At 70.8% G+C, this 57,671-nt stretch carries 48 protein-coding genes and 1 pseudogene (1 of these 49 running past the window's edge); 32 read left to right on the top strand and 17 right to left on the bottom strand.

The annotated features are described in order from the left end of the window. From N8I87_RS10955 to N8I87_RS10940, 4 genes are all read left to right on the top strand, one after another. A protein-coding gene (locus N8I87_RS10955; protein WP_263207802.1) for an Rv2175c family DNA-binding protein crosses the window boundary here: on the top strand, positions 1-359 show its 3' portion. Its footprint begins 7 nt before the window's first position; the window shows 359 of its 366 coding nt (coding positions 8-366); its start codon lies beyond the left edge, outside the window; it ends in the stop codon at positions 357-359. Positions 360-492: 133 nt separating this feature from the next. Next, a complete protein-coding gene (thiE, locus tag N8I87_RS10950) occupies positions 493-1,146 on the top strand; it encodes a thiamine phosphate synthase (protein WP_263207800.1) in 654 nt (217 codons plus the stop codon). Positions 1,147-1,267: 121 nt separating this feature from the next. After that, on the top strand, positions 1,268-2,191 hold the full coding sequence (gene metF / locus N8I87_RS10945; RefSeq protein WP_263207798.1) for a methylenetetrahydrofolate reductase [NAD(P)H]: 924 nt from the start codon (positions 1,268-1,270) through the stop codon (positions 2,189-2,191). Between the two features lie 56 nt (positions 2,192-2,247). Further along, positions 2,248-3,189: an SCO2102 family sporulation regulator gene (locus N8I87_RS10940; RefSeq protein WP_263207797.1), complete on the top strand. Its 942-nt coding sequence runs from the start codon at positions 2,248-2,250 to the stop codon at positions 3,187-3,189. A 13-nt stretch (positions 3,190-3,202) separates the two neighbouring features. Here N8I87_RS10940 and N8I87_RS10935 read toward each other — a convergent pair whose 3' ends face one another. From N8I87_RS10935 to N8I87_RS10915, 5 genes are all read right to left on the bottom strand, one after another. Then, the gene (locus N8I87_RS10935) at positions 3,203-4,735 is read right to left on the bottom strand and encodes a phytoene desaturase family protein (protein ID WP_263207795.1); all 1,533 of its coding nucleotides are present in this window, start codon (positions 4,733-4,735) and stop codon (positions 3,203-3,205) included. A 47-nt stretch (positions 4,736-4,782) separates the two neighbouring features. Continuing rightward, positions 4,783-5,397: a DUF4126 domain-containing protein gene (locus N8I87_RS10930; protein ID WP_263207793.1), complete on the bottom strand. Its 615-nt coding sequence runs from the start codon at positions 5,395-5,397 to the stop codon at positions 4,783-4,785. Positions 5,398-5,754: 357 nt separating this feature from the next. Continuing rightward, the gene (locus N8I87_RS10925; protein ID WP_263207791.1) at positions 5,755-6,384 is read right to left on the bottom strand and encodes a TetR/AcrR family transcriptional regulator; all 630 of its coding nucleotides are present in this window, start codon (positions 6,382-6,384) and stop codon (positions 5,755-5,757) included. 65 nt (positions 6,385-6,449) lie between these two features. After that, positions 6,450-8,534 (bottom strand): YhgE/Pip domain-containing protein, encoded by a 2,085-nt coding sequence (locus N8I87_RS10920; protein ID WP_263207789.1) that lies wholly within the window; start codon positions 8,532-8,534, stop codon positions 6,450-6,452. Continuing rightward, positions 8,506-9,417 carry an ATP-binding cassette domain-containing protein gene (locus N8I87_RS10915; protein ID WP_263207786.1) on the bottom strand — a complete coding sequence of 304 codons (912 nt, stop codon included), beginning with the start codon at positions 9,415-9,417 and terminating at the stop codon, positions 8,506-8,508. Before N8I87_RS10915 ends, N8I87_RS10920 begins: the two co-directional genes overlap by 29 nt. A 170-nt stretch (positions 9,418-9,587) precedes the next feature. Here N8I87_RS10915 and N8I87_RS10910 point away from each other — a divergent pair, with 170 nt between their 5' ends. The 3 genes from N8I87_RS10910 to N8I87_RS10900 all read left to right on the top strand — a co-directional run bounded on the left by N8I87_RS10910 (position 9,588) and on the right by N8I87_RS10900 (position 11,798). Beyond that, a complete protein-coding gene (locus tag N8I87_RS10910; protein ID WP_263207784.1) occupies positions 9,588-10,151 on the top strand; it encodes an SAV_6107 family HEPN domain-containing protein in 564 nt (187 codons plus the stop codon). 208 nt (positions 10,152-10,359) lie between these two features. Then, positions 10,360-11,130 (top strand): methyltransferase, encoded by a 771-nt coding sequence (locus N8I87_RS10905; protein ID WP_263207782.1) that lies wholly within the window; start codon positions 10,360-10,362, stop codon positions 11,128-11,130. A gap of 278 nt (positions 11,131-11,408) precedes the next feature. Next, on the top strand, positions 11,409-11,798 hold the full coding sequence (locus tag N8I87_RS10900) for an SCO2097 family morphological protein (protein WP_263207780.1): 390 nt from the start codon (positions 11,409-11,411) through the stop codon (positions 11,796-11,798). 135 nt (positions 11,799-11,933) lie between these two features. Here N8I87_RS10900 and N8I87_RS10895 read toward each other — a convergent pair. The 4 genes and pseudogenes from N8I87_RS10895 to N8I87_RS10880 all read right to left on the bottom strand — a co-directional run bounded on the left by N8I87_RS10895 (position 11,934) and on the right by N8I87_RS10880 (position 17,693). After that, positions 11,934-14,317 (bottom strand): annotated as a pseudogene (locus N8I87_RS10895) (transglutaminase TgpA family protein). A gap of 109 nt (positions 14,318-14,426) precedes the next feature. After that, positions 14,427-15,791 carry a DUF58 domain-containing protein gene (locus N8I87_RS10890; protein WP_263207779.1) on the bottom strand — a complete coding sequence of 455 codons (1,365 nt, stop codon included), beginning with the start codon at positions 15,789-15,791 and terminating at the stop codon, positions 14,427-14,429. Next, the gene (locus N8I87_RS10885) at positions 15,791-16,831 is read right to left on the bottom strand and encodes an AAA family ATPase (protein ID WP_263207777.1); all 1,041 of its coding nucleotides are present in this window, start codon (positions 16,829-16,831) and stop codon (positions 15,791-15,793) included. Before N8I87_RS10885 ends, N8I87_RS10890 begins: the two co-directional genes overlap by 1 nt. A 250-nt stretch (positions 16,832-17,081) precedes the next feature. Next, positions 17,082-17,693 carry a beta-class carbonic anhydrase gene (locus N8I87_RS10880; protein WP_263207775.1) on the bottom strand — a complete coding sequence of 204 codons (612 nt, stop codon included), beginning with the start codon at positions 17,691-17,693 and terminating at the stop codon, positions 17,082-17,084. Between the two features lie 383 nt (positions 17,694-18,076). Between N8I87_RS10880 and rsmH the strand changes: the two genes are divergently transcribed. The 17 genes from rsmH (at position 18,077) to N8I87_RS10795 (ending at position 36,498) form a co-directional block, all read left to right on the top strand. Next, complete coding sequence (rsmH, locus tag N8I87_RS10875; protein ID WP_263207773.1) at positions 18,077-19,033, top strand: 16S rRNA (cytosine(1402)-N(4))-methyltransferase RsmH; 957 nt, start codon at positions 18,077-18,079, stop codon at positions 19,031-19,033. Between the two features lie 42 nt (positions 19,034-19,075). Next, positions 19,076-19,633 carry a cell division protein FtsL gene (gene ftsL / locus N8I87_RS10870; RefSeq protein ID WP_263207771.1) on the top strand — a complete coding sequence of 186 codons (558 nt, stop codon included), beginning with the start codon at positions 19,076-19,078 and terminating at the stop codon, positions 19,631-19,633. Positions 19,634-19,638: 5 nt separating this feature from the next. Beyond that, positions 19,639-21,603, top strand: coding sequence for a penicillin-binding transpeptidase domain-containing protein (locus N8I87_RS10865; protein ID WP_317633453.1), 1,965 nt, complete (start codon positions 19,639-19,641; stop codon positions 21,601-21,603). A gap of 40 nt (positions 21,604-21,643) precedes the next feature. Further along, the gene (locus N8I87_RS10860; RefSeq protein ID WP_263207766.1) at positions 21,644-23,299 is read left to right on the top strand and encodes a UDP-N-acetylmuramoyl-L-alanyl-D-glutamate--2,6-diaminopimelate ligase; all 1,656 of its coding nucleotides are present in this window, start codon (positions 21,644-21,646) and stop codon (positions 23,297-23,299) included. A gap of 4 nt (positions 23,300-23,303) precedes the next feature. Beyond that, positions 23,304-24,710, top strand: coding sequence for a UDP-N-acetylmuramoyl-tripeptide--D-alanyl-D-alanine ligase (locus N8I87_RS10855; protein WP_263207764.1), 1,407 nt, complete (start codon positions 23,304-23,306; stop codon positions 24,708-24,710). Then, entirely contained in the window at positions 24,710-25,780 is a 1,071-nt protein-coding gene (mraY, locus tag N8I87_RS10850; protein ID WP_263216381.1) for a phospho-N-acetylmuramoyl-pentapeptide-transferase, read from the top strand. Before N8I87_RS10855 ends, mraY begins: the two co-directional genes overlap by 1 nt. After that, positions 25,762-27,228, top strand: a complete 1,467-nt coding sequence (murD, locus tag N8I87_RS10845) for a UDP-N-acetylmuramoyl-L-alanine--D-glutamate ligase (protein WP_263207763.1) — start codon at positions 25,762-25,764, stop codon at positions 27,226-27,228. The genes mraY and murD overlap by 19 nt, the downstream gene beginning before the upstream one ends. Positions 27,229-27,313: 85 nt before the next feature. Then, a complete protein-coding gene (gene ftsW / locus N8I87_RS10840; protein ID WP_263207762.1) occupies positions 27,314-28,666 on the top strand; it encodes a putative lipid II flippase FtsW in 1,353 nt (450 codons plus the stop codon). Positions 28,667-28,672: 6 nt separating this feature from the next. Further along, positions 28,673-29,764, top strand: coding sequence for an undecaprenyldiphospho-muramoylpentapeptide beta-N-acetylglucosaminyltransferase (gene murG, locus N8I87_RS10835; protein ID WP_263207760.1), 1,092 nt, complete (start codon positions 28,673-28,675; stop codon positions 29,762-29,764). 56 nt (positions 29,765-29,820) lie between these two features. Continuing rightward, a complete protein-coding gene (locus N8I87_RS10830; RefSeq protein WP_263207758.1) occupies positions 29,821-30,615 on the top strand; it encodes a cell division protein FtsQ/DivIB in 795 nt (264 codons plus the stop codon). Positions 30,616-30,894: 279 nt separating this feature from the next. Further along, positions 30,895-32,094 carry a cell division protein FtsZ gene (gene ftsZ / locus N8I87_RS10825; protein WP_263207757.1) on the top strand — a complete coding sequence of 400 codons (1,200 nt, stop codon included), beginning with the start codon at positions 30,895-30,897 and terminating at the stop codon, positions 32,092-32,094. Beyond that, entirely contained in the window at positions 32,091-32,822 is a 732-nt protein-coding gene (gene pgeF, locus N8I87_RS10820) for a peptidoglycan editing factor PgeF (RefSeq protein ID WP_263207755.1), read from the top strand. Before ftsZ ends, pgeF begins: the two co-directional genes overlap by 4 nt. 6 nt (positions 32,823-32,828) lie before the next feature. Beyond that, positions 32,829-33,548 (top strand): YggS family pyridoxal phosphate-dependent enzyme, encoded by a 720-nt coding sequence (locus N8I87_RS10815; RefSeq protein WP_263207753.1) that lies wholly within the window; start codon positions 32,829-32,831, stop codon positions 33,546-33,548. Positions 33,549-33,675: 127 nt separating this feature from the next. Beyond that, positions 33,676-34,317 (top strand): cell division protein SepF, encoded by a 642-nt coding sequence (locus N8I87_RS10810; RefSeq protein WP_263207751.1) that lies wholly within the window; start codon positions 33,676-33,678, stop codon positions 34,315-34,317. 48 nt (positions 34,318-34,365) lie between these two features. After that, positions 34,366-34,650 carry a YggT family protein gene (locus N8I87_RS10805; protein WP_263207749.1) on the top strand — a complete coding sequence of 95 codons (285 nt, stop codon included), beginning with the start codon at positions 34,366-34,368 and terminating at the stop codon, positions 34,648-34,650. Positions 34,651-34,702: 52 nt separating this feature from the next. Next, on the top strand, positions 34,703-35,851 hold the full coding sequence (locus tag N8I87_RS10800; RefSeq protein ID WP_263207747.1) for a DivIVA domain-containing protein: 1,149 nt from the start codon (positions 34,703-34,705) through the stop codon (positions 35,849-35,851). A 134-nt stretch (positions 35,852-35,985) separates the two neighbouring features. Continuing rightward, on the top strand, positions 35,986-36,498 hold the full coding sequence (locus N8I87_RS10795; RefSeq protein ID WP_263207745.1) for a hypothetical protein: 513 nt from the start codon (positions 35,986-35,988) through the stop codon (positions 36,496-36,498). A gap of 67 nt (positions 36,499-36,565) precedes the next feature. Here N8I87_RS10795 and ileS read toward each other — a convergent pair whose 3' ends face one another. After that, positions 36,566-39,721 carry an isoleucine--tRNA ligase gene (gene ileS / locus N8I87_RS10790; RefSeq protein ID WP_263207744.1) on the bottom strand — a complete coding sequence of 1,052 codons (3,156 nt, stop codon included), beginning with the start codon at positions 39,719-39,721 and terminating at the stop codon, positions 36,566-36,568. 630 nt (positions 39,722-40,351) lie between these two features. Here ileS and N8I87_RS10785 point away from each other — a divergent pair. From N8I87_RS10785 to N8I87_RS10760, 6 genes are all read left to right on the top strand, one after another. After that, positions 40,352-41,758: a TraR/DksA family transcriptional regulator gene (locus N8I87_RS10785; protein ID WP_263207742.1), complete on the top strand. Its 1,407-nt coding sequence runs from the start codon at positions 40,352-40,354 to the stop codon at positions 41,756-41,758. A gap of 67 nt (positions 41,759-41,825) precedes the next feature. Further along, complete coding sequence (gene lspA / locus N8I87_RS10780; RefSeq protein WP_263207740.1) at positions 41,826-42,449, top strand: signal peptidase II; 624 nt, start codon at positions 41,826-41,828, stop codon at positions 42,447-42,449. Between the two features lie 52 nt (positions 42,450-42,501). Further along, positions 42,502-43,446, top strand: a complete 945-nt coding sequence (locus N8I87_RS10775) for an RluA family pseudouridine synthase (protein WP_263207738.1) — start codon at positions 42,502-42,504, stop codon at positions 43,444-43,446. Continuing rightward, positions 43,443-43,910, top strand: coding sequence for a GNAT family N-acetyltransferase (locus N8I87_RS10770; protein WP_263207736.1), 468 nt, complete (start codon positions 43,443-43,445; stop codon positions 43,908-43,910). The genes N8I87_RS10775 and N8I87_RS10770 overlap by 4 nt, the downstream gene beginning before the upstream one ends. A 109-nt stretch (positions 43,911-44,019) precedes the next feature. After that, positions 44,020-45,606 carry a Na+/H+ antiporter gene (locus tag N8I87_RS10765; RefSeq protein WP_263207735.1) on the top strand — a complete coding sequence of 529 codons (1,587 nt, stop codon included), beginning with the start codon at positions 44,020-44,022 and terminating at the stop codon, positions 45,604-45,606. Between the two features lie 118 nt (positions 45,607-45,724). Further along, positions 45,725-46,465, top strand: coding sequence for an SDR family NAD(P)-dependent oxidoreductase (locus N8I87_RS10760; protein ID WP_263207733.1), 741 nt, complete (start codon positions 45,725-45,727; stop codon positions 46,463-46,465). Positions 46,466-46,528: 63 nt separating this feature from the next. On the opposite strand, the gene N8I87_RS10755 is transcribed toward N8I87_RS10760, so the two are convergent. Continuing rightward, the gene (locus N8I87_RS10755; protein ID WP_263207731.1) at positions 46,529-47,632 is read right to left on the bottom strand and encodes a mechanosensitive ion channel family protein; all 1,104 of its coding nucleotides are present in this window, start codon (positions 47,630-47,632) and stop codon (positions 46,529-46,531) included. A gap of 107 nt (positions 47,633-47,739) precedes the next feature. On the opposite strand from N8I87_RS10755, the gene N8I87_RS10750 reads away from it, so the two are divergent. Further along, on the top strand, positions 47,740-48,318 hold the full coding sequence (locus N8I87_RS10750) for a dienelactone hydrolase family protein (protein WP_263207729.1): 579 nt from the start codon (positions 47,740-47,742) through the stop codon (positions 48,316-48,318). Between the two features lie 32 nt (positions 48,319-48,350). Here the strand turns inward: N8I87_RS10750 and N8I87_RS10745 are convergent, their stop codons facing one another. The 5 genes from N8I87_RS10745 to N8I87_RS10725 all read right to left on the bottom strand — a co-directional run bounded on the left by N8I87_RS10745 (position 48,351) and on the right by N8I87_RS10725 (position 53,566). After that, a complete protein-coding gene (locus N8I87_RS10745) occupies positions 48,351-48,680 on the bottom strand; it encodes a hypothetical protein (RefSeq protein ID WP_263207727.1) in 330 nt (109 codons plus the stop codon). Positions 48,681-48,805: 125 nt separating this feature from the next. Further along, the gene (locus N8I87_RS10740; RefSeq protein WP_263207726.1) at positions 48,806-50,476 is read right to left on the bottom strand and encodes an alkaline phosphatase D family protein; all 1,671 of its coding nucleotides are present in this window, start codon (positions 50,474-50,476) and stop codon (positions 48,806-48,808) included. Between the two features lie 105 nt (positions 50,477-50,581). After that, complete coding sequence (locus tag N8I87_RS10735; RefSeq protein ID WP_263207724.1) at positions 50,582-51,397, bottom strand: DsbA family protein; 816 nt, start codon at positions 51,395-51,397, stop codon at positions 50,582-50,584. A gap of 80 nt (positions 51,398-51,477) precedes the next feature. Then, positions 51,478-52,173, bottom strand: coding sequence for a hypothetical protein (locus N8I87_RS10730; protein WP_263207722.1), 696 nt, complete (start codon positions 52,171-52,173; stop codon positions 51,478-51,480). A gap of 67 nt (positions 52,174-52,240) precedes the next feature. Next, positions 52,241-53,566 carry a DUF2252 domain-containing protein gene (locus N8I87_RS10725; RefSeq protein WP_263207719.1) on the bottom strand — a complete coding sequence of 442 codons (1,326 nt, stop codon included), beginning with the start codon at positions 53,564-53,566 and terminating at the stop codon, positions 52,241-52,243. A 212-nt stretch (positions 53,567-53,778) separates the two neighbouring features. On the opposite strand from N8I87_RS10725, the gene dnaE reads away from it, so the two are divergent. Then, positions 53,779-57,318 carry a DNA polymerase III subunit alpha gene (dnaE, locus tag N8I87_RS10720; protein ID WP_263207717.1) on the top strand — a complete coding sequence of 1,180 codons (3,540 nt, stop codon included), beginning with the start codon at positions 53,779-53,781 and terminating at the stop codon, positions 57,316-57,318. Positions 57,319-57,405: 87 nt separating this feature from the next. Here dnaE and N8I87_RS10715 read toward each other — a convergent pair whose 3' ends face one another. Next, the gene (locus tag N8I87_RS10715) at positions 57,406-57,585 is read right to left on the bottom strand and encodes a hypothetical protein (RefSeq protein WP_263207715.1); all 180 of its coding nucleotides are present in this window, start codon (positions 57,583-57,585) and stop codon (positions 57,406-57,408) included. Positions 57,586-57,671 lie beyond the last annotated feature (86 nt).

The following is a 57,671-nucleotide window of genomic DNA, read 5'->3' as shown; positions in this document are numbered from 1 at the left end:
AGATTGACGCAAAGATCGATGCTCTCGTCCCCGCCTGGCTCACGCTGCCCGACATCGCCGAACAGCTCGGCGTCGAGGTGACACGTGTGCGGCAGCTGGTCAAGGAGGGCCAGCTCATCGCCGTACGCCGTGGCGAGAACCGCGCGCTGCACGTCCCCGCCGCCTTCATCGACGAAGACAAGGTGGTCAAGGGCCTGTCCGGGACCCTGACGCTGCTGCGGGACGACGGCTTCACGGACGAAGAGATGCTGGAGTGGCTGTTCACCCCCGACCCGAGCCTGCCCGGCACCCCCGCCCAGGCCCTGAGTGAGAACCGTGGCACGGAGGTGAAGCGCCGGGCCCAGGCCCTCGCCGTCTGACCCAACACACCGATACGCCGGAACGACGTACGCCGAGGGGCCGTGGCCCGGCCCGGCCCCGCGGTGGCGTGCGCCCGTGCCGCCATCGGATCGCCTCGTACCTCTTCGTACCGACAACCGGGGGAGTCATCCCATGTCCGACACCGTCAGCGCACGCGCCCGTCTCGCCGACGCCCGTGTCTACCTCTGCACCGACGCCCGCAGACGGCAGGGCGACCTCGCAGAGTTCCTGGACGCGGTGCTGGCCGGCGGCGTCGACATCGTGCAGCTGCGGGACAAGGGCATGGAGGCCGCCGAGGAGCTGGAGCACCTCCAGGTGTTCGCCGAGGCCTGCGCCCGGCACGGCAGACTGCTCGCGGTCAACGACCGCGCGGACGTCGCCCACGCCGCCGCCTCCGACGTGCTCCACCTGGGCCAGGGCGACCTTCCGGTGCCCGCCGCCCGGGCCGTCCTAGGCGAGGAGGTGCTGATCGGCCGGTCCACCCACGCCGAGCGGGAGGCCGCCGCGGCCGCGGTGCAGGAAGGCGTGGACTACTTCTGCACGGGCCCCTGCTGGCCGACCCCCACGAAGCCCGGCCGTCATGCCCCCGGTCTCGACCTGGTCCGCCACACCGCTGCCCTCGGCACCGAGCGCCCCTGGTTCGCCATCGGCGGCATCGACCTCGGCAACCTCGACGAGGTGATCGACGCGGGCGCCCGCCGGGTGGTCGTCGTCCGTGCGATCACGGAGGCGGACGACCCGGGAGCGGCGGCGGCCGAGTTCCGGAAGCGGCTGCGGCAGGTGTAGCGGCCGTCACTGTCCGTGTTCTGGCCCGCCTCCTGTCCAAGTGGTGGACAGAAAGTCGACAAAGCGGGCAAATCTCCGGCCCTCGGTTGGGCCTCCGCCCGCCCCTGGCTAACCTGCCGGTATGGCCCTCGGAACCGCATCGACCAGGACGGATCGCGCACGCACCGTGCGCGACATCCTCGGCACCGGCAAGACGACGTACTCGTTCGAGTTCTCAGCGCCGAAGACCCCCAAGGGCGAGCGGAACCTGTGGAGCGCGCTGCGCAGGGTCGAGGCGGTCGCACCCGACTTCGTCTCCGTGACGTACGGCGCCGGCGGCTCCACCCGGGCGGGCACGGTCAAGGAGACCCAGCAGATCGTCGCCGACACGACGCTCACGCCGGTCGCCCATCTCACCGCGGTCGACCACTCCATCGCCGAACTGCGCAACATCATCGGCCAGTACGCCGACGCCGGCATCCGTAACATGCTCGCCGTGCGCGGCGACCCGCCCGGCGACCCGATGGGCGACTGGGTGCCGCACCCCAAGGGCCTGACCTACGCGGCCGAACTCGTCCGTCTCATCAAGGAGTCGGGCGACTTCTGCGTGGGTGTCGCCGCCTTCCCGGAGATGCACCCGCGCTCCAGCGACTGGGACACGGACGTCGAGCACTTCGTCGACAAGTGCCGCGCGGGCGCCGACTACGCGATCACGCAGATGTTCTTCCAGCCGGAGTCCTATCTGCGGCTGCGCGACCGGGTCGTGGCCGCGGGCTGCGAGACCCCGGTCATCCCCGAGGTCCTGCCGGTCACGAGCGTGAAGATGCTGGAGCGGCTGCCCAAGCTCAGCAACGCCGTGTTCCCGGACGTCCTGAAAGAGCGGATCCTCACAGCGAAAGACGATCCGGCGGCGGTACGCTCCATCGGTATCGAGTTCGCCACGGAGTTCTGCGCACGGCTGCTGGCCGAGGGAGTGCCCGGACTGCACTTCATCACGCTCAACAACTCCACGGCACCGCTGGAAATCTACGAGAACCTGGGCCTGCACCACCCCCCGCAGGCCTAGACCGGCCGCACGGGTATACGACACACTGCGTAGCGGTCACTGGGAGAGGGGCGTACATGGGCTGGACGGTCCTCTACATCGCGTTCGGCATCGTCGCGCTGTGGTTGCTCGGCGAGGTGCTGCTGCAGTACAAGGCGCGCCTGCGCTGGCGCCTGCTCGCCTTCGTCGGCTTCCTCGGCGTCGTGCTCGGCGTGCTGATCCCCTCCGTCGTGGTCATCGGACTGGGCGCGGCCGCCTTCGCGATCGGCCAGACCTACGTCACGCTGTCGTTCCGCCGCGGCTTCGCGGCCGGCTGGGCGATGCGAGGCCCGGCCGCGGGCGGCAGCAGCAAGCGCCGCCGCGGCGAGCCGGCCGACCCCACCCTCGAGGTCTCCGACCTGGAAGAAGCCGAGGGGGACTACGACCGGGACGACGCCTACCGCCGCGACAACGTCTCGTACGGCGACGACGACTACGACCGCGAGGACGTGTTCACCCCGGCCCGCTCCGCCGAGCCCACCGCCGCCGAGACGACCGCCGTCTACGAGCCGCAGCCGATGCCCGACGACACGGGCTCGTACGGCATATACGGCGGCCCCGCCTACGCGACCGCGGGCCAGTCCCAGGACCAGAGCTACGCGACCGCCGCCCAGGGCACCGACCAGAACTACGCGTACGACTACTCCGGCTACGGCCAGCAGCAGTACGGCTACGACACCACCGGCCAGCAGCAGTACGCCAACTACTCCGACCCGTACGTCGGCAACCAGACCTACGGCGGTGCCTCGTACGACAACGGTTATGACACCACCGGCCAGCAGTACCCCCAGCAGGGCTACGGCCAGGACCAGTACGCCGACGGCGGCTACGGCCAGACCCCGGCCGGCGGAGTCTGGGTCCCGCAGCAGCGCACCGACGAGACGTACGGCGGCGAACTGCCGCAGGAGCAGCCGTACCCGTACCAGCAGGGCAACGGCCAGCAGCCCGGGAACGGCTACGACGAGCAGTACCGTTTCTGAAGGCCAACGGCCCTCACCGAGAGCCCCGGAAGTCCGGTCCCTCCACGATCAGTCCCGCGACCAGCGCGCCCGACATGCCCGCGTGGGGCAGTCCACCGCCCGGGTGCGACCAGCCGCCCACCCGGTACAGGCCCGGCAGGCGCGTGGTGTTCGCCGGATGCAGGAAGCGTCCCCCGCCCGCGGCGAGCGCGGGAGCGGGCACCGGCCCTGCGCCGGTCTCGTCCGCACTGTGGCCGGGCGTACGGACCTCACGCCATAGGAGCCGCTCGCGCAGCCCGGGCACGGCCGCCCCGGCGGCCTCCACCACCAGGTCGGCGAAGTCCTCGGCGGAGCTCTCCCGCTCCCAGCCGGCCTCCGTGGGCACCGTTGCCGACACGACCACCGACTCGTGGTCCGCGTCCGGGCACAGGGCGGGGTCGTCGGGCCGCAGCACGGTCACCGTGGGGCGCGCCGGCCCGGCGCCCGGTGAGGTCAGGAAGTCCAACTCGGCCTCCCGGTCGGGCGCGTGCACGACCGTGCGGTGCGCGGCACCGGCCTCGCGCGCGCCGCGCAGCGCCAGCAGCACGGTGAACCGTCCGGGCCGGGCGGCCGCGCTCTCGGCGCGTACGTCGCCCTCCGTGTCGAGCGGATGCCCTGTCAGCCCCCGCAGCCGTACCGGATCCACGTCCGCCACCACATGGTCCGCCTCGGCCACCGACCCTCCCCCAGAGCCGAAAGCCTGGGAGGTGCCCCCAGTGAACTCCACCCCCGCCGCCCGGCCGTCCTTCTCCAGGATCCCGGTGACCTCGGCGCCGAAGACGAACTCCACCCTGCGGGCCAGGCACCGCTCATGGACCGCGCGCGCCAACTCCCGTATGCCGCCGCGCACATACCAGATGCCGAAGGCGTGCTCCATGTACGGCAGCACGGCCGCGCTCGCCGGAGCCACCCGGGGATCGAGGCCGTACGCCAGGGCGTGGCTCTCCAGGAGCGCCGCGAGCCGCGGGTCCCGCAGCTCCCAGGCGCCGACCTCGGCGAGCGTGCCGGCCCGGCGGGTGCGCAACAGACGCTTGTGGGGGACGGACGGATAGGGCTCACGCTCCGCCAGCACCGCCCAGTCGGGCCACAGGGGCTCCTCCAGCAGGGGCCGACGGGTGCGGTCCCAGGCCTCCCGGGCCCGCACGAGGAAGTCGCCCCAGCGCTGTCCCGCGCCCGCTCCAAGGGCCTCGTCCAGGGCGGAGACGACACCCGCGCGCGAGGCGTTGGGCAGGGACACGGCGGTGCCGTCCGCGAACACATGCCGGGACGACGGATCGACCTGCGCCAGCTCGACGCGGTCCTCCAGCGGCTCCTTGCCGGTCTTGACGAACAGATCGCGGTAGACGGCGGGCAGGGGCAGCAGCCCGGGACCGGTATCGAAGCGGAACCCGTCCCGCTCGAACCGGCGCACCGCACCGCCGTACGTCTCCGTGCGCTCGTACACCACCACCCGGTGGCCCGCGACGGCCAGCCGGGCGGCAGCCGCCATCGCGCCCATCCCGGCGCCGATCACCGCAATCCGTGCCATGCCGACGACTTTATCGACCGCCACTGACAATCCCGCCCCCCGGGCGGTCAGTCCGGCGGCCGGCCCTCGTGCGCGGCCAGCCGCCGCTCCTCCCGCCGCTGGGCCCTGCGCCGCAGGAAGCGGCGGATCCGTGAGACCAGGAAGAACAACGTGATCAGTCCGGCGGCCAGCAGGACCGCCGCGATCACCGCCGCCGCCCCCGGATGGAACATGGCGAACGTGACGATGCCGGCCACCCCGAGATCCTCGGCCAGGCTCATGATCATGTTGCTGAAGGGCTCCGGCGAGGTGTTGATCGCCATACGGGTGCCGGCCTTGACCGTATGGCTGGCGAGCGCCGTCGAACCGCCGACCAGGGCCGCCGCCACGTCGGACAGGGAACCGCTGTGCCCGGCGAGCAGCGCCCCGACCCAGGCTCCCGCGACCGGCCGGACCACCGTGTGCACGGAGTCCCACACCGAGTCGACGTACGGGATCTTGTCGGCGACCGCCTCGCACAGGAAGAGCACGCCCGCCGCGATGAGGATCTCGGGCCGCTGCAGCGTCTCGGGGACGTCGTCGCTCAGCCCCGCCGCGCCGAACAGGCCGAGCAGCAGCACCACGGCGTAGGCGTTGACACCGCTGGCCCAGCCGCTCGTGAAGACGAGAGGGAGTACGGACACGGACGCGATCGTAACCAGTCGGCACCGGCGCGTCGTGGGCATGAGCGCGCAGGTCTGAGTACGCGTACCTAGACAGTGAGATGAGTACGCGCGCGGATGGGGGCCGACCGGCGCGAACGAGACAGTGGAGACACGGAAAGGGCGCCACGTCCGGCACCGCCGACACGGGGCGGCGGAACGGAAATCGCGCCCTTGTCCGCTCCTTCCGCCGATCCGTCGGCGGAAGCGAGACACGGGGGGAGCAGGGAAAGACCCGGGGGAAGACCGGAACGGGGGTTCCAACGGGGGAGTACGGAAGGCGCCGGTCCGACGGTGGCCCGCGGGGGACGCGGCCACATCGGACCGGCGTTTTCGCGTTCAGCCCTTTCCGCTCACCCGTCCCTGGAGCAGCCGGGACAGGGCCGCGTGGACATCGTCCAGGGACCGCTCCGGCTGGAACGACTTCCAGTCCAGCGCGGCCACCAGCACCATGCCGACCAGTGCGGCCGCCGTCAGCTGGATGTCGATCTCCTCGCTGAACTCGCCGTTCGCCACGCCCTCGCGCAGCACGCCCTCGACGACCGCGACGGCCTCCTGCCGGACCACCATCAGGGTGGACTGCCAGGCCCGGTTGGTGCGCCACAGTTCGGCCACGTACAGCTGGGTGAACGCCGGGTACCGGTCGATGAAGACGAGCCCGGCACGGACCATCTCGTCCAGGGCGTCGACCTTGCTGCCGCCCTCGCGCTCGGTCCGTTCGGCCGCCTCCCGAAGGGAGGCGGTGAGGAGGCCCACGCCGTGCCGCAGCAGCTCCTCGAACAGGACCGACTTGCTCGCGAAGTTGTAGTAGACCGTGCCCTTCGCGACCCCGGCCCGCTCGGCGATCTCGTCCACGGTGGTGGCGGAGAACCCCTGCTCGGCGATGAGCGTGACGGCCGCCTCGTAGAGCTTCTGCCGGGTGGCCTCGCGGCGCGTGCGGCCGCCCGACGTGGTGCTGCTGCTTTCCATGGGCCCGATTGTCACAGGAACCGTGGCCCCGAAGGGCATGGAAGCCGAGGTCATACGCGAGGTTGTCACAGGCTCAGCTCCGGGTGCAGTCGGTCCAGGGTCCACACCTGGCTGCGGCGGGCCGACAGGGCGGTCAGCGCCAGGGCGCCGGCCGTGAAGGCGACCAGAACGGCGCAGGCCTGCCACACCGGGCCCAGGCCGCCGCCCGTGATCAGCCTCCTGAGGGCCGAGACCACGTAACTCATCGGCAGGAAGGGGTGGATCGCGTTGAAGAAGTCCGGGCTGGTCTGTACGGGGTACGTGCCGCCCGCCGACGTCAGCTGGAGCATCAGCAGGGCGAGCACGAGGATCCGGCCCGCCGCCCCGAAGCGCGCGTTCAGCCACTGCACGATCGCCCCGAAGCACGCCGCCACCAGGAACAGGAAGCCCACCGTCCCGGCCGCCCGGACCATCTGCAGACCGATCGCCCAGTGCAGCACCGCCATCAGGGCCGCCGTCTGCAGCACGCCGACCGCGACCACCGGCAGCCAGCCCGCCAGCGCGATCCGCCAGGCGGCGGAACCGGCCGCGAGGGCTCGCCGGTTGAGCGGCTGGATCAGCATGTACGCCACCATCGCGCCCACCCACAGGGACAGCGGGATGAAGTACGGGGCGAACCCGGTGCCGTAGTTGGGCGCCTTGTGCAGGTCCCTGGAGGCGAGCTGGACCGGGTCGGCCATCACCTCGGTGCGCTGGTCGCGGTCCTTCTTGTCGTAGTCGGGGATCCGCCCGGCCCCGTCGTGCAGTCCACCGGCGAGCTTCCCCGAGCCGTCGACGAGCTTGAACATGCCGCCGTTGAGGTCCTCGGCGCCCGTCTTGAGCTTGCCGACGCCCTCGTCCAGGTCGGCGGCGCCGGTCCGGGCCGTGCCGAGACCGGTGTGCAGCTTCTTGGCGCCCGCGGCGACCTTGCCCGCGCCCTCGTTCAGGTCGTTGATCTTCTTGACGGCGTCGTCGACGTCCTCGGAGAGGTGCGGCGAGCGGTCGGCCAGCGCCTGGGCCTGCTTCTGGAGCGTGCCGAGGTTGGTGCGGAGCGTCTTCAGGTCGCCGTCCTGGTCGGCGATCAGCGTGTTGAGGTCGTCGGCCACCGTGGCCACGTCGGCCGCGGCCTCCTTGGCCTTCTTCAGATCGGGGCAGATCGGGTCGGGCAGCACCGTCGACTCGCAGTGCGTCCGGTAGATCTCGTCGAGCGCCCCGGAGGCCGCGTGCGCGGTCCTGGCGGCGCCCGGAGCCGCCTTCACCAGGACGTCGAGGTTGTGGCTGACCGCCTTGGCCGAGTCGGCGACCAGCTGTGCGGTGTCACCGATGGTCTTCTCGTTGTCCTTGAGGAACGGGCCGACCTTGTCGTAGACCCCGTTGACGTTGTCGGCGAGCGTCTGCGTGCCCTCGGAGACCCGCTGCGAACCGTTCTCCAGGTCGCCGGCGCCCGTGTTGAGCTTCTTCAGGCCCTTGGACAGCTTGCCGCTGCCGCTCTTGGCGTCCGTCAGACCGTCCGCGAGGTCCTTGGAGCCCTTCTCCGCCTTCCCGATGCCGCCCTTGAGCTTGTCGGCGCCGTTCGCGGCCTTCACGGTCTGCCCGTGGATGTCGGAGAAGGAGATGAAGATCCGGTCCAGGAAGGACCGGGAGGTCTTGGTGGACGCGGCCGTGCGCACCTCGCTGAAGACCGTCCGGGATATCGACCCGACGATGTAGTTGTTCGCGTCGTTCGTCCGGACCTGGAGGGCGCCCGTCTCCGGAGAGTCGCCCGAGCTGGAGGCGACGCGCCGGCTGAAGTCGGCCGGCATGGTCAGCGACAGGTAGTACGTGCCGTTCTCGACGCCCTTGCGTGCCTCGGCCGCGCCGACCTCGTGCCACTCGAAGGTCTTGCTGTCACGCAGCCCGTCGACGATGTCGTCGCCCGCCGTGATCTTCTTCCCGTCGGCGGTCGCCCCCTTGTCGTCGTTGACGAGCGCCACGGGGATGCGGTCCAGACGGCCGTACGGGTCCCAGAAGGACCACAGGTACAGGGCGCCGTACAGCAGCGGCAGGACCAGGAGCGCGACCAGGGCGGCACGCGGCAGCTTCCCCCGGCCGAAACGCCTCAGCTCAAGCGCGGCCAGCCTCGGCGAGCGCATCGCCGTCCTCCTTCGCCCCGTCGTCGATCGTGGTGTCGGTGTCGGTGTCGGTGTCGGTGTCGGCCTCGGCCCGGGTCTCGGCCTCGGCCTGGGTCCCGGCCTCGGCCTCGGTCTCGCTCTTGGCCTTGGTCCCGGTCCCGGCCTTGTTCGTGGTCCCCGTCGAGATGACCACGGCGTCGTCCGGGGCCTGACTGCACACCGCGACGACCGTGGTCCCGGCGTCGGCGAGGGACCTCAGAAGGGCCCAGGCCTCGACCCGTTCGGCGTCCGAGAGCTTCAGGCCGACGTCGTCCACCCCGAGCAGCCGGGGCCGGCCGATGAGCGCGAGGGCGACGGACAGCCGCAGCGCCTCCAGCCGCTCCAGGTCGCGTACGACGGTGCGGGAACCCTTGGGCAGGGCCTCCCGGTCGAGCCCGGCGGCACCCAGCGCGGCGTCGATCCGCAGCCTCGCCTCCAGCGTCCGCTCCCGGTGCGGCCGCATCAGCCCGCGCAACGAGTCCCCGAACCGCCGCTGCAGCAGCGCCCGTTCGCGCAGGTGCTCCCCGACGGTCAGGGCCGGTTCGAGATCGGTGACACCGGCGACGTTGGCCACCGCGCTGAGCCGGCGCACCGCCGTGAGCTGCTTGGGCAGATGGGCCGGACCCACGGTCGCCGTTCCCGCGGTGGCCTTCATCCGGCCGGTGAGCGCGAGCAGCAGACACGTCCGGCCGGAGCCGGACGGTCCCTCGACGGCGATCAGCGAGCCGGGCTCCGCGTCGACGGAGACCCCCTGGAACACCCAGCCCCGGGGCCCCTTGAGGCCGAAGTCCCGGGCGGTGACGGCGAGTCCTGGCGGACTGCTCACAGCTCCCCCATCCCTGGGGCCCGGGGATGTCCCCCGCATCCCCGGTCGTTCCCCAATTTGAACTGACTGGTCAGTGCAAAAACTAGCCCGAACTTTCGATCGAAGCAAAACCCCAGGTCAGAACGGATTGTCAGTGGCATACCTCACGATGGGCACATACGGCACCATCGGACAGGTCGTGCCGTCACCCAGACGACAGGAGGTTCGTCATGGCCAACTCGTCCGCAGCCGCCGCAGGTCGGCGCAGCGCCACCGGCCCTGCCCCCTCACTGACCGGCCCGGCGAGCGATGTGCACCCCGTGCTCCGCCGGACCACGGCCCCGCCCGCTGCCCTCGACCTGCTCGCCCAGGCCCGCGCCGGACTCGACGAGGCCGCCGTCCTCGAAACGCCGAACGAACGCTATGCGACGGCCCATCTCGCCGCCCTGCGCACGGCCGCCGCCGTCCTTGCCGCGCGGGGCCGCCCGGAGCCCCCCTCCAGGTGCCGCCCCCGCATCAGGAGCGCCTGGGAAGTGCTCCCCGAGATCGCGCCCGAGCTCACCGAGTGGAGCGCGCTGTTCGCCTCCGGGGCCGGGCGCCGCGCCCGCGCCGAGGCGGGCATCCAGGGCGCGGCCACCCCGCGGGACGCCGACGACCTCATACGGGACGTGGCGATGTTCGTCCGCCTCGTCGAGCGGATGCTGGTGCTCCAGCCGGTCCTGCCACAGCCACGCCAGGACACGGACGGGCCGGACCGCCCGCTCACCCGGGGAGAGCTCCCGGACGCGGGCTGACCGCCCGCCGGAGAGCGGGCCGACGGCACGGGTGTCCGCCGTGCGAGACGGACGCGGCGGTACATCATCGCGGTGACCTGGTACGGCACCGGAGGCAATAGGGTGGAGAGCGCATGCAGCCTTCCCTCCTCCCGTACCCCGGGCCGGGGAGGGCACCCCGTTCGCGCCGCCGGGCAACAGGCGGCGCCGCGCCGAGGAGTCAACTGCCGTGTCGGATCCGATGCGCCCCCGTTCCTCCCTCCGTACCGCCGTGGTCTGGGAGGTCCTCCAGGACGCCCTGGACCGCCGCGTCAAGGCCACGGGCCGGGACTCGCTGGACGTGCTCGACACCGGCGGCGGCAGCGGCAACTTCGCCGTGCCCCTGGCCCGCCTCGGCCACCGCGTCACCGTCGTCGACCCCAGCCCGAACGCGCTGTTCGCGCTGGAGCGCCGGACCGCCGAGGCCGGGGTAGCCGACCGGGTCCGGGGCGTGCAGGGCGACGCCCACGGGCTCTTCGACGTGGTCGAGCCCAGCGGCTACGACGTGGTGCTGTGCCACGGCGTCCTGGAGTACGTGGACGACCCGGCCGAGGGCGTCCGCAACGCGGTGGCCGCGCTGCGCCCCGAGGGCGTTCTCAGTCTCCTCGCGGCCGGCCTCGGCGGCGCCGTGCTCGCCCGCGCCCTCGCGGGTCACTTCACGGAGGCCAAGCAGGCGCTCGAGGACCCGGCCGGCCGCTGGGGCACCGGCGACCCGATGCCGCGGCGCTTCACCGCCGAGCAGCTCACCGGGCTCGTCGAGGCCGCGGGCCTGAGGGTGGCCGCCGTGCACGGCGTACGGGTCTTCGCCGACCTCGTACCAGGCGTCCTGGTGGACACCGAGCCCGGAGCGCTGGACGCCCTGCTGAAGCTGGAGGCCGCGGCGGCCGAGCTCCCCGCGTTCCACTCCGTCGCCACTCAGCTGCACGTCCTGGGCGAGACGAGCGGTGCCACAGGGGCCTGAGCCGCCCCCCGAGTCACGCTGCTGATCAGCGCCCCGGGCGCACATGGAGTGCGCCACAGGCCCCCCGATCGAGCGGTTTGCGCCGTATGATCGAGGGAGACCACCCGGCATGACGGGTCGGCCGCCGGGGAATGGAAGCCTCAGCGAGCCGGGTCGGCCATGGCGGGACTCCGGTTGGCCAATTGGCGTAGAGGGGCGGGTTTCACGGGGGCGATTCCCTGCCTATCCTGAAGGGACCCCCCGGGTCGCCCCGGCGACTGCACGATGAGGAGGACTCCGTGCCGCTCTCGGAGCACGAGCAGCGCATGCTCGAGCAGATGGAGCGAGCGCTGTACGCCGAAGATCCCAAGTTCGCGACAGCGCTTGAGGGAAGCGGGCTGCGCACGTACACCCGACGACGGGTCTACCAGGCGGCGGCAGGCTTCCTCGTAGGTATCGCGCTCCTCATGGCCGGAATGGTCGCACAGCAGATCTGGGTCAGCGTGGTGGGCTTCCTCGTCATGCTTGGCTGTGCGGTACTCGCCGTAACGGGGTGGCGCAAGGCTCCCAAGCCGGGCGAACAGCCCGCCGGTGCCCCGCATGCCCGCCGTCAGGGACGGCCGAAGCGCTCCATGATGGACCGCATCGAACAGCGCTGGCAGCGCCGCCGGGACGAACAGGGCCACTAGTACAGGGCCACTGGTACTTCGGGGCCACTGATACTTCGCTCACTTCGCCGGAAGGTCCGCGCGAGACGCGCTGAGGGGTGACCACCCACCGGGTGGTCACCCCTCAGTTGTGTCCTCGGCCCCGCCGGTCCGCCCTCAGCCCCGCTGGCCCGACGGCCTGCGCAGGGTGGGCCGGGCCGCCGCCGTGCGGGCCCCGAGCGACGCCCACCAGGCCGACGCCGCCCACAGCACCCGCACGCTGGACCGGGGGCGAACCGCGCGCGCAGTCGCGTACCGCGGCCGACCGTGCCGCTCAGCCCGCCGACGGCCCGGCGCACGTCCTCGGCGAGCCCGGCCGTCGGGCGCGGCCGCGGCGCGTAGAGGACCTGCTCCACGGCGTCGGCCACCCGGTGCACCGCGGCCCCGACCACCGGGTCGAGGTGCCCGAGCCGGACGATCCGGGCGGCCGCCTTGCGCGGGGTCTGTGAGTCGTCCGGCATGATGCCGAAGTCCCATGCGGTGTCGGTCAGTTCCTGCCAGGCCGCCAGCGCGTGGGCCGCCGCGCCCTCGTCGCTGCGGGCATGCCCGCCCAGCCGTACGGCGCGCAGCCGCATCCGCCACAGCATCGGCGTCAGCGGGATCGTCACGACGGCCAGCCCGCCGAGCACCCACAGCGCGTACTCCCACCACCGGGGACCGTTGTCGTCCGTGAGCTGCGCGGCTGCCGCGGACGGGCTGGAGCACACGTCCTGCTTGCGCTGCTGGGCCGTGCAGCCCTCGCTCGGCGAGGCCTCCGTCGAGGGCACCGCGCTCGCCGCCTGGGACGGGCTCACATGGTCCGGCGGGGAGGAGCCGGGCGTCTCCGTCTGGGTGTACGAGGGGGTCGTACCGCGGGTCGGGGTCGGCTCGAAGCGGGTCCAGCCCACGCCCTCGAAGTACAGCTCGGGCCAGGCGTGCGCGTCCTTCAGACCGACCGACACCGAGCCGTCCGCCTGCGGGGAACCGGGTGCGAAGCCCACCGCGACCCGGGCCGGGATACCCAGCGTCCGGGCCATCGCGGCCATCGCGAAGGAGAAGTGGACGCAGAAGCCCTGCTTCTTCTGCAGGAAGGCGGCGATGGCGTTGCGGCCCCTGCCGACCTCCACCTGGGTGTCGTACTGGAAGCCACCCGTGACGGCGAAGTAGTCCTGGAGCTTGACCGCCTGGTCGTAGTGGCTCGTCGCGCCGTCGGTGACCTTTTTGGCGGTCCTGGCCACGGCCGACGGGAGCGAGGAGGGCACCTTGGTGTAGTCGCGCTTCAGCGCCGCCGTCGGCTCCGGCGCCGTGGCCAGCTGGTCCGCGGTCGGCTGTACGTCCAGGCTGGTCACGAGGTAGGTCGCGCCGCGCGTGTTCTGGCCGTGGTCGCCGACGAGCGTCATTCCCACCGGCTCGTAGCGCCAGCTGCCGCCGACCTTCACGCTGCTCGGCGGGTAGGGCATCGGCAGCCAGTCCTGCGCGTACCAGTCCGCCGCCGAGACGGTGGTCGTGACCGTCGTGCGCTTGATGCCCTGGCCCAGGCCGATCGGCGTGGGGAACCGGTCCGGCACGCCGACGATGTGCCGCTGGGACGGCTTCCAGGTGACGCCGTCGAAGTCGTCCAGGGAGACGATGCGCAGATACAGGTCGGAGATGTCGTTGGTGTCGGTCTTCAGGGACAGGACCTGGCGGTCCTGGTCCACGTTCAGACTGTCGCGCAGCGACACCAGGGGGTTGACCGCGGAGATCGTGCCGCCGTTCCCGTTGCCCGCGCCGACGCCGGTTCCGGCGCCGTCCAGGAGGCCGCCCTGCATCGCCGGCAGGGCGAGCGGCACGAACAGGGCGACACCGAGCGCGACCGCGCCGATACGGCGGCCGGTGCGGACCGGTGCCACCGCGCTGCCCGTGGGCTCGCCCGGGGCGCGCGCCGCGCCGCCGAAGACGCGGCCCCACTGGGAGAGCCGGTCCCGGCCCTCGGCCAGCAGCAGCATCAGATAGCCGGCCGCCGCGACCAGGAACCACAGCCAGTCGGCGCCGCCGTCGGACAGCCCCGCGGCCACCGAGTACAGCGCGAGCAGCGGCAGTCCCGCCGGGGCCGCGCTGCGGAAGGTCACCGCGAGGGTGTCCACGATCAAGCCGATCACCAGGACGCCGCCGACGAGCATCAGCCGGATGCCGTCGGACAGGGGTGCCGGGATCGCGTACTGGTTGACGTCCTGCGCGCCCTGCCGGAACAGATCGGCGAAGTGCCGGATCGCGTCCGGACCGGGGATCAGCCCGGCGATCGCGTGCTCCCGGGCGAAGAGCAGGGTCAGCAGCATCAGCGAGGTGAGCGCCTGCGCCACCACGGTCAGCGGCCGGGCCAGCGGCACCCGGCGGGTCGCCGCGCCCACCCCCGTCTGCACCGCCACCAGGAAGATCGCCTGCAGCAGCCACGTGGGCTTGTCCACCAGCGGCAGCAGCGCACACGCCGCCATCAACGTCGCCGCGGCGGCACACATGGCCAGCCGCGCCCGCCCACTCATGACAGTGCCTCCCGGTCACTCGTCGCGGCGCCGCGCGCCGGTATCGGCCGGTCCGGGACGACCTCCGCCCGGCCTTCCGGCGTGCCGGCGCGCATCCGTGCCCGCCCGCTCATGACAGTGTCTCTCCGCCGGACATCGCGGCGACGCCCGTGCGTTCGCGGTCCGCCTGGCGCCACAGTTCGCTCAGCGAGGTGCCGCGAGGAACGCTCACGGCGGTCCAGCCCGCCTCGCGCAGCATGCGCAGCCGCTCCCCGTGCTGCGCCGTGGGGCCGGGTACGTCGGTCGGCTCGCGCATCCACGCGTCGCTGTCCAGCAGGAAGGCGACCGCGCCGCCGCCGCGCCGGCGCATCTTGGCCACCACTGCGGCCTGTTCGTCGTCGAGGTCGCCCAGGAAGGCCACCAGCAGTCCTTCGTTGCCGCCGCGCAGCACGTCGTAGGCCCGGGAGAGCCCCGTGCCGTCCGAGTGGTCGATCACGGCGAGGGTGTCCATCATCAGCCCGGCGGCGTCCGCGGTCTCCTGGCTGGCGCCCGCGAACCCGTCGCTGCCCTCGCCGGGCACCGCGCTGCCGGTGTCGGTCAACAGCCGCACCGAGAAGCCGCGTTCCAGCATGTGGACCAGGACCGACGCGGTGCCCGAGACTGCCCACTCGAAGGGCGAGTCCGGACCCGCGCCCGCGAAGGCGATGCCGCGCGTGTCGAGCAGCACCGTGCAGCGGGAGCGCTGCGGCTGTTCCTCCCTGCGCACCATCAACTCGCCGTAGCGGGCGGTGGAGCGCCAGTGGACGCGGCGCAGGTCGTCGCCGTACCGGTACCCGCGCGGGATCACGTCGTCGTCGCCCGCCAGGGCCAGCGAGCGTTGCCGACCGTCGCCGTACCCCTTCGCCTCACCGCTGAACCGGACCGGCGGCAGTGCCTCCACGCGCGGGATCACGGTCAGGGTGTCGAACGTCGAGAAGGAACGGGTCAGTTCGCACATCCCGAACGGGTCCGTGAGGCGCAACTGGAGCGGGCCCAGCGGATAGCGGCCGCGCAGGTCCGAGCGGACCCGGTAGGACACCTCGCGGCGGCCGCCCGGCTCCACCCGGTCCAGGACGAAGCGGGGCCGCGGACCGAGCACATACGGCACCCGGTCCTGCAGCATCAGCAGCCCCGTGGGCAGCCGCGAGACGTTGTCCATCCGCAGATGGACCCGGGCCTCACTGCCGGCCGGCACCCGAGACGGCGCGAGCCTGCGGCTGCCGGCCACCCGGTAGCGGGTGCGGTAGAGCACGGTCGTGCAGATCAGGGGCAGTACGGCCAGCAGCAGCCCGACCCGGAGCAGATCGCTCTGCCCCAGGACGTAGGCGCAGATCGCGGCCGCGATGCCCGCGGCCAGGAAGGACCGCCCGCGGGTGGTCAGCCCCGCGAGCGCCGTACGGACGCCGCCCTTCTCGTCGCGCTCGGTCTCCGCCTGCCCGGTCCCCCCGGCCGTCATCACAGCCTCCGCGGAGGCTGCGAGGGATAGGCGGGCGCGCCCCGGACCAGGCCGCCGAAGCCGGACTGCTGATGGGGCGCCGCGGGCACCGGGGTGTGCTGCAGGATCTCCTGGACGACCTGTTCCGACGTACGACGGTTGAGCTGGGCCTGGGCCGTCGGCAGCAGCCGGTGCGCCAGGACGGCCACGGCGAGGGCCTGCACATCGTCCGGCAGCGCGTACTCCCGGCCGCTCAGGGCGGCCGACGCCTTCGCCGCGCGCAACAGGTGCAGCGTCGCGCGCGGTGAGGCGCCGAGTCTCAGATCGGGGTGCGTGCGGGTGGCGGCGACCAGGTCCACCGCGTACCGCCGGACCGGCTCGGCGACATGGACGCCCCGCACGGCCTCGATCAGCTTCACGATGTCGTGCGCGTGCGCCACCGGCTGGAGGTCCTCCAACGGGCTCACCCCGCCGTGGACGTCGAGCATCTGCAACTCGGCCTCCACGCTGGGGTAGCCGACGGAGACCCGGGCCATGAAGCGGTCGCGCTGGGCCTCGGGCAGCGGGTAGGTGCCCTCCATCTCGACCGGGTTCTGCGTGGCCACCACCATGAACGGGCTGGGCAGTTCATAGGTCTGCCCGTCGATGGTGACCTGGCGCTCCTCCATCGACTCCAGCAGCGCGGACTGGGTCTTGGGCGAGGCGCGGTTGATCTCGTCGCCGATCACGATCTGCGCGAAGATGGCGCCCGGCTTGAACTCGAAGTCCCGCCGCTGCTGGTCCCAGATGGACACGCCGGTGATGTCCGACGGCAGCAGGTCGGGCGTGAACTGGATACGCCGCACCGAACAGTCGATGGATCGCGCCAGCGTCTTGGCCAGCATGGTCTTGCCCACCCCGGGAACATCCTCGATCAGAAGATGTCCCTCGGCGAGCAGCACGGTCAGCGAAAGCCGTACGACCTCGGGCTTGCCCTCGATCACTCCCTCCACCGAACTGCGGACCCGCTCCACAGTGGCAGTCAGATCAGTGAGGCTCGCTCGATCGTCATAGGTCGTCACCCGGCCCTCCTCGGCCCGTTCTTACTCCGGGCCGTCGCTCTGCGATGCGGACCGGCCCACCCCGAACACGGACACCACGCGTGAATGGTTCCGCGTGACGCCACACCCCGCATTCTTGCTGCCGTTACCGATTCGTGTCACTCGCCTGTGGACAACTGCCCGCACTATGTCGGTCTTACGGCGCTTTCGACCGGCATTTTCGATGCCGGTGGCGTGATGTTCCAAAGCGTGCGGTCCGTCGGCGGGCCGGTCAGGCCGGGTCGACCTCGCGCAGCAGACCCGTCCTGACGTCGAACACGAAGCCCCGCACCTCGCCGGTGTGCAGCAGGAACGGCGACGTGCGCACCCGCTGCATGGACTGGCGTACGTCCTGGTCGACGTCCCGGAAGGACTCCACGGCCCAGGCCGGGCGCTGGCCGACCTCCATCTCCAGTTCGGTGCGGAAGTCCTCGGTGAGGGACTCCATGCCGCAACCGGTGTGGTGGATGAGGACGATGCTGCGCGTGCCCAGCTTGCGCTGGCTGATGGTGAGCGAGCGGATCACGTCGTCGGTGACCACGCCGCCCGCGTTGCGGATGGTGTGGCAGTCGCCGAGCTCCAGGCCGAGCGCGGCGTGCAGGTCGAGCCGGGCGTCCATGCAGGCCACGACGGCGACATGGAGCACGGGGTGCGCATCCATACCGGGGTCGGTGAAGGCGGCGGAGTAGTGCTGGTTGGCCTCGACCAGGCGATCCGTCACGGTGCCGCCGTGCGTTATGGCGCCTTCGGATCCAGTGGGAACTGCTGCGGAAGTCGTCATACCCATGACGTTACTGGTCACCACTGGTCCGAGCTTGTTGTGAGAGTGGACAAAGAACGTCATCGTGGCTTGTTGTGAGCTAACCCACACGGAGGGCAAACCTGTGCCGGACGGGTGATTGCCGTCGAAATGCGTCCCTGCCCGAGGTGCGGTCCGCGACGCGCAGGCCGGTTGATTGACCGCGAGACAGGGTGGACTAAAGTGACGCGAAGCGGGAGGCGAGACTCTCCCTGCTGGACTGAATTTCCCCGGAGATCCCGGCTCCGTCCGGACCGTCTCCCCACGTGCGCGGCGCGTACGTACGGCTCGGCCTCCTCCCGCTCCCGGTCGGCTGACGCACTTGGCGCCGGCGGGCCTCCCCTTCACCGGGGGCACCCCCGGCGTCAGCCGGGGAAGGGCGGGGACCCGGCGGTGCGTTCGGCCCGCGCCGGACCTGAGAGGCCCCCTTGAGCCAGAGTCGACACGTCCCAGTGATGCTCCAGCGGTGCCTGGATCTGCTGGCGCCCGCACTGGAGCGGCCGGGAGCGGTGGTCGTCGACTGCACCCTGGGCCTGGGCGGCCACAGCGAGGCGCTGCTGAGCCGGTTCCCCGAGGCCCGGCTCGTCGCCCTCGACCGGGACAAGGAGGCCCTGCGGCTGTCCGGCGAGCGGCTCGCGCCCTTCGGCGAGCGGGCCACGCTCGTGCACGCCGTGTACGACGAGCTCCCCGACGTACTGAACCGGCTCGGCATCGCGCGCGTGCAGGGCGTCCTGTTCGACCTCGGCGTCTCCTCCATGCAACTCGACGAGGCCGACCGCGGCTTCGCCTACGCCCAGGACGCGCCGCTCGACATGCGCATGGACCAGACGACCGGCATCAGCGCGGCCGAGGTCCTCAACACCTACCCGGCGGGCGAGCTGGTGCGGATCCTGCGGGCGTACGGAGAGGAGAAGCAGGCCAAGCGGATCGTCGCCGCGATCGTCCGTGGGCGGGAACAGGAGCCGTTCGACAACAGCGCGCGGCTCGTGGAGCTGATCCGCGATGCCCTGCCGCAGGCCGCCAAGCGGACGGGCGGCAACCCGGCCAAGCGCACCTTCCAGGCGCTGCGGATCGAGGTCAACGGAGAGCTGTCCGTTCTGGAGCGGGCGATCCCGGCCGCGGTCAAGGCGCTCGACGTGGGCGGGCGGATCGCCGTGCTGTCGTACCACTCGCTGGAGGACCGCCTGGTCAAGCAGGTGTTCGCGGCCGGTGCCGCGAACACCGCGCCGCCCGGACTGCCCGTCGTGCCCGAGCGCTACCAGCCCCGGCTCAAGCTGCTCACGCGCGGTGCCGAACTTCCCACCGAGGAAGAGGTCGCCGAGAACCGCCGGGCGGCTCCGGCGCGGCTGCGCGGGGCCCAGCGCATCAGGGAAGACGTCGTATGAGGGGCGTGAGTGAGTTGGGTACCCGAACTCACCGGAGGGCATGTGAGTAGGAAACCCGAACTGAGGGGGAGGGCCGCCCGGCTCGCACGGCTGTTTCCGGCCGGGCGGGGGCAGGCGGCCCGGACGCCGTTCGTCCTCCTCGTCGTCCTGCTCCTCGGTGGTGGTCTCATCGGACTCCTGGTGCTGAACTCGGCGCTCAGCGAAGGCTCGTTCCGGCTGGACGACCTCCAGAAACAGACGAAGAACCTCACCGACGAGCAACAGGCCCTCCAGCGCGACATCGACGCCTACTCCGCCCCCGACGCCCTCCAGCGCCGGGCCCGTGAACTCGGCATGGTGCCAGGCGGCGACCCGGCCTTCCTCGACCCCGACGGCACCGTCAAGGGTGCCCCCAGCCCCGCCGCCCTGCAGCACACCACGCGGACGACCGCGCCCCTCCCGCCCGAGGCGATCCTCCCGGCCGCCCCCGCGTCCCCGGCCCCGCGGGCCACACCGGGCACCCCGACCCAGACCTCGACCTCCCCGATCCCCGCCTCCCCGGCGCCACCCACGCCCGTCTCCACCCCCCAGCCCGCCACGACCCCGACCCCCGGCAGGTGACGGAAGTGTCCGACAGGGAACCGCCGCGCCGCCGCGTGCCCGGCCCCGCCAAGCCGCCCCGGCCCGGGAACGGCGGCCGTCGGCAACCCGGTCCCGGGGCCCGCCCGGCCCGCCGCCCCCAGCAGGCCCGCCCGGCGGGCGCCCGCCCGCTGCGGCTCGGCAGCCCCCGCCCGCGCCTGCGCATGGTCAGTCTCGCGCTGACCCTGGTGCTGCTCGCCTTCGTGGTGCGGCTGCTCCAGGTGCAGGCGGTCGACGCGAGCGCGTACGCCGCCAAGGCCGAGCAGAACCGGTATGTCGTCCACACCCTGGCCGCCGAGCGCGGCGGGATCACCGACCGCAACGGCGTGGCCCTGGCGATCAGCGAGGACGCGTACGACATCACGGCCGACCCGACGATGTTCACGCGCAAGCAGCTGGGCATCGACGACGGCCCGGAGCGGGCGGCCGCGCTCCTCGCGCCGATCGTCGGGCAGGACCAGGAGACGCTCGTCCGCAAGCTGCGGCCCGCCAACAAGGACCTGCGCTACGTCAAACTCGCCGGCCGCCGGACCCCGCAGGTCTGGAACCAGATCAAGGACCTGAGAAGCGCGCTCGCCCAGAAGGCGAACATCGACAAGACCACCGTCAACGTCCTCGCCGGCGTCTTCTCCGACCCCAGCAGCAAGCGCGTGTACCCGAACGGCGACCTCGCCGCCGGGATACTGGGCTGGGTCAACGCCGAGGGCAAGGGCGGCGGCGGCATCGAACAGCAGCTGAACAAGACACTGACCGGCACGGACGGCAAGATCCGCTACGCCCAGTCCGGCGGCCGCGAGGTGCCCACCGCGGGCTCCACCGAGACCCCCGCCGTGCCCGGTGCCGACGTCGAGCTCACCATCGACCGCGACATCCAGTGGGCCGCGCAGAACGCCATCACCGAGCAGGTGAAGAAGTCCAAGGCCGACCGCGGCTATGTCGTCGTCCAGGACACCCGTACCGGCGAGATCCTCGCCATGGCCGACTCACCCGGCTTCGACCCCAACGACCTGTCGAAGGCGGATTCCTCCGCGATGGGCAACCCGGCCCTCCAGGACGCCTACGAGCCCGGCTCCACCGCCAAGGTGATGTCGATGGCGGCCGTACTGGAGGAGAACGCCGCCACCCCGCTCACCCATGTCGTCGTCCCCAACCGGCTGCACCGCGGCGACCGCCTCTTCCAGGACGACGTCGACCACGGGACCTGGTACCTCACGCTCAACGGCGTCCTGGCCAAATCCAGCAACATCGGCACCATCCTGGCCGCCGGCCAGCTCGGCAAGACCCAGCGGGAGGCCAACGACGTCCTCTACTCCTATCTGAAGAAGTTCGGCCTCGGCAGCTACACCGGACTCGGCTTCCCCGGCGAGACCAGGGGCATCCTCGCGCCCGCGAACAAGTGGTCGACGTCGCAGCAGTACACGATTCCTTTCGGCCAGGGCATGTCCCTCAACGCCATGCAGGCCGCCTCCGTCTACTCGACGATCGCCAACGGCGGCGTCCGTGTCGAGCCCACCCTGGTGCGCGGCACCGAGGGCGCCGACGGCCGCTTCACCCCCGCCGCCAAGCCCGAGAAGGCCCGGGTGGTCAGCGAGAAGACGGCGAAGACCGTCGCCCAGATGCTGGAGTCCGTCGTGGACGACCGGGAGGGCACCGGCACCAGGGCGCGCATCCCCGGCTACCGCGTCGCGGGCAAGACGGGTACGGCCAACCGCGTGGATCCGGCCACCGGCAAGTACCGCGGCTACACCTCCTCATTCGCCGGATTCGCACCCGCGGACAACCCGCGGATCACCGTCTACTGCGCCATCCAGAACGCCACCACCGGCAGCTACTTCGGGGGCCAGATCTGCGGTCCCATCTACAAGCAGGTGATGGAGTTCGCCCTGAAGACCCTCCAGATCCCGCCGACCGGGGCCAAGGCCGCGAATCTGCCGGTCACCTACAAGCCCTGACCTGCACCGGTACCTCGCACAGACCACCAGGAACGAGCTCGTGAGAACGATCACCCCGGACCCCGGGAACCACGGCCCCTCCGGCCCCTCGCTTCGCTCCACGGCGGGTACGCCCGGTACGCTCACCGCCGTGCCACACGCTGATCAGTCCCAAACCACCCAGAAGGGCGCTTCCGTGACCTACCCGGGGCCGCCACGACCGGTTCGGGTCTCCGCCACACCCCTCGCGGAGCTCGCCGATCAGCTGGGTGACGCCACTTTCCACCATGCCGCCGAGGTCACGGGCATCACCCACGACTCGCGCGCCGTCCGCCCCGGCGACCTGTACGCCGCCCTCCCGGGCGCCCGGCTGCACGGCGCCGACTTCGTCACCCAGGCCGCCGGCCTGGGCGCGGTCGCCGTGCTGACCGACCCGACGGGCGCCGAGCGCGCCGCCGCGACCGGCCTGCCGGTCCTGGTCGTCGACGACCCGCGCGCGCGGATGGGCGAGCTGGCGGCCACGATCTACGGCCGCCCCGGCGGTGATCTGCTCCAGATCGGCATCACCGGCACCTCCGGCAAGACCACCACCGCCTACCTCGTCGAGGGCGGCCTCAGGACGGTGAAGTCCACCGGTCTGGTCGGCACGGTCGAGATGCGCATCGGCGACGAGCGCATCAAGTCCGAGCGCACCACCCCCGAGGCCACCGACCTCCAGGCCCTGTTCGCCGTCATGCGCGAACGCGGCGTCGAGGCGGTCGCCATGGAGGTCTCCAGCCACGCCCTGGTCCTCGGCCGGGTCGACGGCTGCGTCTTCGACATCGCCGTCTTCACCAACCTCAGCCCGGAACACATGGAGTTCCACTCCGACATGGAGGACTACTACCGGGCCAAGGCACAGCTGTTCACACCACGGCGCAGCAAACGCGGTGTGGTCAACTTCGACGACGAGTACGGCCGCCGGCTCGCCGAGGAGGCCTCCGTCCCGGTGGTCACCTTCTCCGCCGAGGGACACCCCGACGCCGACTGGCGTGCCGAGGACGTCCGGATCGGCCCGATGGACTCGACGTTCACCGTCCTCGGCCCCGAGGGCGAGCGGATCACCGCGAAGTCGCCGCTGCCGGGCCCGTTCAACGTGGCGAACACCCTCGCCGCCGTGGTCGCCCTCGCCGCCGCGGGCCTCGACCCGCAGACCGCCGCCGACGGCGTCGCCGCCGTACCGGGCGTACCGGGCCGTCTGGAGCGGGTGGACGCCGGACAGCCGTACCTCGCGGTCGTCGACTACGCCCACAAGACCGACGCGGTCGAATCGGTGCTCAAGGCGCTGCGCAAGGTCACCAAGGGCCGGCTGCACGTCGTCCTCGGCTGCGGCGGCGACCGCGACCGGACCAAGCGCTCCCCGATGGGCGCCGCCGCGGCCCGGCTCGCCGACACGGCCGTACTGACCTCCGACAACCCCCGTTCAGAGGATCCCCTGGCGATCCTCGCCACCATGCTCCAGGGCGCGGCGTCCGTACCCGTGCACGAGCGCGGTGAGGTGCTCCTCTTCGAGGACCGGGCCGCCGCGATCACCGCCGCGGTGGGCCGTGCCGCGCCCGGCGACACGGTGCTGGTCGCGGGCAAGGGGCACGAGCAGGGCCAGGACATCGCCGGAGTGGTCCGTCCCTTCGACGACCGCCAGGTGCTCCGCGAAGCTATCCAGAAGACCCAGGGATGAACTTGTGATCGCCCTCTCCCTCGCCGAGATCGCAGCAGTCGTCGGCGGGCAGACGCACGACATACCGGATCCGTCCGTCCAGGTCACCGGACCGGTCGTCCGGGACTCCCGCGAGGTGGTGCCCGGCAGCCTCTTCGCCGCCTTCGCCGGTGAACGCGTGGACGGCCACGACTTCGCGACAGCCGTCGTCGAGGCGGGCGCGGTCGCCGTACTGGCGTCGCGCCCCGTCGGCGTGCCCGCGATCGTCGTCGACGACGTCCAGCGGGCCCTCGGCGCCCTGGCCCGGCATGTCGTCGGCCGCCTCGGCGCGACCCTCGTGGCCCTCACCGGCTCGGCGGGCAAGACCAGCACCAAGGACCTCCTCGCCCAGGTGCTGCGCAGCAAGGCGCCGACCGTCTTCACCCCCGGCTCTCTCAACAACGAGATCGGGCTGCCGCTGACCGCCCTCAGCGCCACCGAGGAGACGAAGTTCCTCGTGCTGGAGATGGGCGCCCGCGGCCTCGGCCACATCCGCCACCTCACCGAGCTGACCCCGCCGAGGATCGGCCTGGTGCTCAACGTGGGCACCGCCCACATCGGCGAGTTCGGCGGCCGTGAGCAGATCGCTCAGACGAAGGGCGAGCTCGTGGAGGCGCTTCCCGAGGACGGTGCGGCGATCCTCAACGCCGACGATCCGTTGGTCCGGGCCATGGCCTCCCGTACCAAGGCGAAGGTGATCCTTTTCGGAGAGTCGGCCGAAGCGGACGTACGCGCCGAGAACGTACGACTCACGGACAGCGGACAGCCCTCCTTCAGGCTTCACACACCCTCCGGTGCAAGCGATGTGACCATGCGCCTGTACGGTGAGCACCACGTGTCGAACGCGCTCGCCGCGGCCGCCGTCGCCCATGAGCTGGGCATGTCCGCGGAAGAGATCGCCACCGCGCTCTCCGAGGCGGGCACCCTCTCCCGCTGGCGGATGGAGGTCACCGAGCGCCCGGACGGCGTGACCATCGTCAACGACGCCTACAACGCCAATCCCGAGTCCATGCGAGCCGCTCTGCGCGCGCTCGTGGCCATGGGCAGGGGGCGGCGGACCTGGGCGGTGCTCGGCAAGATGGCCGAGCTCGGGGACGAGGCGCTCGCCGAGCACGACGCGGTCGGACGGCTCGCCGTCCGGCTCAACGTCAGCAAGCTCGTCGCGGTCGGGGACAGGGAAGCGTCCTGGCTGCAACTGGGCGCATATAACGAGGGTTCGTGGGGTGAGGAGTCGGTGCACGTGTCCGACGCACAGGCGGCGGTCCACCTGTTGCGCAGCGAGTTGCGCCCGGGGGACGTCGTGCTCGTGAAGGCGTCCCGTTCGGTGGGTCTGGAGAGCGTTGCCCAGGCGCTGCTCGAGTCCGGTACCGAGGGTGAGGTTGCCGCCCGATGATGAAGCAGATCCTGTTCGCGGGTGTCATTGGTCTGTTCCTCACCCTGATCGGCACCCCGCTGCTGATCAAGCTCCTCGCGCGCAAGGGCTACGGCCAGTACATCCGCGACGACGGCCCCCGTGAGCACGCCAGCAAGCGCGGTACGCCGACCATGGGCGGTATCGCCTTCATCCTGGCGACGATCGCCGCGTACTTCCTGTCCAAGGTGATCACCGGCTACGCGCCGACCTACTCCGGCCTGCTGGTGCTCGGCCTCATGACCGGCATGGGCCTGGTCGGCTTCCTCGACGACTACATCAAGATCGTCAAGCGGCGCTCGCTGGGTCTGCGGGCCAAGGCCAAGATGGCCGGCCAGCTGCTCGGCGGCATCGCCTTCGCCGTGCTCTCGCTCCAGTTCGCCGACGCGCGCGGCAACACCCCGGCCTCCACCAAGCTGTCGTTCATCACCGACTTCGGCTGGACGATCGGCCCGGTGCTGTTCGTGGTCTGGGCGCTGTTCATGATCCTGGCGATGTCGAACGGCGTGAACCTCACCGACGGTCTGGACGGTCTGGCCACCGGCGCCTCCGTGCTGGTCTTCGGCGCCTACACGTTCATCGGCGTCTGGCAGTTCCAGGAGTCCTGCGCCAACGCGGGGACCCTGACCAACCCCAACGCCTGCTACGAGGTGCGCGACCCGCTCGACCTCGCGGTCGTCTCCTCCGCGCTGATGGGCGCCTGCCTCGGCTTCCTGTGGTGGAACACCTCGCCCGCCAAGATCTTCATGGGTGACACCGGTTCGCTCGCCCTCGGCGGTGTCCTCGCGGGTCTCGCCATCTGCTCCCGCACCGAGCTGCTGATCGCCATCCTCGGCGGCCTGTTCGTCCTGATCACCATGTCGGTGGTCATCCAGGTCGGTTCCTTCAAGCTCACCGGCAAGCGCGTCTTCCGGATGGCGCCACTCCAGCACCACTTCGAACTCAAAGGCTGGTCCGAAGTCCTTGTAGTGGTCCGATTCTGGATCATTCAGGGCATCTGTGTCATCGTCGGACTGGGCCTCTTCTACGCGGGATGGGCAGCGGACAAGTGACCTCATCGGTGTCCTCGGCGGCTTCGGCGTCTTCCGGGGCGTTCGACTTCCGGGGCAAGCACGTCACCGTCGCCGGGCTCGGCGTCTCCGGCGTCCCGGCGGCCAAGGTGCTGCACGGCCTCGGCGCCCTCGTCACGGTCGTCAACGACGGCGACGACGAGCGTGCCCGCGCCCAGGCGGCCGACCTAGAGGCGCTCGGCATCACCGTGCGCCTCGGCGACGGCGCGACCCTGCCCGAGGGCACCGAGCTCATCGTCACCGCACCCGGCTGGCAGCCGGACAAGCCGCTGTTCACGGCGGCGGCCGAGGCCGACGTGCCGATCTGGGGCGACGTCGAGCTGGCCTGGCGGCTCCGCGGCCCGGACGCCGCCCCCTGGCTGGCCGTCACCGGCACCAACGGCAAGACCACGACCGTCCAGATGCTCGCCTCCATCCTGGCGGCGGCGGGCCTGCGCACGGCCGCCGTCGGCAACATCGGCGTCTCGCTCCTCGACGCCGTGCTCGGCGAGGAGGAGTACGACGTCCTGGCCGTCGAGCTCTCCAGCTACCAGCTCCACTGGGCGCCGTCGCTGCGCGCCCACTCGGCCGCCGTACTGAACCTGGCGCCCGATCACCTCGACTGGCACGGCTCCATGGAGGCGTACGCGGCCGACAAGGGCCGTATCTACGAGGGCAATCGGGTCGCCTGCGTCTACAACGTGGCCGACAAGCTCACCGAGGACCTGGTGCGCGAGGCGGACGTCGAGGAGGGCTGCCGGGCCATCGGCTTCACCCTCGGCACCCCCGGACCCTCCCAACTCGGCGTCGTGGACGGGATCCTGGTCGACCGCGCCTTCGTCGAGAACCGCCACAAGAACGCGCAGGAGCTGGCGGAGGTCTCCGACGTCAACCCGCCCGCCCCGCACAACATCGCCAACGCCCTTGCCGCGGCGGGCCTCGCCCGTGCCTTCGGGGTGCCCGCCACGGCCGTACGGGACGGTCTGCGGGCCTTTACGCCGGACGCGCACCGCATCGCGCACGTGGCCGACGTGGACGGGGTCGCGTACATCGACGACTCCAAGGCCACCAACACGCATGCGGCGGAAGCCTCGTTGGCGGCATATGAGTCGATCGTATGGATTGCGGGCGGTCTGGCGAAGGGTGCGACCTTCGACGAGCTGGTCACCAAGTCGGCGAAGCGGCTTCGCGGCGCCGTCCTCATCGGCGCCGATCGCGCCCTGATCCGCGACGCCCTCGCGCGACACGCCCCGGAAGTACCCGTCGTCGACCTCGACCGGACCGACACTGGGGCGATGCTCCAGGCGGTCCAGGAGGCGAAGCGGCTCGCGCGGCCCGGCGACACGGTGCTCCTCGCCCCGGCCTGCGCCTCCATGGACATGTTCACCAACTACAACAAGCGCGGTGACGCGTTCGCGGAGGCGGTTCGCGAACTCGGCGCGGGCGCCTGACGGCGGGTCTCGGCCACAGCGGGTGCTTCGGGACCCTGGGAGGGACGCGTGACTCGCATGTGGCTCAGGCCGGGAGGAGCCGGGGATGTCCGGTAGCCGCACGGGGCGCCCGCCGGTCCGGCGGACCGCCGGACGGCCCACGGCCCCCCGCGGCCCGCGTGAGAACTCCGTACGACGGCTCTACACGCGCGCGTGCAAAGCCTGGGACCGGCCGCTGACCGCGTACTACCTGATCCTCGGCGGCAGCCTGCTGATCACCGTGCTGGGCCTGGTGATGGTCTACTCAGCCTCCCAGATCACCGCGCTCCAGCTGGCGCTGCCGGGCTCGTACTTCTTCCGCAAGCAGTTCCTGGCTGCCGTCATCGGCGGCGGTCTGATGTTCGCCGCCTCCCGCATGCCGGTGAAACTGCACCGGGCGCTGGCCTACCCGATCCTCGCCGGCGCCGTGTTCCTGATGGTCCTGGTGCAGGTGCCGGGGATAGGGCTGGCGGTCAACGGCAACCAGAACTGGATCTCCCTCGGCGGCTCCTTCCAGATCCAGCCGAGCGAGTTCGGCAAGCTGGCGCTGGTCCTGTGGGGCGCGGACCTGATCGCGCGCAAGCAGGAGAGGAAGCTGCTGGCCCAGTGGAAGCACATGCTGGTGCCGCTGGTCCCGGTCGCCTTCCTGCTGCTCGGGCTGATCATGCTCGGCGGCGACATGGGCACGGCGATCATCCTCACCGCGATCCTGTTCGGGCTGCTGTGGCTGGCGGGAGCGCCCACCCGGCTGTTCGTCGGCGTGCTCTCGGTCGCCTCCGCGATCGGTGTGATCCTGATCAGGACCAGCCCCAACCGCATGGCCCGGCTCGCCTGCATCGGCGCCACCGAGCCGCGCTCCGGGGCCGCCGACTGCTGGCAGGCCGTGCACGGCATCTACGCCCTCGCCTCCGGCGGACTCTTCGGCTCCGGTCTCGGTGCGAGCGTGGAAAAATGGGGCCAACTACCCGAAGCCCACACCGACTTCATCTTCGCCGTCACCGGTGAGGAACTGGGCCTCGCCGGGACACTGTCGGTGCTGGCCCTCTTCGCGGCTCTAGGCTATGCGGGTATCCGCGTGGCCGGACGCACGGAGGACCCCTTCGTGAGGTACGCCGCGGGAGGCGTGACCACCTGGATCACCGCCCAGGCGGTGATCAACATCGGTGCGGTGCTCGGTCTGCTGCCGATCGCCGGTGTCCCGCTCCCGCTGTTCTCCTACGGAGGGTCCGCCCTGCTGCCGACCATGTTCGCCATCGGGCTGCTGATCGCCTTCGCGCGCGACGAGCCTGCGGCGCGGGCGGCACTTGCCATGCGGCAACCTCGGTTTGGTAGAAAGCGGGCCGGGGGTACTCCGGGACCCCGGAGATGGAACACGATGCGACGGCGCGCCTCCATGGCGCGCTCGTCCGGAGAGCGGTGAATTTCGGTGCATGTCGTACTCGCCGGTGGGGGGACCGCCGGCCACATCGAGCCCGCGCTCGCCCTCGCGGACGCCCTGCGCAGGCAGGACCCCACCGTGGGGATCACGGCCCTGGGCACTGAGCGCGGCCTGGAGACCAGGCTCGTGCCCGAGCGCGGCTACGAGCTCGCGCTGATCCCGGCGGTGCCGCTGCCGCGCAAGCCCACTCCGGAGCTGATCACCGTCCCGGGCCGGCTGCGCGGCACGATCAAGGCGACCGAGCAGATCCTGGAGCGCACCAAGGCCGACTGCGTGGTCGGCTTCGGCGGCTACGTGGCCCTGCCCGGCTATCTCGCCGCCAAGCGCCTCGGTGTGCCGATCGTGATCCACGAGGCCAACGCCCGGCCCGGACTCGCCAACAAGATCGGCTCCCGGTACGCGGCGCAGGTCGCCGTCTCCACGCCGGACAGCAAGCTGCGCAATTCCCGCTACATCGGCATCCCGCTGCGCCGCTCCATCGCCACGCTGGACCGCGCGGCCGTGCGTCCCGAGGCCCGCGCCCGCTTCGGCCTGGACCCGAACCTGCCCACACTGCTCGTCTCCGGCGGCTCGCAGGGCGCCCGCCGGCTCAACGAGGTGGTCCAGCAGGTCGCCCCCTGGCTCCAGCAGGCCGGCATCCAGATCCTGCACGCGGTCGGCCCGAAGAACGAACTGCCGCACGTGCAGCAGATGCCGGGTATGCCCCCGTACATCCCGGTAAGTTATCTGGACCGGATGGACCTCGCGTACGCCGCGGCCGACATGATGCTCTGCCGCGCGGGCGCGATGACCGTCGCCGAGCTCTCCGCTGTCGGACTCCCGGCCGCCTATGTCCCGCTGCCCATCGGCAACGGCGAACAGCGGCTCAACGCCCAGCCGGTGGTCAAGGCCGGAGGCGGACTGCTGGTCGACGACGCGGAGCTGACCCCCGAGTGGGTCCAGCACAACGTCCTGCCCGTGCTCGCCGATCCGCACCGGTTGTACGAGATGTCCCGCGCCGCCGGTGAGTTCGGCCGCCGGGATGCCGACGACCTGCTCGTCGGCATGGTGTACGAGGCGATCGCCGCGCACCGTCGTTAGCATCGGCGAGTAAGGGGCGCGCCGGAGGGCAGCCGAGCTGTGGAAGGAGCGCGCGCGTGGCCGGACCGACCACCACCGAGCGTGGTGAACGCCAGCAGGAGTCGTCCGGCCCGCCGCTCGTCCGGCGATTGAGGAATCCCCGCGTTCGTACGATCGTCATCCTGGCGGTTGTCGTCGTGCTCCTCGGTGCCGGTTCCGTCTGGCTGTTGTACGGCTCGCAGTGGCTGCGCGTGCAGCATGTGTCGGTCTCCGGGACCCGGGTCCTGACGCCCGCACGGGTGCGCGAGGCCGCCGATGTGCCGGTCGGGGAGCCGCTGATTTCGGTCGACACCGATGCGATCGGGGCTCGACTCCGCAAGAAATTGCCCCGAATTGACACGGTTGATGTGGTCCGTTCCTGGCCCCGGGGAATCGGGCTGAAAGTGACCGAGCGTACTCCGGTCCTGCTTGTCCAAAAGGCCGGAAAGTTTGCCGAAGTGGACGACGAAGGTGTCCGTTTCGCCACGGTTTCGCAGGCGCCGAAAGGCGTTCCGACGCTGGAATTGAAGGCGCCTCGGCGGGGTTCGGCCACCGCGAGCCTGCGGCGATTCGGGCCGGACCGGCTCGTGCGGGAGGCGGTCCGGGTCGCAGGCGACATCCCGGCCGCCGTCGCGCGCGACACCCGGGTCGTCAAGGTCCGTTCCTACGACGACATCTCGCTGGAGTTGACCGGGGGCCGGACGGTCGCCTGGGGCAGTTCCGAGAGCGGCCGCGCCAAGGCCCGCACCCTTGCCGCCCTGATGAAAGCCTCGCCCGGCGCACGGCACTTCGATGTCAGTGTTCCCACCGCCCCTGCGTCAGCGGGGAGTTGACGCACATCAGCGCAGGCCAGCACCCTGGTTGGGCACCGCTATGCCTGATCACATAGGGTGAAAAGAAAAACGGGAGGTTCGGCGTGTTCGTTGAACGTGCGCCACTTGTCGACTTAGTGTCCTGTTCAGAAGACTCCAAGGAACGGAAACACTGGTAACCCTAAACTTCAGCGTTAGGGTTCGGGTCGGCGCTCGGACCGTCCCATTCGGCATCAGTCGGCGGAGCGCGGCGGACCCGCGAGACGACGGCAACGTAATTCGAGGCGAGAGGCCTTCGACGTGGCAGCACCGCAGAACTACCTCGCAGTCATCAAGGTCATCGGTGTCGGCGGCGGTGGTGTCAATGCCATCAACCGGATGATCGAGGTCGGTCTCAAGGGTGTCGAGTTCATCGCCATCAACACCGACGCGCAGGCGCTGTTGATGAGCGACGCCGACGTCAAGCTCGACGTCGGCCGCGAACTGACGCGCGGACTCGGAGCCGGAGCCAACCCGGCCGTCGGCCGCAAGGCCGCCGAGGACCACCGCGAGGAGATCGAGGAGGTCCTCAAGGGGGCCGACATGGTCTTCGTGACGGCCGGTGAAGGCGGCGGCACCGGCACCGGCGGCGCGCCCGTCGTGGCCAACATCGCGCGCTCCCTGGGTGCCCTCACCATCGGCGTGGTCACGCGCCCGTTCACCTTCGAGGGGCGGCGCCGGGCGAACCAGGCCGAGGACGGCATCGCCGAGCTCCGCGAAGAGGTCGACACCCTCATCGTCATCCCGAACGACCGGCTGCTGTCCATCTCGGACCGACAGGTCTCGGTGCTCGACGCCTTCAAGTCGGCCGACCAGGTTCTGCTCTCCGGTGTCCAGGGCATCACCGACCTCATCACCACCCCCGGCCTGATCAACCTCGACTTCGCCGACGTCAAGTCGGTCATGTCCGAGGCCGGCTCCGCCCTGATGGGCATCGGCTCGGCCCGCGGCGACGACCGCGCGGTGGCCGCGGCCGAGATGGCGATCTCCTCGCCGCTGCTCGAGGCCTCCATCGACGGCGCGCGGGGCGTGCTGCTGTCCATCTCCGGCGGCTCCGACCTCGGCCTGTTCGAGATCAACGAGGCCGCGCAGCTGGTCAGCGAGGCCGCCCACCCCGAGGCCAACATCATCTTCGGCGCGGTCATCGACGACGCCCTCGGTGACGAGGTCCGGGTCACCGTGATCGCGGCCGGCTTCGACGGCGGCCAGCCGCCGGCCCGCCGGGACAATGTCCTCGGCTCGGCCTCGGCCGCCGCCCGTCGTGACGAGCCCGCTCCGGTACGACAGCCCGAGAGCCGCCCGTCCTTCGGTTCGCTCGGCAGCGTGACCCCGAAGGAGGAGCCGGAGCCCGCCCCCGTTCCGGTGAACGAGACCCCGGCCGTCCCGCCGATCACACCGGCGCCGCGGACCTACGCGGACAGTGCGGCCGAGGAACTGGACGTGCCGGACTTCCTGAAGTGATAGGACAGCGCGACACCGTGAACGGCGCGCACTTCGCCTTCACCGACAGGTGGGGCGGGGTGAGCGCCGTTCCGTACGAAGAGCTCAACCTCGGCGGGGCGGTCGGCGACGACCCCGCCGCCGTCCGGGCCAACCGCGAACGCGCGGCCGGCTCCCTGGGGATCGACCCGGGCCGAGTGGTCTGGATGAACCAGGTGCACGGCGCGGACGTGGCCGTGGTGGACGGACCCTGGGGCCCCGCCGCCGAGATCCCCCCGGTCGACGCGGTCGTCACCGCCCGCCGCGGACTCGCCCTGGCCGTGCTCACCGCCGACTGCGTGCCGGTCCTGCTCGCCGATCCGGTCGCCGGGATCGCCGCCGCGGCCCACGCGGGCCGGCCCGGGATGGTCGCCGGGGTCGTCCCCGCCGCCGTACGGGCCATGGTGGAGCTCGGCGCCGAGCCGTCCCGGATCGTCGCCCGTACCGGGCCCGCCGTCTGCGGCCGGTGCTACGAAGTACCGGAGGCGATGCGCGCCGAGGTCGCCGCCGTCGAACCGGCGGCGCACTCCGAGACGAGCTGGGGCACACCGGCGGTCGATGTGAGCGCCGGAGTGCACGCGCAGCTCGAACGGCTCGGGGTGCACGACCGGGAGCAGTCGCCGGTGTGCACGCTCGAGTCGGGCGACCACTTCTCGTACCGTCGCGACCGCACCACCGGACGGCTCGCGGGCTATGTGTGGCTGGACTGATGGGGCATGACGGACCGTAAGACTGAACTCGCCCGAAACCTGGCGAAGGTGGAGGAACGCATCGCCGCCGCGTGCGCGGCCGCCGGGCGCAAGCGGGAAGAGGTGACCCTGATCGTGGTCACCAAGACCTATCCGGCGAGCGATGTACGAATGCTGTCGGAACTCGGTGTGCGCCATGTGGCCGAGAACCGCGACCAGGACGCGGCCCCCAAGGCCGCCGCCTGTTCGGATCTGCCTCTTAATTGGCACTTTGTCGGGCAATTGCAGACCAACAAGGTGCGATCCGTGGTCGGTTACGCGGATGTCGTGCAGTCCGTCGACCGTTCCCGGCTCGTCACGGCTCTGTCGAACGAGGCCGAGCGGGCCGGGCGCGAGGTGGGGTGCCTCATCCAGGTCGCGCTGGACGCGGGCGCGGCCGGCCGGGGCGAGCGCGGTGGTGTGGCGCCCGGCGGAATCGAAGAGTTGGCCGACCTGGTCGCCCGTGCTCCAGGTCTGCGGCTCGACGGACTGATGACCGTCGCTCCGCTCACCGGCGCATACGCGGGGCGTCAACAGGCGGCGTTCGAGCGGTTGATGGATTTGTCGACTGACCTGCGCCGAGCCCATCCGGCTGCGAACATGGTCTCTGCAGGGATGAGTGCGGACCTCGAGGAGGCCGTGGCGGCCGGGGCGACACATGTGCGCGTCGGCACTGCGGTGCTCGGAGTCCGCCCCAGCCTCGGGTAACGTCGCCAGGAAGTCGGACCACAGCAGAAAATATGGTCAATGCCGCCGAAGGCGGGCACAACGACCTCGTGGATCGCAGGACTTGGCAGTCGTCAGCCGATCCACCACAGAGCGGAGGACTCAGAGCATGGCCGGCGCGATGCGCAAGATGGCGGTCTACCTCGGCCTCGTGGAGGACGATGGGTACGACGGCCGCGGATTCGACCCCGACGACGACTTCGAGCCCGAACTGGACCCGGAGCCCGAGCGGGACCACCGGCGGCATGAGCCGTCACATCAGTCACACGCCGCACATCAGTCCCAAAGGGACGAAGCGGTGCGAGTGGTGCAGCCGCCCGCGCAACGTGAACCGGTGTCCCACGCCGCTTCGCTGCCCGCGGAATCCGGGCGCCCCGCGCGGATCGCGCCCGTGGCGTCCATCACACAAGAACGTCAGTCCCTGGAGAAGAACGCACCGGTGATCATGCCCAAGGTCGTGTCGGAACGAGAGCCGTACCGGATCACCACACTGCACCCCCGGACCTACAACGAGGCCCGTACCATCGGGGAACACTTCCGTGAGGGCACCCCGGTGATCATGAATCTGACTGAGATGGACGACACAGACGCGAAGCGACTTGTCGACTTTGCGGCTGGTTTGGTGTTTGGTCTTCACGGCAGCATCGAGCGGGTGACGCAGAAGGTGTTCCTGTTGTCGCCTGCTAACGTCGATGTCACGGCGGAGGACAAGGCCCGCATCGCAGAGGGCGGGTTCTTCAACCAGAGCTGAGACACAGACCGGTCGTCGCATGGAACAGGGGAGAGGGAAGCACGGATCATGAGCGTGTTCCTGGACGTGATCTACATCGCGCTGATGTGCTTCCTCATCGTGCTGATCTTCCGGTTGGTCATGGACTATGTCTTCCAGTTCGCCCGCTCATGGCAACCCGGCAAGGCGATGGTGGTCGTTCTGGAGGCCACCTACACTGTCACCGATCCACCGCTCAAGCTTCTGCGGCGGTTCATTCCGCCGCTGCGTCTCGGGGGCGTGGCGCTCGACCTGTCCTTCTTCGTACTGATGATCATCGTCTACATCCTGATCTCGATCGTGAGCCGGCTGTGAGCGATGTGAACTACCGTCTTGCCGATGCCGACGACTACGTTGAGGTGAAGAGATGCCGTTGACCCCCGAGGACGTGCGGAACAAGCAGTTCACGACCGTCCGCCTCCGAGAAGGCTATGACGAGGACGAGGTCGATGCCTTCCTCGACGAGGTCGAAGCCGAGCTGACCCGACTGCTTCGCGAGAACGAGGACCTGCGCGCCAAACTGGCCGCGGCGACGCGTGCTGCTGCCCAGAACCAGCAGAACATGCGCAAGCCTCCGGAGCAGGACGGGCCTCCCGGCATGCCTCAGCAGGGGATGCGAGGTCCCGGCTCTCCGGTGCCCGCCGGCATATCGGGCCCACCGCAGCAGCAGATGGGCGGCCCCATGGGAGGCCCGCCCCAGCTGCCCAGCGGTGCTCCGCAGTTGCCGGCCGGTCCCAGTGGCCAGGGCGGTCCGCAGGGTCCCGGTCCGATGGGCCAGGGTCCGATGGGCCAGGGCCCCGGCATGGGTCAGGGTATGGGCCAGGGCATGGGCCCCGGTCCTATGGGCGGTCAGCCCCCGATGCAGCAGATGGGCGGTCCGATGGGCGGCCCCATGGGCGGCCCCGGTCAGGGCCCCGGCGGCGACAGCGCCGCCCGTGTCCTCTCGCTGGCCCAGCAGACCGCCGACCAGGCGATCGCCGAGGCCCGCTCCGAGGCGAACAAGATCGTCGGCGAGGCCCGCAGCCGCGCCGAGGGTCTGGAGCGTGACGCCCGTGCCAAGGCCGACGCCCTGGAGCGGGACGCGCAGGAGAAGCACCGCGTCGCGATGGGCTCCCTGGAGTCCGCCCGCGCCACGCTGGAGCGCAAGGTCGAGGACCTGCGTGGCTTCGAGCGCGAGTACCGCACGCGCCTGAAGTCGTACCTGGAGTCGCAGCTGCGCCAGCTGGAGACCCAGGCCGACGACTCGCTCGCCCCGCCGCGCACCCCGGCCGCGGCGTCCCTCCCGCCGTCCCCGGCGCCTTCCATGGCTCCGGCAGGCGCGAGTGCCCCGTCCTACGGCGGCAACCAGCCCATGGGTGGCCCCCCGGCGCCCGCTGCCCCGTCCTACGGCGGCCAGCAGCAGATGTCCCCGGCGATGACCCAGCCGATGGCTCCCGTCCGTCCGCAGGGCCCCGGCCCGATGGGCCAGGCTCCCTCGCCGATGCGCGGGTTCCTGATCGACGAGGACGACAACTGACGGCCGGCACGGTCAGTAGTACGCCTTAGGCGTCGGCGGCGTTCAACAGGGCGGGGCCCCGGATTTCGATCCGGGGCCCCGCCCTGTTTACGCGTGTTGACGGTGATGTCGGTGGGGGCTGTAGCGTGCGCACCGTGGACGATCAGGAGTTCGCCGGGGACCGGCAGGCCGACGCCGAGACGCTGCGGCGCTGGGAGGCGTGGGCGAGTGAGGCCCGTACGCAGTTGGCGGCGGCGGGGCTGCCCGTGGAACCGCACGGACTGGACCCGGCCGTGGGAGCGGGCGCCGTCGTGGAGGTCGACCCGGGAGCGGACGAGGCGGGCGGCGTCTACGTCAGCTGGCGCCCGGCCCCGGTGCTGCGCGTGGCCGCGATGCGCCGTGCCATGGAGCAGCGGTCCGATGACCCGGTGCTCGGGCACATGAATGCCATCGACAAGGCGATGACGGAGGCGATCCGAGCAGTCCTCACCGCGGGCGGCTTCGAGATCGGTGACAGCCCGAACGATTTTGCGGAGGGCACGGTGTATGTGATCGGCCCCCCGCGCCGACGGCTGCTGGAGTCCCTGGGTCTGGACGCACCGTGCTGCGGGGGAGCGCCCGACATGGGCCGGGGCTCGGTGCCGGTGGGTGGGCCGGGGCCCGGGTAGAGGTGTGTTCGACATGGGTCGGGGCCCGGCTCCCGTGGGAGGAGCGGGCCCCGAGTAGGTGTGTGGCTCAGGCCTTGTGCAGGCGGAAGGTGAGCGACAGGCCTTCGTCGGTGAACGGGTCGCCGTAGGTGTCGTCCCCCTCGCCCTGGGCGAAGTCGGTCGCCAGGACCTCGTCGGCGATCAGTTCGGCGTGCTCGCTCAGGGCCGCGATGACCGCCGGGTCCGTGGAGGTCCAGCGCAGCGCGATACGGTCGGCCACGTCGAGGCCGCTGTTCTTGCGGGCCTCCTGGATCAGCCGGATCGCGTCACGGGCGAGGCCCGCCTGCCGCAACTCCTCGGTGATCTCCAGGTCGAGGGCGACCGTGGCGCCGGAGTCGGAGGCGACCGACCAGCCCTCGCGCGGGGTCTCCGTGATGATCACCTCGTCGGGGGCGAGGGCGACCGTCTCGCCGTCGACCTCCACCGACGCCGTGCCCGCGCGCAGGGCGAGGGACAGCGCCGTCGCGTCGGCGTTCGCGATGGCCTTGGCCACGTCCTGGACCCGCTTGCCGAAGCGCTTGCCCAGGGCCCGGAAGTTCGCCTTGGCGGTGGTGTCCACCAGAGAACCGCCGCCCGCTGGACCGGCGGAGGAATCCGACAGCGAGGCCAGGGAGCTGACGTTCAGCTCCTCGGTGATCTGCGTGTGCAGCTCCGGGTCGAGGGACTCGAAGCCCGCCACCGCCACCAGGGCACGGGACAGGGGCTGGCGGGTCTTGACGCCCGACTCCGCGCGCGTGGCGCGGCCCAGCTCCACCAGGCGGCGGACCAGGACCATCTGCTTCGACAGCTCCGGGTCGATGGCGGACAGGTCTGCCTCCGGCCAGGCCGCCAGATGCACCGACTCCGGGGCGCCCGGGGTCACCGGCACGACCAGGTCCTGCCAGACCCGCTCGGTGATGAACGGGGTCAGCGGGGCCATCAGCTTGGTGACCGTCTCGACGACCTCGTGCAGGGTGCGCAGCGCGGCCTTGTCGCCCTGCCAGAAGCGGCGGCGCGAGCGGCGGACGTACCAGTTCGACAGGTCGTCGACGAACGCCGACAGCAGCTTGCCGGCGCGCTGGGTGTCGTACGCCTCCAGCGCCTGCGTCACCTGGTCGGTGAGCGCGTGCAGCTCGGACAGCAGCCAGCGGTCCAGCACCGGGCGGTCGGCCGGGGCCGGGTCGGCCGCGCTGGGCGCCCAGTTCGACGTACGGGCGTACAGCGCCTGGAAGGCGACCGTGTTCCAGTACGTGAGGAGCGTCTTGCGGACGACCTCCTGGATGGTGCCGTGACCGACCCGGCGGGCCGCCCACGGGGAACCGCCGGCCGCCATGAACCAGCGCACCGCGTCCGCGCCGTGCTGGTCCATGAGCGGGATCGGCTGCAGGATGTTGCCCAGGTGCTTGGACATCTTGCGGCCGTCCTCGGCGAGGATGTGGCCCAGGCAGACCACGTTCTCGTACGACGACTTGTCGAAGACCAGCGTGCCGACGGCCATCAGCGTGTAGAACCAGCCGCGGGTCTGGTCGATCGCCTCGGAGATGAACTGCGCCGGGTAGCGGCTCTCGAACAGCTCCTTGTTCTTGTACGGGTAGCCCCACTGCGCGAACGGCATCGAGCCCGAGTCGTACCAGGCGTCGATGACCTCGGGCACGCGCGTGGCCGTCTTGGCACACTGCGGGCAGCCGAAGGTGACGGCGTCGATGAACGGGCGGTGCGGGTCGAGCTGGGACTGGTCCGTGCCGGTCAGCTCGCTGAGCTCGGCGCGCGAGCCGACGACGGTGAGGTGGTCGTCCTCGCAGCGCCAGACGGGCAGCGGGGTGCCCCAGTAGCGGTTGCGGGACAGCGCCCAGTCGATGTTGTTGTTCAGCCAGTCGCCGAAGCGGCCGTGCTTGACCGTCTCCGGGTACCAGTTGGTCTTCTCGTTCTCTTCGAGGAGGCGGTCCTTGACGGCCGTCGTGCGGATGTACCAGGACGGCTGCGCGTAGTACAGCAGCGCGGTGTGGCAGCGCCAGCAGTGCGGGTAGCTGTGCTCGTACGGGATGTGCTTGAAGAGCAGACCGCGCTGCTGGAGGTCCTCGGTGAGCTTTTCGTCGGCCTTCTTGAAGAAGACGCCGCCGACAAGGGGGACGTCCTCCTCGAAGGTGCCGTCCGGGCGGACCGGGTTCACGACGGGCAGGCCGTACGCGCGGCAGACCCGGAGGTCGTCCTCACCGAAGGCGGGCGACTGGTGGACCAGACCCGTACCGTCCTCGGTGGTGACGTACTCGGCGTTCACCACGTAGTGGGCGGGCTCCGGGAACTCCACCAGCTCGAACGGACGTTGATACGTCCAGCGCTCCATCTCGGCGCCCGTGAAGGTCTGGCCCGTGGACTCCCAGCCCTCGCCGAGCGCCTTCTCGAGGAGCGGCTCGGCGACGACGAGCTTCTCCTCACCGTTCGTCGCGACGACGTAGGTGACCTCGGGGTGCGCGGCGACCGCCGTGTTGGAGACCAGGGTCCAGGGGGTGGTCGTCCACACCAGGAGCGCGGCCTGGCCGGCGAGCGGACCGGAGGTGAGCGGGAAACGGACGTACACGGACGGGTCGACGACCGTCTCGTAGCCCTGCGCCAGCTCGTGGTCCGACAGGCCGGTGCCGCAGCGCGGGCACCAGGGGGCGACGCGGTGGTCCTGGACCAGCAGGCCCTTGTCGAAGATCTCCTTCAGCGACCACCAGACCGACTCGATGTACTCGGGGTCCATCGTGACGTAGGCGTCGTCGAGGTCGACCCAGTAGCCCATGCGGGTCGTGAGCTGGGTGAAGGCGTCGGTGTGGCGGAGCACGGACTCACGGCACTTGGCGTTGAACTCGGCGATGCCGTACGCCTCGATGTCCTGCTTGCCGGAGAAGCCGAGCTCCTTCTCGACCGCCAGCTCCACGGGCAGGCCGTGGCAGTCCCAGCCGGCCTTGCGGGCCACGTGGTAGCCGCGCATGGTGCGGAAGCGGGGGAAGACGTCCTTGAAGACGCGCGCCTCGATGTGGTGGGCGCCGGGCATGCCGTTCGCGGTGGGCGGGCCCTCGTAGAACACCCACTCGGGGCGCCCCTCGGACTGCTCCAGACTCTTGGCGAAGATCTTCTGGTCGCGCCAGAAGTCGAGCACCGCGTGCTCGAGCGCGGGCAGGTCGACCTGGGCGGGTACCTGGCGGTACGTCGGCGCTGTCATCTGCGAGCTTCCTCCAACGGACTTGCTGCCTTCCGTCGGAGGGACGAGAGCCGTATGTGCTACGTACGCCGTGTGCGGCGCGCTCCCGCGGTACCACCCTCCTTGGCTCCCCGTGCGCCGTATGCGCCGGTGAGCCCCCTCATTGGGGTCACGATGCCGGTTCTACCGGCCCCTGGGCCTGCGCTGGGGCTTTCTTCCGGCGGCTCCGGGGTGATCTTCACGTCGCGCTCGCCCCCGGGCTTCCACCGTCCCCGGGTCGCTCTGGGCTGCGTACGTCGCTACTCGTCCCCATCCACGCTTTTCGCTCCGCCCAGTGTACGGCGCCGCGGGGACAGCGGACGACCGGATTTCCGGCACCCCCGGCCGGGAGGCCCGGCCGGGGGTGCCGGCCCATGGCACCGGACGACGGCGAGATGACCCGAATGGCGAGGTGCGCGTGTTCGGATCCCGGGATGCCCGGCCCGGCGGATTACCTGGCGGGGAGCTGGGCACAACGCATGCAGACCTGCTGCGCGGGGGGCGCGGGGCGGGCGAATCGGGCGGCGTGCCCCGTTGCCGCGGGACTCAAGTCGATTTATCGTCCCAGCACGATTCGCGTGCAAGATCACAATATGTGAAGGGGCCGCGGCCATGGTGGTGAAACAGACCGCCGTACAGCAGTCGGCGTCCGGCAGGTCCAGGGGCGCGGCGGCCTCCGGCAGCGCGGATGCCTCCGGCGGTACGGCCAAGGGCATAGGGGGGAAGAAGAGCACGCAGAAGGGCACCGCTGCGGGGGCCGCGAACTCCGTGAAGCCGGTGAAGCCTGTGAAGCCGGTCAAGGCCGTGCGGTCGACCGGTGCCGAGGAGACCGTCGCGAAGAAGGCGACCGCTACGAAGGCGGCTCCTTCGAGGAAGGCGGCCGAGGGGGAGGGGGGCGGGAGACGAGCGGGCAAGAAGGCGGCAACCGGGACGGCGGCCACCGGGACGACGGCTGCCGGGAAGGCTGCCACCGAGCAGGCTGCGACCAGGCAGGCCGCCTCGAAGCAGACCGCTTCGAAGAAGGCCGCCGCGAAGAAGTTGGCCGGCAAGGAGTCGGCTGCCAAGGCGACGGGCGCAAAGAAGCCCGTCGCCAAGAAGCCCGCTGCCAAGAAGGTGACCGTGAAGACGTCGATTGCGGAACAGACGGCTGTTGAGGAGACGACCGGCGGCGACACGAGGACGGCAGCCAAGAGGGCCGCCACCTCGAAGAAGACGGCCGCCGCGAAGACGGCCGCCGCGAAGAAGGCCGCGGAGAAGAAGGCCGCGGAGAAGAAGGCCGCCGAGACGAAAGTCGTGGAGAAGGCGGAGAAGGCGGAGAAGAAGGGGGCCGCCAAGAAGACCGTCGGGAAGAAGGCGGTCGCGGGGAAGGCGGGTGCCGGGAAGGCCGCCGCCTCCGAAAAGGCTGTCGCCGAGGGGGGCACGGAGAGCGTCGGCGCCGAGGGCGCCTCCCGGAAGAGCACCTCCACCAAGGGGGCGGCCAAGAAGAGCACGGCCAAGAAAGCGGGCGCGGCGCGGGCCGCGAAGCAGACGGGAGCCACGACGGTGGTTGCGAAGAAGACTCCTGGCACGGCCACGGCGGCGAAGACCGCAGTCCCCAAGGCGCGGGTTGCCGCGGTGGAGCCCGGCGAACTCGCGGTGCGCCCGGGCGAGGACCCCTGGACGCCGGAGGAGGTCGAGGAGGCACGCGCCGAGCTGCTGTCCGAGGAGGAGCGGCTGCGTGCCGAGATCACCTCCTCCGAGGAGTCCATCGTGGGCCTGATGCGGGACTCGGGGGACGGCGCCGGCGACGACCAGGCGGACACCGGCACCAAGAACATCACGCGCGAGCACGAGATGGCCCTGGCCGCCAACGCGCGCGAGATGCTCGTCCAGACCGGGCGCGCCCTGGAACGCCTGGACGCGGGCACCTACGGCCTGTGCGAGAACTGCGGCAACCCCATCGGCAAGGCCCGGATGCAGGCCTTCCCGCGAGCCACCCTGTGCGTGGAGTGCAAGCAGAAGCAGGAACGCCGCTACTGAGCACAGGGGTCGTCCGAGGCGTGCCGTAGTCTCGTCCTCAGTCAGGCACCTAGGTTGAGGGACTCACGTGGCAGAGGCGGAGCGCATCATCGGTACGCCGGACACCCCGGACGACGGAGGCGACCGGGCGGCAGCGGCCGGCGCGCCCGTGGTCTCCGGTGCGTCCGGCGCGGACGAGCGGGGGACCGTGGCCGAGCGGCCCCGGGGCAGGCGCCGGATCGCGGTGCTGTTCGCGGTGGCCGCATTCGCGTACGCCCTCGACCTGATCAGCAAGATGCTCGTGGTCGCGAGGCTGGAGCACCACGCGCCGATCAAGCTCGTCGGGGACTGGCTGGAGCTCAACGCCCTGCGCAACCCCGGTGCGGCCTTCGGCTTCGGACAGGCCTTCACGATCATCTTCACGGTGATCGCGGCCGCCGTGATCGTGGTGATCATCCGCCTCGCCCGCAAGCTCTACAGCCTGCCCTGGGCGATCGCGCTCGGTCTGCTGCTCGGCGGTGCGCTCGGCAACCTCACCGACCGGATCTTCCGGTCGCCGGGACTCTTCGAGGGCGAGGTCGTCGACTTCATCGCGCCCAAGGGCTTCGCGGTCTTCAACCTGGCCGACTCGGCGATCGTCTGCGGCGGCATCCTGATCGTGCTGCTGTCCTTCCGCGGTCTGGACCCGGACGGCACCGTCCACAAGGACTGAGGCCGCGGCGCTCTCGTACGGGGCTGTCTCACCCGTCCGGCATACTCGACGGGTGAGCACGATTCCCGAGATCCGTACCCTGCCCGTGCCCGACGGCCTGGAGGGCGAGCGCGTCGACGCCGCCATCTCCCGCATGTTCGGCTTCTCCCGTACGAAGGCGGCGGAGCTCGCCGCAGCAGGCAAGGTGCAGGTCGACGGCTCGGTGGTCGGCAAGTCCGAGCGGGTGCGCGGCGGCGCCTGGCTCGAGGTCGAGATGCCGCAGGCGCCCGCGCCGGTGCAGGTGGTGGCCGAGCCGGTCGAGGGCATGGAGATCGTGCACGACGACGATGACGTGGTCGTGATCGTCAAGCCGGTCGGCGTCGCCGCGCACCCGTCGCCGGGCTGGAGCGGACCGACCGTGATCGGCGGCCTGGCCGCCGCCGGCTACCGGATCTCCACCTCGGGCGCCGCGGAGCGCCAGGGCATCGTGCACCGCCTCGACGTCGGCACCTCCGGCCTGATGGTGGTCGCCAAGTCCGAGTACGCGTACACGTCGCTCAAGCGCCAGTTCAAGGAGCGCACGGTCGACAAGCGCTACCACACGCTCGTCCAGGGCCACCCCGACCCGACCAGCGGCACCATCGACGCGCCCATCGGCCGCCATCCCAACCACGACTACAAGTGGGCGGTCACGGCCGACGGCAAGCCCTCCGTGACGCACTACGACCTCATCGAGGCCTTCCGCGCCGCCTCCCTGCTCGACGTGAAGCTGGAGACCGGCCGCACCCACCAGATCCGCGTCCACATGGCCGCCCACCGCCACCCCTGCGTCGGCGACCTGACCTATGGCGCCGACCCGACCCTCGCCAAGCGGCTCCGCCTCACCCGCCAGTGGCTGCACGCCGTCCGGCTCGGCTTCGAGCACCCCGGGGACGGGCAGTGGGTCGAGTTCGAGTGCGACTACCCCGAGGACCTTCAGCAGGCCCTGGACCAGGTCCGCGAGGAGACCTGGGCATGAGTGCCGCCTGCACCGTGCGGATCGCCGACGACCCGGCCGATCGCGAGGCGTGCTTCGCGGTGCGCAAGGAGGTCTTCGTCGTCGAGCAGCGCGTCCCGCAGGACATCGAGTACGACGAGTACGACGCCGTGGCCGTGCATGTGCTGGCCGTCCGGGAGGACGGCGTGCCGCTCGGCACCGGGCGGCTGCTGTCCGGCGAGGCGGCCGCTTCGAAGACCGGCGGCGACCCGTCGGTGGGCTCCCTGGGGCGGCTCGCCGTCGCACGGGAGGCGCGTGGGCTGGGCGTCGGTGTCGCGCTCGTGCGGGCCATCGAGGAGGCGGCACGCGCGCGTGGGCTGACGGCGCTGGACCTGCACGCCCAGACGCACGCGCTGGGCTTCTACGAGCGGCTCGGGTACGAGGCGTACGGCCCGGAGTACCAGGAGGCGGGGATCCCGCACCGGGCGATGCGGCGCTCCCTGTAGCGCCCGGGGCCGGCGACGTACCGGCCGGGGCCGCCGACAGGCCGGTGCCGAGGCGGCCGTGGCAGGCTTGAGGCCTGCTGCGTGATCGTCGACTCCCGGAGCGCCGCCCGTGGATCAGTTGGCCCTGTTGTTCGTGTTGCTGCTGGGGGCCCTGGTGAGCGTGCCGGTGGGGGACCGGCTGGGACTGCCCGCTCCGGTGCTCATGACGCTGCTCGGCATCGCCCTCGCGGTGGCCGACTTCGTGCCGAACGTGGACTTCCCGCCCGAGCTGATCCTGCCGCTGCTGCTGCCGCCCCTGCTGTACGCGGCGGTGCGACGGACCTCGTGGCGGCAGTTCGCGGCCAACAAACGGCCGATCTTCCTGCTGGCCGTGGCCCTCGTGTTCGTCACCACGGCGAGTGTGGCCGCCGTCGCCGGGGCGATCGTGCCGGGGCTGTCGATGGCCGCCGCCGTGGCGCTGGGCGCGCTGGTGGCTCCGCCCGACCCGGTGGCCGCCACCGCCGTCGCGGGGCAGCTCGGGCTGCCGCGCCGGCTGGTGTCGATCCTGGAGGGCGAGGGGCTGTTCAACGACGTCACGGCGATCGTGCTCTACCACGTGGCGATCGCCGCCGTCGTCAGCGGCACATTCTCGCCGTGGCGGGCCGGTCTCGACCTCGTGCTGTCCGCGGTGGTCGCCGTGGCCGTGGGGCTCGCGCTGGGCTGGGGCGCGAACAAGCTGCTCGACCTGCTGGGGGACCCGACCCTGCAGATCGGTCTGACCCTGCTGGTGCCGTACGCGTCCTACGTGCTCGCGGAAGAATGGCACGGGTCCGGGGTCCTCGCCGTGCTCACCGCCGCGCTGTTCCTGGCCGAGTACGCCCTGGGCGCCGACGACGTGATGACACGGCTTGCCGGGCACACGTTCTGGGACATCGTGGACACGCTCGTCACCGGGGTCGCGTTCGGGCTGATCGGCCTGGAGCTGCACAACGCGATCCGCACGGCGTCCGGGCGGTGGGGCGAGATGCTGGGCTGGGCGGGCACCGTCGTGGCCGTGGTGGTGTTCGTACGGCTGGTGTGGCTGCTCCCGGCCACCTGGCTGACCAAGCGGCTGCACGCCAAGCGGGACTACGACGAGGACATTCCGATGAGCTGGCGGGAGACGGTCGTCATGTGGTGGTCGGGGATGCGCGGGGTGGCCTCGGTGGCGCTGGCGCTGGCCATCCCGCTGAAGACCGACGCCGGGTCCGGCTTCCCCGACCGGGACGAGATCGTGTTCATCGCGTTCGGGGTGATCATGGCGACGCTGGTGCTGCAGGGGCTGACCCTGCCGTGGCTCGTGAAGCGGCTGGGGGTGCGGGCCGACAACGAGCGGGAGAAGGAGTTCGAGAAGCGGCTGGCCGTGCGGGCGGCGAAGGCGGCCAAGCGCAGGCTCCGGGAGATCGAGCAGGTCGAGGACCTGTCGGAGGACCTGTCCGAGCAGATGCTGCGCAGCGCCTACGACATCGGGGTGCGGATCAGCCCGGACATGGGCGAGGAGGAGCGGCGGGAGGCCCACCAGCTGCGGGTCCGGAAGCTGAGGCGGGTGCGGCGGATCCAGGGGGAGATGCTGAGCGCGGCGCGCCACGAGGTGCTGGCGGCGCGGAGCGAGCCGGGGGCGGATCCGGAGATCGTGGACCGGGTGCTTCGGCATCTGGATGTGCGCAGTCTGCGCTGAGGGCGCGCGACGCCGTCCCCACGACGGCCGCACACCCGACGCGATGGCGGTCATACGAACACACGGCCGCTGTGGATATCCGGAGGCCGGGTCGTCGTGGCGCTCGTACTCTCGGATCATGGCTCGCAACATTGTGATCAGTGGTGGCGGTACGGGGATCGGGCTCGCGACGGCGCGGGTCTTCGCGGCGGACGGGGACCGGGTGCTGCTCCTCGGGCGGCGCGCGGAGGTGCTGGAGAAGGCCGGGGTGCCCGGGGCACTCACCCGTGCGGCCGACCTCGGCGACCCGGCGGACGTGCGGGGCGTGGCCCGGTTCGTCGCCGAGGAACTGGGCACCGTGGACGTGCTCGTGCACAGCGCCGGGGGCAACGGGGGACTGGAGCCCGCGCCCGCGACCGACGATCCGCTCGACGCCCTCGCACATGCCTGGGGTGTCAACTTCCGGCTCAACACCCTCACCGCCGTGCTGCTCACGGAGGCGCTCAAGGACCGGCTGGCCGACCCGGGAGGCCGGGTGCTGTTCCTGAGCTCCATAGCCGCCTTCCGCGGCTCGGGCAGCGGGGCCTACGCCGCCTCCAAGGCCGCCCTCCACCCCTACGCCCATGACCTGGCCCGGGAGCTGGGGCCGCGCGGTGTCACTGTGAACGTGGTGGCGCCGGGCTATGTCGAGGACACCGACTTCTTCGGCGGACCCATCGAGGAGGAGAGACGGGAACGGCTCGTCGCCGAGACGTCCACCGGCCGGGCCGGCACCCCCGGGGACGTCGCCGCCACCCTGCACTGGCTGGCCTCCCCGCTGGCCGGGCACATCACCTCGCAGATCATCCAGGTCAACGGGGGCGCCGAACGAGGTCACTGACAGCAGTGGATCCGATGAAGGAGGGGTTCACGGGGTTCACCGGGGCACACCCACACACGGGGTTCACCCCCTGCCGGTACGCGGTGGCTCGTGCGCCCGGCGCGGCGCGCCGTCCGGGGAGGGGATGCCGCCCGGCGGCAGGACCGCGTCCGCGGTGTTGACCCGGGGCAGCGCGTACGGATGCTCCGCGCACAGCCAGCGGATCATCTGCTCGCGGACCGTGACCCGCACGGTCCACACGTCGTCCGCGTCCTTGGCGGTCACCAGCGCGCGTACCTGCAGGGTGTTCGGCGTGGAGTCGGTGACCGCGAGCGAGTAGTCACGGCCGTCCCACGCCGGACACTCGCGCAGCAGGTCCCGGAGCTTCTCGCGCATCGCCTCGACGGGTGCCGAGTGGTCGAGGTGCCAGAACACGATCCCGGTCATCTGCGGGGTGCCGCGGGACCAGTTCTCGAAGGGTTTGGAGGTGAAGTACGACACGGGCATGGTGATCCGGCGCTCGTCCCAGGTGCGTACGGTCAGAAAGGTCAGCGTGATCTCTTCGACCGTGCCCCACTCGCCGTCCACCACGACGGTGTCGCCGAGCCGCACCATGTCGCCGAAGGCGATCTGCAGCCCCGCGAACATATTGGCCAGCGTGGACTGCGCGGCGACACCGGCGACGATGCCCAGGATGCCGGCGGAGGCCAGCAGCGAGGCGCCGGCCGCGCGCATCGCTGGGAACGTCAGCAGCATCGAGGCCACGGCGACCACCCCGACGACCGCCGAGACCACGCGCATGATCAGCGACACCTGGGTGCGGACCCGGCGGAGCCGGGCCGGGTCGCGGTGCGCGCGGGCGTAGCGGCTGTAGGAGGTTTCGACGACCGCCGCCGCGATGCGCACCACCAGCCAGGCCGCCGACCCGATCAGCACCAGGGTCAGGGCCCGGCCGATGCCGACTCGGTGCTCCTGAAGCAGTTCCGCCTGGTCGTAGGAGCCTCTGAGCAGGGCCGCGCACAGCACCAGCTGGTAGGGGACGCGGGCGCGGCGCAGCAGGCCCCACAGAGGCGTCTCGCTGTGCCGTTCGTCGGCCTTGCGCAGCAGCAGATCCGTGGCCCACCCGATCAGCACGGTCAGGACGACGGCGCCGCCGACCACGATCACAGGGCGCAGTACGTTCTCCATGCCCCCGAACGTAACCGGCACCGGGGGGTCACGAACATGTGTGTTCGGGAGCTGGACGGGCAGGGCCGTGGTCCGGGGCTGTCGCAGGCGGCTGGCACGATGGCCTCATGAACATCATGCTCTTTCACTCGACCTATGGCCTTGGGCCCGCGGTGCGCGCGGCGGCGGACCGTCTGCGGGCCGCTGGGCACGAGGTGTGGACGCCGGACCTCTTCGAGGGGCGCACGTTCGAGACGGTCGAGGAGGGCATGGCCTTCAAGGAGGAGATCGGCAAGGACGAGCTGCTGAGGCGGGCGGTCCTGGCGGCGGCGCCCTACTCGGAGCGGGGGCTGGTGTACGCCGGGTTCTCGCTGGGCGCCTCCGTCGCGCAGACCCTGGCCCTCGGCGACGAGAAGGCGCGCGGACTGCTGCTCCTGCACGGCACGTCGGACATCGCGCCGAACGCCTCGGTGGACGAGCTGCCGGTCCAGCTGCATGTGGCCGAGCCGGACCCGTTCGAGACGGACGACTGGCTGAGCGCCTGGTATCTGCAGATGGGCCGGGCGGGCGCCGATGTGGAGGTCTACAGATACGCCGGGGCGGGCCATCTCTACACCGATCCCGGCCTCCCGGACTACGACGAGGAGGCCGCCGAGGCCACCTGGCGGGTGGCGCTCGGCTTCCTCGACAGTCTGCGGACCGCCTAGCGCGGACCGACTGGTCGGCAGCTGCCGCCGCCTCAGCCCGGGAAGCACTCCTTGGGGTTGTGCACCAAGGACATGAAGTGCCCGGAGTACACCCAGGCCGTCGGCATCGAGTCGTAGAGCCGGAACCACAGGGCCCCCGAGGGAGTGTGGCGGGTCGAGCACTGGATGCGCAGGGTCGTGTTGAACGGCACCGTGCGGAACTTGTGCGACGAGGAGGTGGGCTGCGCGTAGATGGGGGCACCGCCCCTGTCCAGCACGGTCAGATTGACGAAGGCCGGTGCTGCCGAGACCTCCGTCGCCTGAGCGACGGAGGCGAGCCCGGCGAGCGTCATGGCAGCGGCAATCGTCGCGGTCTTCTTCAAGACACCTTGGGGGGTGGCCATGTGACTCCAATCATGAACAGACCTGGCGGGCCGCCAGGTAGGGCGACCCGCTAGTGTGTTCGATGCTGGAAAGATCTTCTCGGTTGCTCCGGGCGTCGGTCTTTTTACACCGGGTCGTAGGTCCGCTCGACCTTCTGCGTGCCGGTGCGCGTTCGGTACGAACGCGCCCAGGACGAGGTGGCGTCGGCATTGGTGCGGTCGGACAGGACGTAGTAGTCCATCTGCGCGCGGTCGGCGGTGATGTCCAGGACGCCGTAGCCGTGGCGGTCGGTGTCGACCCAGTGGACGTGCCGGTTGGCGGCACGGATGATCGGCGAGGCGACCGTGGAGACGGAGCCCTCGGAGACCTTGAGGATGTCGTCGAGGTTGTCGGAGGTCACCGAGGTGACCACGAACTCCGTGGCGGCCGAGGCCGACAGCGGGTAGGTGCCCGCGTCCACCGGCACGTCGTTGGCCCACGCCATGTGGATGTCACCGGTCAGGAAGACGGTGTTGCGGATGGCGTTGGAGCGCAGGTGGGCCAGCAGCTCGCGGCGGTCGTCGGTGTAGCCGTCCCACTGGTCGGTGTTGGCGGCGATGCCCTCCTGCGGCAGCCCGAGCAGCTTGGCCAGCGGCTTGAGCAGATCGGCGGAGAGGGAGCCGAAGGAGAACGGCGAGATCATCACGGAGTTGCCGACCAGCCGCCAGGTGGTGTCGGAGGCCTTCAGGCCGGCCTTCAGCCAGTCGAGCTGCGCGCGGCCCGTGATGGTGCGGTCGGGGTCGTCGACCGAGCCGTTGCCGACCTTGACCTGCTGGGAGCGGAAGGACCGCAGGTCCAGCAGCGAGAGGTCGACGAGCTTGCCGAAGCGCAGTCGGCGGTAGGTGGTGCCCGCGATCGCCGGGCGGACCGGCATCCACTCGAAGTAGGCCTGCTTGGCCGCCGCCTGACGGGCACTCCAGGCGCCCTCGGCGCCCTCGGTGTGGTTCTCGGCGCCGCCGGACCAGGAGTCGTTGGCGAACTCGTGGTCGTCCCAGATCGCCACGACCGGCGCCTTGGCGTGCAGGGCCTGTAGGTCCGGGTCGGTCTTGTACTTGCCGTGCCGGGTGCGGTAGTCGGCGAGCGTGAGGATCTCGTGGGTGGGCGCGTGCTGCCGCACGACGGTGCCGCGCGTGCCGTACTCGCCGGTGCCGTACTCGTAGATGTAGTCGCCGAGGTGGAGCCAGGCGTCCAGGTCGCTGCGGGCCGCGAGGTGGCGGTAGGAGGAGAAGTAGCCCGCCTCCCAGTTGGCGCAGGAGACCACACCGAAGCGCAGGCCCGGCACGGCCGCGTCCGCCGCCGGCGCGGTGCGGGTACGCGCCACCGGGGAGTCGGTACCGCCTGCCGAGAAGCGGAACCAGTAGTCGGTGGCCGGGGCGAGGCCGCGGATGTCGGCCTTTACCGTGTGGTCGGAGGCGGCGGTCGCGGTGGTGGACCCCTTGGCGACGATGTTCGTCAGCGACTTGTCCGTGGCGACGACCCAGCTCACCTCGGTGTCCGGGCCGATCCCGGAGCCGGGTACCGCGTCGGCGGTGGGGGTCACACGGGTCCACAGCAGGATGCCGTCGGGCAGCGGGTCACCGGAGGCGACACCGTGCAGGAAGGCGGGGGCCTGGTCGGCGGCGCGCGCCGGCAGCGCGGCGGCGAGCGGTCCGGCCAGGACAGCGGTCGCCGCCGCGGCCTTGACGACCGTACGGCGGCGGGGCGAGAGCGAGTTGAGGCGCTTGGCTGCCTCGGATGGCTTGTATGGACTAGTCACGGCCGATCAGGTTACTGATCGGTACAGGCGAGAAGCGGGCGAACGTCGAAAATTCGCCCGCTTTTCATGCGGCGATCAGATTCCGACGGGCCGTCGGACGGGGCGTCAGCCCTTCAGAGCCGCGTCCACCGCCGAGTTGAACTCGGCCACTGTCCAGGGCTGGTTGGGGTCCGAGGTCGTGAGCTTCTTGCCGTCCATGACGAAGGTCGGGGTGCCCGTCACGCCGTCCTTGTTGTCGTCGAAGGTCTTCGACATGGCCATCGCCCAGGCGTCGTAGGTGCCCTTCTTGACCGCGTCCTGGAACTTTGCGTTGCCCTTCAGCGCGGGCACGGTGTCGGCGACCTTGATGAGGTAGCTGTCGTCCTTGAACGTGTCGGTCGTCTCTTCCGGGTGCCACTTCGCGGAGTACATCGCGGTCTTGTACTCGAGGAACGCCTCGGGGCTGACGTTGAGCGCGGCACCCAGTGCGCTGAGCGCGTTCTTGGAACCCTCGCCGTTGTCGTGCGTGTCGAGGAACGTGCCGCTGATGAACTGGAGCTTGTACTTGCCGCCGTCGACGTCCTTCTTCACGGTCGAACTGACGGCCTGCTCGAACGAGGCACACACCGGGCAGCGCGGGTCCTCGTAGACCTTGAGGGTCTTCTTGGCGGTGTCCTTGCCGATGACGACCGTGGTGCCGTTCGTGCCCGTGGCGTTGGCCGGGGCGACGACCTTGGCGTCCTTCATGCCCTCCCAGTAGCTGGGCTTGTTGGCCTGGACGACGGCGTAGCCGATGCCGCCCGCCGCGGCCATGACGGCCACCACCGAGCAGGCCACGATGACCTGCCGCTTGACCTTGGCGCGCTTGGCCTGCTTCTCGCGCTCCTGACGCAGCCGCTCCCGGGCCGCATTCTTCGCCGCCTGGCTGTTCCGCTTGCTCATGTTGGTGATCTCCATGTGGGACGCGCATGTGTCGTGCGCGGGATACGTGTGGGGGACCGCTTGTGCTCAGCCGCCGTCGCTCAGGCGAGGGCCAGTGAGCGGGAGCAGGACCACGGCGGTCCACGCCGTCCCAGGGAGTGCACGAAGAGAAGATCGCGGGCGGTGGCCCCGCGTGGCGCGGGGCGCGGCAGCCGGTGCACCGGAGCCGGCCGCACCGTCACCGCGGCCACCGCCAGCAGCAGCGGCCGGAAGGTGGTCGCGGCCACCGCCCGCACGAGCTGAGTCAGCGCCCGCTCGCCCCGGCGCAGCCAGGCGGCGGCGAGGAGACCGACGCCTATGTGCGCGGCGAGCAGCAGCCAGGCCGCGGCCGGGTCGGCGTGCGCGAGCAGTGCGGAGGCGTGGCCGGGGCCGCCGGTCACCTGGGCCAGCGGCGTGCCCACGGCGCCGCCGCCGCACAGCACGTCCAGGCCGACCGCGCGCAGCGGGCCGGTGACCGGGCCGCCCGCCCTGCCGTAGCACTCGTGCTGGCCGGTGGTGAACACCGTGTCGGCGGCCAGTTCCAGCGGGACCAGCAGCGCCGCGATGCGGCCGAAGCCGCGCTCGCGGCCCGCCAGCGCGTACGCGGCGAGGAACACTCCGGCGGTGACCGCCGCCACGGTCGTCAGCGGCAGCGGGGCCCGGGACAGCAGGACGTGCGACGCGGTGCTGAGCGTCACGACGAAGGCCGTGAACAGCGCCGCGCGCACGGCTCTGAGCTGAGTCCCGGATATGTCCATAACGCTGGAGAGTCTGTCACGTACTCAGGTAAGAGACCCCTAAAGGGAGCCTGTGGATCCGGGAAGGTTACAGCCCCGGAATCCGGCCGTTGCGGAACAGGTCCACGAAGATCTGATGGTCGGCACGCGCGCGTGCGCCGTAACTGTGCGCGAAGTCCGACAGCAGGCCCGCGAAGCCCTCCTCGTCGGCCGCGATCGCCGCGTCGATGGCCCGCTCCGTGGAGAACGGCACCAGGGACTCGCCGGAGGTGTCGTCCGCCGCCGCGTGCATGGTGGCGGTGGCCCGGCCCAGATCGGCGACCACGGCCGCGATCTCCTCCGGGTCGTCGATGTCGCCCCAGTCCACGTCCACGGCGTACGGCGAGACCTCGGCGACCAGCTGGCCCGCGCCGTCCAGCTCGGTCCAGCCGAGCCACGGGTCCGCGTGCGCCTGCAGGGCGCGCTGCGAGATCACCGTGCGGTGGCCCTCGTGCTGGAAGTACTCCGCGATCGCCGGGTCCGTGATGTGCCGGGAGACGGCCGGCGTCTGGGCCTGCTTGATGTAGATCACGACGTCGTTCTCCAGGGCGTCGCTGTGACCCTCCAGGAGGATGTTGTACGACGGCAGGCCGGCCGAGCCGATGCCGATGCCGCGGCGGCCCACGACGTCCTTGACCCGGTACGAGTCCGGGCGGGCCAGGGAGGTCTCCGGCAGCGTCTCCAGATAGCCGTCGAAGGCGGCCAGCACCTTGTAGCGGGTGGCCGCGTCCAGCTCGATGGAGCCGCCGCCCGGCGCGAAGCGGCGCTCGAAGTCGCGGATCTCGGTCATCGAGTCCAGCAGCCCGAAGCGGGTCAGCGAGCGGGCGTCACGCAGCGCGTCGAGGAGGGGACCCTGCGCGGTGTCCAGGGTGAACGGCGGCACCTCGTCGCTCTTGGCGCCGGTCGCCAGCGCGTGGACGCGCTCGCGGTACGCGCCCGCGTACACCTGCACCAGCTCGGTGATCTGCTCGTCGCTGAGCGCCTTCGCGTAGCCGATCAGCGCGACGGAGGCGGCGAAGCGCTTCAGGTCCCAGGTGAAGGGGCCGACGTACGCCTCGTCGAAGTCGTTGACGTTGAAGACCAGACGGCCGTTCGAGTCCATGTACGTGCCGAAGTTCTCCGCGTGCAGGTCGCCGTGGATCCACACGCGCGAGGTGCGCTCGTCCAGGTACGGGCCGCCGCGCTTCTCGGCGTCGAGGTCGTGGTAGAAGAGGGCCGCCGTGCCCCGGTAGAACGCGAAGGCCGAGGCCGCCATCTTCCGGAACTTCACGCGGAACGCGGCCGGGTCGGCGGCCAGGAGCTGGCCGAAGGCGGTGTCGAAGACGGCGAGGATCTCCTCGCCGCGCTGCTCGTCGTTGAGCTGGGGTACCGACATCGCTGGGTGCCTCCTGGTGCAGGTGATGCGTGACGTATGGGGCGGACGGGACGTCCGGCCGGGCGGGCCTTCCGAACTGTCCCAACGCATGAAGGTACGCGCGAGTGCCCGGCATGTGTCAGTGCCGGGGCATAGACTTCGACGCTGTCCCCCAGACTGTCCGCAGCCGGTCGGAAGATCGTCGACGCCCGTTTTCCTCGGAGGCCGATACCGTGTCAAAGCCGCCCTTCACGCACCTGCACGTCCACACCCAGTACTCGCTGCTGGACGGTGCCGCGCGGCTCAAGGACATGTTCAACGCCTGCGACGAGATGGGCATGACGCACATCGCCATGTCCGACCACGGCAACCTCCACGGGGCGTACGACTTCTTCCACACCGCGAAGAAGGCCGGAATCACCCCGATCATCGGGATCGAGGCCTACGTCGCGCCCGAGTCCCGGCGCAACAAGCGCAAGATCCAGTGGGGCCAGCCGCACCAGAAGAGGGACGACGTCTCCGGTTCGGGTGGTTACACCCACAAGACGATCTGGGCGGCGAACGCGACGGGCCTGCACAACCTCTTCCGCCTCTCCTCGGACGCGTACGCCGAGGGCTGGCTGCAGAAGTGGCCCCGGATGGACAAGGAGACCATCGCCCAGTGGTCGGAGGGGCTCATCGCCTCCACCGGCTGCCCCTCGGGCGAGCTCCAGACCCGGCTGCGCCTCGGGCAGTACGACGAGGCCCTGAAGGCGGCCGCCGACTACCAGGACATCTTCGGCAAGGACCGCTACTTCCTGGAGCTGATGGACCACGGCATCGACATCGAGCACCGGGTCCGCGACGGCCTGCTGGAGATCGGCAAGAAGCTCGGCATCCCCCCGCTGGTCACCAACGACTCGCACTACACGTACGCGCACGAGGCGGGCGCCCACGACGCCCTGCTGTGCATCCAGACCGGCAAGAACCTCTCCGACCCCGACCGCTTCAAGTTCGACGGCACCGGCTACTACCTGAAGTCCACGGACGAGATGTACGCCATCGACTCCTCGGACGCCTGGCAGGAGGGCTGCCGCAACACGCTCCTGGTGGCCGAACAGATCGACACCACGGGCATGTTCGAGAAGCGCGACCTCATGCCCAAGTTCGACATCCCCGAGGGCTACAGCGAGGTCACCTGGTTCCAGGAGGAGGTCCGCCGTGGCATGGAGCGCCGCTTCCCCGGCGGCATCCCCGAGGACCGCCAGAAGCAGGCCGACTACGAGATGGACGTCATCATCTCGATGGGCTTCCCCGGCTACTTCCTCGTGGTCGCCGACTTCATCATGTGGGCCAAGAACAACGGCATCGCGGTCGGCCCCGGCCGAGGCTCCGCGGCCGGTTCGATCGTCGCCTACGCCATGGGCATCACCGACCTCGACCCGATCCCGCACGGTCTGATCTTCGAGCGGTTCCTCAACCCCGAGCGCATCTCGATGCCCGACGTCGACATCGACTTCGACGAGCGTCGGCGCGTCGAGGTCATCAGGTACGTGACCGAGAAATACGGCGCCGACAAGGTCGCCATGATCGGCACCTACGGCACCATCAAGGCCAAGAACGCGATCAAGGACTCCGCGCGCGTGCTCGGCTACCCGTACGCGATGGGCGACCGCATCACCAAGGCCATGCCCGCCGACGTCCTCGGCAAGGGCATCCCGCTGTCCGGCATCACCGACTCCGCCCACCCGCGCTACAGCGAGGCCGGCGAGGTCCGCGGGATGTACGAGAACGAGCCGGACGTGAAGAAGGTCATCGACACCGCGCGCGGTGTGGAGGGCCTGGTCCGGCAGATGGGCGTGCACGCCGCCGGCGTGATCATGTCCAGCGAGACCATCACCGAGCACGTCCCGGTGTGGGTGCGCCACACCGACGGCGTGACCATCACGCAGTGGGACTACCCGAGTTGTGAGTCGCTCGGCCTGCTGAAGATGGACTTCCTGGGCCTGCGCAACCTCACGATCATGGACGACGCGGTCAAGATGGTGAAGGCCAACAAGGGGGTCGACATCGACCTCCTGGGCCTCCCGCTGGACGACCCGACGACCTTCGATCTCCTCCAGCGCGGCGACACCCTCGGCGTGTTCCAGTTCGACGGCGGCCCCATGCGCTCGCTGCTGCGGCTGATGAAGCCCGACAACTTCGAAGACATCTCCGCCGTGTCGGCCCTGTACCGCCCCGGCCCGATGGGCATGAACTCCCATACGAACTACGCGCTGCGCAAGAACAAGCAGCAGGAGATCACGCCGATCCACAAGGAGCTGGAGGAGCCCCTCGAAGAGGTCCTGGCCGTCACCTACGGCCTGATCGTCTATCAGGAGCAGGTGCAGAAGGCCGCCCAGATCATCGCCGGGTACTCGCTCGGCGAGGCCGACATCCTCCGCCGCGTGATGGGCAAGAAGAAGCCCGACGAACTGGCGAAGAACTTCACCATCTTCCAGGCCGGTGCCCGTAAGAACGGCTACAGCGACGAGGCCATCCAGGCCCTGTGGGACGTGCTGGTCCCCTTCGCCGGGTACGCGTTCAACAAGGCCCACTCGGCCGCGTACGGCCTGGTCTCGTACTGGACCGCGTACCTCAAGGCGAACTACCCCGCCGAGTACATGGCCGCGCTCCTCACCTCCGTCAAGGACGACAAGGACAAGTCGGCGATCTACCTCAACGAGTGCCGCCGCATGGGCATCAAGGTGCTCCCGCCGAACGTCAACGAGTCGGTGCACAACTTCGCCGCCCAGGGCGACGACGTGATCCTCTTCGGCCTCGAAGCGGTGCGCAACGTCGGTACCAACGTGGTCGAGTCGATCATCAAGAGCCGCAAGGCGAAGGGCAAGTACGCCTCCTTCCCCGACTACCTCGACAAGGTCGAGGCGGTCGCGTGCAACAAGCGCACCACGGAATCCCTGATCAAGGCCGGCGCCTTCGACACCATGGGACACACCCGCAAGGGCCTCACCGCGCAGTACGAGCCGATGATCGACAACGTGGTCGCGGTCAAGCGCAAGGAGGCCGAGGGACAGTTCGACCTCTTCGGCGGGATGGGCGAGGAGACCAGCAGCGAGCCCGGCTTCGGACTCGACGTCGTCTTCGGCGAGGACGAGTGGGACAAGACCTATCTGCTCGCCCAGGAGCGGGAGATGCTCGGTCTGTACGTCTCCGACCACCCGCTCTTCGGCCTGGAGCACGTGCTGTCCGACAAGGCCGACGCGGGCATCGCCCAGCTCACCGGAGGTGAGCACGCGGACGGCGCGGTCGTCACCATCGGCGGCATCATCTCGGGCCTGCAGCGCAAGATGACCAAGCAGGGCAACGCCTGGGCGATCGCCACGGTGGAGGACCTCGCCGGTTCCATCGAGTGCATGTTCTTCCCGGCGACGTACCAGCTCATCTCGACCCAACTCGTCGAGGACGCGGTCGTGTTCGTCAAGGGCCGGCTCGACAAGCGGGAGGACGTGCCGCGGCTCGTCGCGATGGAGCTGATGGTCCCGGACCTGTCCAACGCGGGCACCAACGCCCCCGTGATCCTGACCATCCCGGCCACCAGGGTCACCCCGCCCATGGTCAGCCGCCTCGGTGAGATCCTCAGCCACCACAAGGGCGACAGCGAGGTCCGCATCAGGCTCCAGGGCCCGCGCAAGACGACGGTCCTGCGCCTCGACCGGCACCGTGTGAAGCCCGATCCGGCCCTGTTCGGAGACCTGAAGGTGCTGCTCGGCCCGTCCTGCCTGGCGGGCTGAGCGACCGGCCCGGGACGGACATGACCGAGGGGCGTACCCGGCAGCGGATACGCCCCTCGTCAGTACCTGGGCTGGGCAGCCCCGGATTCAGTTGTGGCCGAAGCTCTTCTTCTGCTTACGGGCAACATCAGCGGGGCTGCCCTGGATGTTCGCCGCCGGAGACTCGTGCGCCTCCGCCGACGTCCGCTGCGCCTGCTCGCGGGCCTGCTCTGCCTGCGACGCGCGGGTCTGCGGGCCACCCTGCTTGCGGTTCTTGTTCTTGGCCATGGTGATCTGCCTCCTGTGGGGGATCTAGGGGCCAGGGCCGGAATCAGATTCACATAGCCTGACAAGAGGCGCATGTCGGATAATTA

It is taken from the genome of Streptomyces sp. HUAS 15-9, assembly GCF_025642155.1.
GTDB lineage: Bacteria > Actinomycetota > Actinomycetes > Streptomycetales > Streptomycetaceae > Streptomyces.
The sequence above is the reverse complement of the archived record's forward strand: the minus strand, read 5'-3'. Positions and strand labels throughout refer to the sequence as shown.

Coding starts and splice junctions, on each gene's coding strand:
- N8I87_RS10940 (WP_263207797.1), top strand. CDS start 2,248: ATGGGCTGGACGGTCCTCTACATCGCGTTCGGCATCGTCGCGCTGTGG.
- N8I87_RS10910 (WP_263207784.1), top strand. CDS start 9,588: ATGGCCAACTCGTCCGCAGCCGCCGCAGGTCGGCGCAGCGCCACCGGC.
- N8I87_RS10725 (WP_263207719.1), bottom strand. CDS start 53,566: ATGTCGGTACCCCAGCTCAACGACGAGCAGCGCGGCGAGGAGATCCTC.
- N8I87_RS10935 (WP_263207795.1), bottom strand. CDS start 4,735: ATGGCACGGATTGCGGTGATCGGCGCCGGGATGGGCGCGATGGCGGCT.
- N8I87_RS10750 (WP_263207729.1), top strand. CDS start 47,740: ATGAACATCATGCTCTTTCACTCGACCTATGGCCTTGGGCCCGCGGTG.
- N8I87_RS10735 (WP_263207724.1), bottom strand. CDS start 51,397: ATGAGCAAGCGGAACAGCCAGGCGGCGAAGAATGCGGCCCGGGAGCGG.
- N8I87_RS10880 (WP_263207775.1), bottom strand. CDS start 17,693: ATGACGTTCTTTGTCCACTCTCACAACAAGCTCGGACCAGTGGTGACC.
- metF (WP_263207798.1), top strand. CDS start 1,268: ATGGCCCTCGGAACCGCATCGACCAGGACGGATCGCGCACGCACCGTG.
- N8I87_RS10760 (WP_263207733.1), top strand. CDS start 45,725: ATGGCTCGCAACATTGTGATCAGTGGTGGCGGTACGGGGATCGGGCTC.
- N8I87_RS10770 (WP_263207736.1), top strand. CDS start 43,443: ATGAGTGCCGCCTGCACCGTGCGGATCGCCGACGACCCGGCCGATCGC.
- ftsW (WP_263207762.1), top strand. CDS start 27,314: ATGTCCGGTAGCCGCACGGGGCGCCCGCCGGTCCGGCGGACCGCCGGA.
- N8I87_RS10815 (WP_263207753.1), top strand. CDS start 32,829: ATGACGGACCGTAAGACTGAACTCGCCCGAAACCTGGCGAAGGTGGAG.
- thiE (WP_263207800.1), top strand. CDS start 493: ATGTCCGACACCGTCAGCGCACGCGCCCGTCTCGCCGACGCCCGTGTC.
- N8I87_RS10730 (WP_263207722.1), bottom strand. CDS start 52,173: ATGGACATATCCGGGACTCAGCTCAGAGCCGTGCGCGCGGCGCTGTTC.
- N8I87_RS10915 (WP_263207786.1), bottom strand. CDS start 9,417: ATGCGGGGGACATCCCCGGGCCCCAGGGATGGGGGAGCTGTGAGCAGT.
- N8I87_RS10925 (WP_263207791.1), bottom strand. CDS start 6,384: ATGGAAAGCAGCAGCACCACGTCGGGCGGCCGCACGCGCCGCGAGGCC.
- murD (WP_263207763.1), top strand. CDS start 25,762: ATGGGCAGCGGACAAGTGACCTCATCGGTGTCCTCGGCGGCTTCGGCG.
- N8I87_RS10755 (WP_263207731.1), bottom strand. CDS start 47,632: ATGGAGAACGTACTGCGCCCTGTGATCGTGGTCGGCGGCGCCGTCGTC.
- N8I87_RS10785 (WP_263207742.1), top strand. CDS start 40,352: ATGGTGGTGAAACAGACCGCCGTACAGCAGTCGGCGTCCGGCAGGTCC.
- mraY (WP_263216381.1), top strand. CDS start 24,710: ATGAAGCAGATCCTGTTCGCGGGTGTCATTGGTCTGTTCCTCACCCTG.
- N8I87_RS10890 (WP_263207779.1), bottom strand. CDS start 15,791: ATGACGGCCGGGGGGACCGGGCAGGCGGAGACCGAGCGCGACGAGAAG.
- N8I87_RS10810 (WP_263207751.1), top strand. CDS start 33,676: ATGGCCGGCGCGATGCGCAAGATGGCGGTCTACCTCGGCCTCGTGGAG.
- N8I87_RS10920 (WP_263207789.1), bottom strand. CDS start 8,534: ATGCGCTCGCCGAGGCTGGCCGCGCTTGAGCTGAGGCGTTTCGGCCGG.
- N8I87_RS10715 (WP_263207715.1), bottom strand. CDS start 57,585: ATGGCCAAGAACAAGAACCGCAAGCAGGGTGGCCCGCAGACCCGCGCG.
- N8I87_RS10805 (WP_263207749.1), top strand. CDS start 34,366: ATGAGCGTGTTCCTGGACGTGATCTACATCGCGCTGATGTGCTTCCTC.
- ileS (WP_263207744.1), bottom strand. CDS start 39,721: ATGACAGCGCCGACGTACCGCCAGGTACCCGCCCAGGTCGACCTGCCC.
- N8I87_RS10800 (WP_263207747.1), top strand. CDS start 34,703: ATGCCGTTGACCCCCGAGGACGTGCGGAACAAGCAGTTCACGACCGTC.